We start from the raw sequence: 57,671 nt of genomic DNA, 5'->3' as shown, positions 1-57,671 counted from the left end.
TCACTGCTGATAACGATCCGATATTGCTGACCTGGCCACTTGGATCAATAGTGAGGAAGGGCCGGAAGTTTATTATACCCACCCTTACACTTCATGCGAGCGCGGAACGAACGAGCGCCACAACGGATTGATCAGACGGTTCATTCCCAAAGGGAAACCGATTTCCTCGGTGGCCGGCTCGACCATTCGACGTGTAGAGAACTGGTGTAATCAGCTCCCCCGCAGGATTCTTGGATACAGGACACCGGAGGAATGCTTCCGTGAAGAGCTTTCCCTGTTGGCTTAGCCGGAGGCGGAGCATCACAAATGCAGCAGGTGGAAAAATATCCCTGCTTCTGGCTGGCTTTATCTTCGAAAATGTATTTGGTTTATATATTTCCTCTTTTTAGGGAACAATATTCCGCGAGGCAGTAAATGGGAGGATATCTATATGAAAGGCAAAACCAAAAATACTAATGAAAAATTAACATCGGCCGAGATAGGGAAACTTTGGGCAACGTATACGGGGAATACACTTTTTACGTGTGTTCTGAGTTATTATCTTAAACATGTCGAGGATAAAGATATCAAAAAGGTTGTGGAGAATGCGTTAAAGTTAAGCAGGAAAATTGTGGAGGATATCAAAGCGATATTTATTAAAGAAAATTTTCCCATACCAATCGGTTTTTCAAAGGAAGACGTAAACCTGGGTGCTCCAAGGTTATTTTCCGACGAGTTTTATCTTCACTATTTAAAGTATACGGGTAAAGCCGGAATGAGTATTTACACAATTGCCATACCTTTAGTGGTCAGAAAAGATGTACGGGATTTCTTTATTTTTACTCTGAATTCTGCTGTTAAACTTTTAACAGAGGTTAATGATCTATTAAAAGAAAAAGGTTTTTTAACAAAGCCGCCTTTCATTCCTGTCCCTAAAAAAGCCGACTTTGTAAAAAAGCAAAGTTATTTAAATGGCTTTTTCGGAAACGTTCGATCCCTTCACGCACTTGAGATTACACACCTTTATGATAATATTGAAAACGATGCTACAAGCAAGGCGTTGCTAATTGGCTTTTCTCAAGTATCTAAAAATGAAGAAGTTCGAAAGTTCCTCCTTAGAGGAAAGGAAATGGCTAAAAAACATTTAGAAGCCTGTTCACAGCATCTGCACAATGAAAATTTGCCATCTCCTGCCTTATTGGATGACTTGGTGACCACTTCTACTTTTTCTCCCTTTTCAGATAAATTAATGTTATGGCATAAAATGGATATGTTTTCCATGAAAATCAGGTCCTATGCAAATGGTGCATCACTTAATGGACGGCGTGATATTGGTGCAATGTATGCTAAGTTTCTAATGGATGTTGGATTATATGTTGAGGATGGCGCGAATATTATGATTGACCATGGCTGGATGGAACAACCCCCAAAAGCTGTTGACCGTAAAGATTTAGCAAAGGATTAAAGCGATATAGCGAATGATACTATATGTAGAACAAATCGCGACTAAATTTGGAAGGCAATCAAATGTCCGGGATATGTGGGACACAATATAGATAACTGGGTGGCAGCCAAATCCATTGTTGCCGTCACGGAACGTAACGTTTGGTCCATTGTTAAGTGTTCATCAGAAAAAACAGAAAAAGTTCTTGGAGAGATGAAATGAAAACTTTTGAACTTTCTTTGAAGTTTAACTGATTTTTCTATTAAAACATTAAAAATTCCGGGGATTTCCGACTTTCGCAAAAGTGAATGCTGAAATATTCAAAAAATAAATGGGGATGAAGGGAAATTCTTTCCCGAATAGGAGAAAATCCGTGAAAACGGTCAGGAATCCGTGCGATACCTTCCCGAAGAAGCAATAATCGCGTCAACTCGGTAAGGAATCTTTGGGATTCCCGGGAAGTGGAGATAAAAATTCGGTCAATTTAATGATTTTTTGCCGTAAAAGCGTACCGGACAATAGCAACTCTCCTTCCAGTGTTAAAACTTAATTTGTTTCCCTCTGAATACTTATGACGTTTAACTATCTCAACTTGTACAATCAACAACTAACCTATTCATCTCATGATGAAAAATCACGAGATGAATAGGTTAGTTTAAAAAATGTGGTAATTTAAACAGAAGCGGAAAACGAGCTGTTTTGCTAAAGACCCCAATCAACTATACAATGATCCATTTTACGGTATTTCTCTCGATTCCATTAATCCAATTCCGCCCCAATTCCTGTTCCATTAGAAATGCCCGCCAATTTTTGCAACGGGATTTTTCATCAAATTTACCTTAGTGCATTACTAACTTAAAGAGCGGATATACACTGGTGTTTAACTGTCAGGGTAAGCTTTTTAAATCATAATTACCACCAGCCGCCAAATCCACCAACAAAGGAAGCTCCCACAATAATCAATAGGATGAACAACACAACGATTAACGCGAAGCCACCACCATAACCAACACCAGCAGACATATTTATTTCCCTCCTTTTCACCTTGCCTTAACAATATATGAGAAAATAAAAAAAGCGGATGGGCACTTTGGATAAAAGGGGATCATTTGCAAATTAATTTTGTTCTGAAACCGGATTTAAAGGAAGTATGTGGCTACGGAATACCAAATAAGATGGGCCCGTCCATTCATTTTTTAACGTATTGCACGCGTGATTTTCTTAAAGCTGCCGAACAAAAAACAAGGGGAAAAATTTAATATGCTAATATTTTACAGGATTTTCCGGAAATACACAGAAGTATATTTTTATTAAGTGTGCAGGAGGAGGAACGATGTCTAAAAGTATTGAGAATCACCACAAGGAATTATTAATCTTAAAAACAATTGCCGAAACGTTGAACGAAAGTAATGATCTAAAACAGATGCTTCAAAGTACGCTGGAAAAATTGCTTGAAGTGACTGGAATAAGCACGGGATGGATATTTCTAGCAAAAGAGCCGCCGTTTCACAAGAAGATGGCCGATTACAACTTGCCTCCGGCACTTGCCCGGGAAGATAAGCAACCGATGAGATGCGGTACTTGTGATTGCCTGGAGCTATTTTGGAAAGGTTCATTGAAGAAAGCGGTCAATATTATTAAATGCAAGCGTCTGCATGAGGCAGTCGAACATTCATGGGGGGATACCCGCAACCTCACCCATCATGCGACGGTTCCATTAACAGTCCGCGGAAAAAGATTTGGCATTTTGAATGTCGGTTCACCGGGAAAAAAATACTTCAACGATGAAGAACTTACTCTGCTCGAATCGGTAGCGTATCAAATTGGAACCGCAGTGGACCGGACGTTCTTGTATGAGCGGGAAAAGAAACAATTCGAATATTATGCAAAGATCGATGAACTGACGCGTCACATATGGAATATAAATGATCCGGACATTCTCCTCAGAACCATTATTGGGCAGATAGGAGAGAATTTTGGCTGGTCGGCGGCAGGCATCATCATGAAAAGGCGTGATCGCTTGACCCTGCAAGCGCTTTATAGGGATGGAACACCTAGATTAATGAATGAAACATGGGGTTTCCATGATTCAAAAGATTCTTCGGATATTATCGTTAAAGCATATTTAGAGCAGAAAGTATGTGTAAGCGATCAAAAAGATTTTATTTTTCCTGAACTTAATAATAATGGCGGCCAGTTTTCGATTGCCATACCGTTGAAATTGCATGAAATGCGTTTTAGATATGAACAAAAAGGCGTGCTGTTCATTAGCAGACAGTTCGAACCGTTCGTTGATTATGAGTTTGAGATATTGAAAGTATTGGCGGAACATATTTCGTTAGCGATGGAAGAGGCCCGGCTTTATGCAGAACGGCGGCAACTGCTCCTAACCGAAGAGAGAAACCGGCTAGCCCGCGACTTGCATGACTCTGTCAATCAAAAACTATTTTCTCTCTCTTTGACAGCCCGTGGACTCAGGGAAATGTTAAAACATGAAGATCAGAACGTAATAGAAGGCATTAACAATATCGGTCAGTTGGCTCAAGAAGCTTTGACCGAAATGCGCTCCCTTATTTGGGAGCTTCGTCCGGACAATATCGACAAAGGAATTACATATTTACTGAAAGAATACGCTGATAAAATCGGATTAAATGTCACCATACAAATGAAAGAAGACGGCCAACTCATGCCAGAGGTAGAAGAGGCGTTCATTCGTATCGGCCAAGAGGCGCTGAACAATGTAAGAAAGCATGCCCGTACGAACTGCGCCCAAATTCGAATTGAATGTCACCCAGATGCCGTGCAAATGGTTGTATCCGATGAAGGGCGGGGCTTTTCACTTGAACAAGCATTGAAATACACAAAGTCTCTCGGGATGAAAAGCATGCGGGAACGGGCTGCACAAGTAAACGGAAATTTTGAAATTGAAAGTATCGAGGGAAAGGGAACAACCATTACTGTTCTAGTGCCCACAGCCAAAGGGAAAGGGGGTTAATATGTGAAAATTAAAGTACTGCTCGTCGATGATCATTTGGTTGTATTGAGAGGATTGCGTTTCTTTCTGCAAACTCAATCTGATATAGAAATCATCGGCCAAGCGCAAAATGGGATAGAGGCGATAAAAAAGGTTGAGGAATTAAAACCAGACATTGTGCTTATGGATGTACAAATGCCGAAGATGGACGGGATAGAGGCGACTAAGCAAATTTCGGAAAACTATCCCGATGTAAAGGTAATTATTCTTACAAGTTTCTCCGACCGGGACTCTGTCTTGCCTGCCATTAAAGCAGGAGCCCTCGGCTACCAGTTGAAAGACGTGGAGCCCGATGTTCTGGCGGAGACAATCAAAGCAGCAATGGAAGGCAATCGAACGTTTCACCAGCAAGTAACGAATCAACTGATTTCCCATATGACACAGGAAGCCGAAACCGGGATTCAAATCCTTACTCCGAGGGAAAGAGAAGTACTGTACCATATCACTTTAGGACAGAGCAATAAGGAAATAGCGGCTGAACTTCATGTTACAGAAAAAACAGTAAAAACCCACATCACCTCGATATTGGGAAAAATGCAGTTGCAAGATCGTACACAAGCGGCACTTTTTGCCATAAAAAATAACTGGTTTGATTGATTACTCGGACGAACGTCTTAGACTAAGGTCTTATCTTGATAAGGCCTTTTTTGTATGCAAATTTTAGACACAAGTACGATTTTATCAAGATGATCAATGCTTAAAATAAACATAGGAACCAAATATAGCTGAAGGGAGGCTTACGATGAATCTTTATGAGTATCAATATATGATAAATGAACAAAAACGCCTGCTAAATCAAATCAACCGAGAAGCGTGGAAACACACGTCCGGTTATCTGTATCAAAAGCCTTTCTTAGTCAAGTTCATTACATCTGTATTTAAAGGAAAAGAGCAGTTTTAGCTGAAAAGAGCGCTTGAATAAAGCGCTCCTTGAGGTTAAGATGAGCCGAAAAATGGATTCGGAAATGGTCCGGATGTGCGGAGGCTGTTTAACTTAATATATAGAGGCGCCGATAATAATCAACAGAATGAACAGCACCACGATTAATACAAAGGAACTACGCATGCCGTATCCTCCGCCATATCCATAACCGCCGTATCCGCATCTGCGCCCACAACCATAAAATCCCATGAATATCACCACCTTATAGGATTAATACAAATTATGCAGGTCCATGTAAAACGAGCTAGGGATATGCGGACAAATTTAAAAAATGGGCAAGTTTTAGGACAATATTTTCCTAAGCCACCATTTCAAGAAAATCAAAATATACTTACCAACACCCTCGAATTGTTGTACAATATACGTATTCACTGGAGGTGATATAAGATGGCGAACATATTTCCGCCAGAATTTGCGGCGTCTCATGCAAAGCCTCTTATAAAACAGGCGATACTTTGCATGAGGTAGACGATCTGATCATCGCCTAATTTTTATAAATGGCTTTGTCTCTTACTCTAATTTTTATACTACAATAAGGAGCTAATAATAATGACAAGCCATAACGAAATACAACCTTTTATCAGGTGTGACCAATTTAACTTTATTAAATTTCAAGTGAAGCATTTGGTGCATGCCCATTCTACAGTCAAGGATCCATCCGTTCTGAAAGCAGTCAAATATGGTGCGGTGGACAAAATAATGAATCTGTTTCCTGAGATCGAAGAGCATCAGATTTTTGATGAAATTGCCGAAATTGAAGAAGATATTCAGGCGAAAAATTTTCTGGCCGATCTAAAAACATATGTCATTCCTTTTAAGCCGGTAACGGAAAAAACGGTAGGAAAGCTTTTTCCAAAAGCAGGGAAATTGAAACTGCAGTTTTTAAAGGAAATCGATTTTACTGAAACAACCTATTTGGGCTGGTATGATATCCGTTCCGACAAAAAATTCCTCATTTTCGATTACAAAGAGAAGTTAATGGGGGTTCATGGTACGTTCAGGCATAAAACAAAAGGGATTTGTTCTTTATGCAATCGCCATGGGGAAGTGGGGTTGTTCATGGCAAATGTAAAAAGCGGGAAAGAAACGTTCACCAACCGCGGGAATTATATTTGCGATGACAGCCAAGAGTGCAACCGGAATTTGCAGTCGCTGGATAGGCTTGAACATTTCATAGAAAACTTGAAAAACTGAGGACCCCTTCCTCAGTTTTTTTGTATCAGAAACATTGTGTCCGCCAATATAGGAGCAGATTTGGGAAGATGTATTATTTTTTTGAAAATCCTATTTAATTCGTTTGATTTCCGCTTCTTGATCTATAGAACGCCTGGAGAGCAAGTCCAAAGTCCGTTCATGTCTCTCTTGTGTTTGTTCAATGCGTTTTACAACTTTATTAGTCTCAATGACTGCCTGCTTCACCGAAATATTATCCGTTCCTAATTCCTTCATTTCTTCTTTTAAATCATGCATTTTCAGTTCCATGCTTGACATGCGTGTTTCCAGCGCATCAAATCTGTTATTCATTTGGGACCTAACGCTCTGCACTTCATCTTTAACGCCATGTACGTCACTTTTAACGCTTTGCACTTCATCCTTAACGCCTTGCACATCACTTTTAACGCTCTGCACTTCATCCTTAACGCCTTGCACGTCACTTTTAACGCCCTGTACTTCATCTTTAACGCCTTGCACGTCACTTTTTACCCTCTGTACTTCATCCTTGACGCCTTGCACATCACTTTTAATGCTTTGCACTTCATCCTTAAGACCTTGTACGTCACTTTTTACACTCTGTACCTCATCTTTAACAGACTTTACTTGAACGGTTAAGCCCTGTACACTCGCTAAAATTTGATTCAAAATTCCCTCGTTCAATTTTACACCCCCATACTAAAAGTTTTTATTGAAATTGTGGTTTTGCCCGGTTGTTATATCTTCATTATAGTATCTTTCCGTACCGTTTTGTATAGCTTTTATTCTTTGCTTCATCTGCCTAAAAAAACAGCCCAACCCGGGCTGTTCCTCATCTCTCACATGCATATCCATCTTTATCCCTGTCCATTTTTGGCTGATAGGCCGGATGGCCTTCGGGCACTCCATTCGGATAGACCTTTCTTAGTTCCGTACAGTTCTGAAAAGATTCCGTTCCGCCTGCCGGTTCAAAAGGCCGGCGGTCAGGGGCGGGTTGCTGTGAATCTCCTGACTCTCCGGCAGAAGATTCTTTAAAACCTGATTCTGTCGCATAGTTTTCGATCGACCAAATGCCGATCCCTTTCGCTTTGGCTCGATTTTGTGTTTCTTCGTAAGGGGTTAAATGCCTTGTATTTGGAGGGTAAACATAGGCAACTCGAGCCAAGCCCTCCTCCAATAAAGTTTCTTGCACACTTTTCCCGTCGACATATACATAGGCCAGCAATCGTCCATATTTATCGACACGTTCCCCGATATCGAACTCAAGTGTCAGATCACCACTGTTGACCAGTTGCGCGTTGCGCTCCTTCGCTTCTTCGCCGAAAGGCTGCTTTCCCAAGCGCGGGTGGTTTGTTTCCGGTGTATCAATTAGAAGGTAACGGACGTTTTGTTCTTTACCATTGTATCGGACTTTGATCGTGTCACCGTCTATCGTTTTGACAAGTGTTACAGGGATCTGATCGACTGTGCCGGATGTGTCAGTGGATTTTTCTTTAACTGGCTTCTGCTCGGTTGTTGATGATGGCTCCTGTTCTTTTTCCTGTTGTGTCTCTGTATCAGCTGCTTGAATCTCATCTGTTTTCCTATCCACAGATGTGCTGCCAATGTCAGAGCAGCCGGCCAAAGCCAGCAGGCTGACAGCAGCGACGGAAACAATTATTTTTCGCTTGGATGTCGCTGCTGTAACTGTACCTATTAAAAGTAAGATGAAAATGACTCCAAAGATGCTGTTCATGTTAATTGAACTCCTCCGATGATTATGTAGACTGTTTTACGCCTCTAATAATTAAGGAACATGAAAACAAAGTCTATTTTATCATCAGAGACTGTTTAATCAAGCAGATTTTGGAAAAAGAACGGCAATTGAAAATATACCTGATAATTCTTCCATACTTTTAAACATAGAATGTGTAAAGAGAAGGGGAGTGAGTCCATTGAAAATAGCCGTTTTGGGAGCGGGGCTTATGGGGAAGGAAGCAGTGCGTGATCTTGCAGGGTCGGAAAGTGTGAAAGAGATTGGAATAGCGGATATTTATTTCGATCAGGCGGAGGCTGTATGCCGGACGGTCGGTTCACCAAAGGTCAAAGCGTTTCAACTGGATGCCGGAAACTTTCAGGATCTTGTTCAGTTTCTGCGGGGATATGATGTTGTCATCAATGCCTTGTTTTATTCTTTTAATGAACAGGTGGCTAAGGCCGCTATTTTGGCGGGAACAAATTCCGTTGATTTGGGCGGCCATATCGGACATATGACGGATAAGGTGCTCGCCCTTCATGATAAAGCGAAAACTGCCAATGTCACAATCATCCCGGATCTTGGGGTAGCGCCTGGCATGATCAATATTTTATCCGGTTATGGTGCAGGCAAATTAAGCAATCCGAAATCTATCAGGCTGTATGTTGGGGGAATTCCCTTGCGGCCGGAGCCCCCTCTGGAATATAATCATGTTTTTTCAATGGAAGGTGTGCTCGACCATTATACAGACCCTTCCTTGGTCATACGTGATGGAAAGGTACGGGAAATTCCATCTTTATCGGAGGTGGAAAAAGTATATTTTGAAAAGTTCGCTCCATTGGAGGCCTTCCATACTTCAGGTGGTACATCCACACTTTCAAAGTCCTATCCAGACCTTGAAACTCTGGAATATAAAACAATCCGATATCCCGGCCATTGTGAAAAATTCAAATTGCTTGTAGATCTGAACTTGACGCGCAGTGATTATAGCGTGGAAGTCGGAGGACAGCAGGTCAAGCCGCGTGATGTTTTATTAAAAGTATTGCAGCCTGTCGTTGATTTGAAGGATAAGGATGATGTCGTTTTGCTCAGAGTGATTGTAGCGGGGGAGGCAGGGGGAAAAGACAGAATTTACGAGTATGAAATGGTGACGTATAAAGACCGTTCGCATCAAGTGACTGCGATGGCAAGAGCGACGGCTTATACGATATCAGCCGTAGCACAGATGATAGGGGATGGGAGAATAACCCGGAAGGGTGTATATCCGCCGGAGCAGATTGTTCCAGGGGAGATCTATATAAAAGAAATGGCTAAAAGAGGTGTGCATATTGTTGAAAAGAGGCAATAAGAGGAAGAACACAGAGAGAAAGGTGCCCGTTAATTGAGATTGCTGCGCAAAACGGTCACCAATACGGTAATCAGTGCTCATTATCGCATCAGCGATTTCCGTCAACCCGGCACTATTAAAATGAACCTTTACTTTCCTTTACTAAAAGACTCAACATAAAAAAGCCGCCCAGGAAATCACTTTATCGCAATTTTCTGGACGGCATCTTCTATTTTTCTAATCTTCAAAAGGCCACGGAGGAAGCATTTTGTTCAACTGCTTATCCTCGCGGTAGCCGAGGACATAATCAGCCTGCATAATCGTGTGGATTTCGCGAGTTCCTTCATATATTACAGGAGCTTTGGAATTCCTCAAATACCGCTCTACTGGATATTCGTTTGAATAACCATAAGCTCCGTGAATTTGAACGGCGTCATCTGCTGCTTTATTGGCAAAATCGCACGCTTGCCATTTGGCAAGGGATGTTTCTCTCGTATTCCGCACCCCTTTATTCTTCAATTCCCCTGCGCGGTACACAAGAAGGCGGCTCATTTGCAGCCCAGCTTCCATGTTGGCAATCATCTGTTTGACAAGCTGGTGGTCACCGATTTTCTTGCCGAAGGTTTCCCGCTCATGACAGTATTTGACGCTTGCTTCCAGACAGGCCATGATCTGCCCGCAGGCTCCTGCCGCCACTGTGAAGCGTCCGCTGTCCAAAGCGGACATCGCAATTTTAAAACCTTCCCCTTCTTCTCCCAGAAGGTTTTCTTTGGGGACTTTCATATTTTCAAAGAATATTTCTCCCGTATTGCCGGCGCGAATTCCCAATTTGCCCTTGATCGCCTTGGAGGAAAATCCCTCCATCGTTCTTTCCACGATGAAAGCCGAAATCCCATGATGTTTTTTATTTTTATCAGTATAAGCGAAAACGAGGAAGTGGTCGGCCACATCACAAAGGGAAATCCATGTTTTTTGCCCATTCAGTATATAATGGTCGCCATCCCTGACTGCCGTTGATTGAAGGGCGGCAACATCGGATCCTGCATTCGGCTCAGTCAATCCGAAAGCGCCGATCTTTTCTCCTTTAGCCTGGGGGACCAGATATTTTTGCTTCTGCTCCTCCGTTCCCCACTGAAGCAGCGTCATGCTGTTTAATCCGGTATGTACAGACACGGCTGTACGAAAAGCCGTATCGCCTCTTTCCAGCTCTTCGCAAACAATCGCAAGTGAATTATAGTCCATTCCGCTCCCGCCGTATTTTTCCGGGATGCAGACTCCCATCAAGCCGAGTTTCGCCAAATCGGTAATGATCTCGGAGTGAAATTCTCCTTTTTCATCCCATTCAGCTATATGGGGCATGATTTCCTTGTCTACAAAGTTCCGTACCGTTTTTCTTAACATGATTTGTTCATCGCTAAAGTCGAAATTCAATTACAGCACCCCTCGTCAAATGATTTTGTTTTTCCTTAAAAACCCGATCAAATCTTCATCATATCCAAGTTCCATCAGTATTTCGTTTGTGTGTTCCCCGGCATCAGGCGGATAATAGCGTACTTTGGCAGGGGTTCGCGAAAGCTTTAACGGGCTTCCGATCAATCTGATTCTGCCTGCTGTAGGATGTTCAATGGATTGGATGATGTCCCTCGCCTGAAGCTGAGGGTCATTCTCCAAATGATTGACGGTTTGGATCGGACCGCATGGAATATTGTTTTCACGGAAAGAACGGATCCATTCATCGGAACCTGCTTCCATCAGCCGCTTTTGTAAAATCGGTATCAGTACTTCCCGATTTTCCACTCGCTTCGGATTCGTTAAAAATCTTGGATCCTCCGCCAATTCCTCAAACCCCATCAGCCGGCATAAAACCGCAAATTGCCGGTCGTTGCCGACAGCAACCACAATATCGCTGTCTTTGGTTTGAAAAGTTTGATACGGAACAATATTCGGATGGCTGTTACCCAAGGCTTGCGGGGTTTGTCCCGACATTAAAAAATTGCTGGCGACATTAATCAGGGCGCTGACCGCGCTGTCATATAATGCGATGTCGATTTTCTGGCCAATGCCTGACCGTTCCCGTTCCAGCAATGCCGCTTGAATTCCGATACAAGAATATAAGCCTGTCAATACGTCTGTGATAGCGATTCCAACTTTTTGCGGTCCGGAATCTTCATCCCCTGTTATGCTCATGAAACCGCTCATTGCCTGAATGATAAAATCATAGCCGGGCAGGTTTTTATAAGGTCCGGTTTCACCAAACCCTGTGATGGAACAATAAATGATGCCAGGGTTAATGTTTTTAAGGGTGTCGTAACAGAGTCCGAGCCGTTCCATCGTCCCGGTCTTAAAATTGTGGATAATGACGTCACTTTCTTTGACAAGCTTTTTGATGATGTCTTTTCCTTCCGACGATTTCAAATTCACTGTCATGCTTTTCTTGTTTCGGTTAGCACATAGGTAATAGGCGCTGACCCCCTTTTGAAAAGGCGGCCCCCATTTTCTTGTGTCATCCCCTCCGTCAGGGGTCTCCACTTTTACCACTTCTGCTCCCAGGTCACCTAAAATCATTGAACAATAAGGGCCTGCAAGTACTCTTGACAGATCCAACACCTTGACACCCTTCAGTGCATGCGCCAGTTAGTACCACTCCTTTCCCGAGCTTATTACATGGCTGCTTTTACGGATGATTAAGCACTGGACAAATGGGTATAAGTAAGAGAACGAAAAAATTGTGTTATTTTGTCCTATGCATATATTTACATATATTCTATAAAAATTTGAAATATTCCTTCCTGTCGATAGAGGTTTTTGCCAGAAGTTTGTTTTTCAAACAACCACATGCTAAACTATCTTACATTAAAAGGGTGAGCTCGTTCTGCTATTGGGAAGGGTTATATATGGAAAAAGACAACATTATTTTATTTCCGGGGTTAAAAAAGCGGCTCTTTCAATTTGGAATGGAAAGTTTGAAAGACCGGCAATTTGAGGAAGCGGCACATTTTTTTGAACAGGCAAGGGAACTCGACCATGACGATGATGAAATCGATATGGCTCTCGCGGTGGCTTATTACGAAAGCGGCGATTATCAAAAGGCGAAGGAAAAAACAGAGGACATGCTTCATAAAGGGATCGGTGACTATTATGAAATCATTGATCTCTACTTGATGATATTGATGCAGTTAAACATGCATGAGCAGGTTGTTCATACACTGGAAACCCTTTTTGAGGAGCAGCATGTTCCGCCGGAAAAGCGGGAGCATTATCAAACGTTATTAAAGTTCAGTAAAAGGACATTGGACAATAAGGAGCATAACGGCGGCCCCTCCCAAAAGTCCGCGGAATCCGGCTTTGGCAAAGGCGGCTTTAGGGAGCAATTGATTTTTATTAGCGGCTTGGCGAATAAAAATATTCAGCCTTACAAAGCTTCTTTACTGAATCTCTTGAAGGACAGCCAGGCGCATCCATTTTTACAGACAGCCGCTTTGAATGTGCTAAGGGAACATCAGGTACAAACGCCGGTACAAGTGAAGAAGTTTGATTATGACAGCGCAGTGATTCCCTCTGAACTTCCCGACTTGATGGAGATGCCCCTTTACCAGGCTGTAATAGCCAAATTGAATGAGGAGTTGGAAAATGAGAATCCTGTATTGCTTGAGCAATTGGAGGAAATGATCCTCCGCCATCAATTTCTTTTGTTTCCCTTTGAGTTCACTCCGAGCAATCCTGCACTTTGGGCAGCGGCATACAGGGGTTTCGGCCATGAAATGTACGGAGAGAATTGGAGCAATGAAAAAACGGCCAAAAAGTTCCAGGTAGACCCGGCTGAATTGGATCAGGCCATTTCATTTGTTTTTGATCTTGAACAGCATTCACCTTCAACTGTTTAATTTTTCTTCCCTTTAAATAGTTGAAAAGCTATGTTATAATATAATGGTTATGCCATCTATTGTAAGATCAAAAAATAAGATTTACATAAGAGATTTATCGAAAGATATGTAGTTGGAGGTAATGAATATGTCAGCAAAATGGGAAAAGTTAGAGGGTAATCAAGGAGTCCTTACAGTTGAGGTTGATCAGGAAACTTTTGATAAAGGCCTTGATACAGCGTTTAAAAAAGTTGTAAAACAAGTACACATTCCGGGTTTCCGCAAGGGAAGAATTCCCCGTTCACTTTTTGAAAAGCGTTTTGGCGTAGAATCCCTTTACCAGGATGCGTTGGATGCCATTCTTCCTGAGGCTTATACTTCTGCTGTGGAAGAAACAGGCATTGAACCGGTTGATCAGCCTGAAATTGATATCGAGCAAATGGAAAAAGGGAAAGAGTTGATCTTCAAAGCTACAGTAATCGTGAAACCGGAGGTAAAACTCGGTGATTATAAAGGCCTTGAAGGGGAAGAAATCGATACGGAAGTCACAGATGAAGATGTTGAAAATGAATTAAAAAATCTTCAAGAGCGCCAAGCTGAGCTTGTCGTCAAGGAAGAAGGTACAGCAGAGGAAGGCGACACAGTCACAATCGACTTCGAAGGATTTGTCGATGATAAGCCGTTCGAAGGCGGCAAAGCTGAGAACTATTCGCTGGAACTTGGTTCCGGAAGTTTCATTCCCGGATTTGAAGAACAGCTTGTAGGCGTTGAAGCCGGAGCGGAAAAAGACGTATCTGTCACTTTTCCTGAAGAATACCATGCGGAAGAATTGGCTGGAAAGCCTGCTGTGTTCAAAGTGAAAGTTCACGAAATCAAAACAAAAGAACTTCCTGAGCTTGACGATGAGTTCGCAAAAGACGTAGATGAAGAAGCTGAAACACTCGATGAACTGAAAGCTTCCATCAAGGAACGCCTGACAAAGAATAAAGAGCATGAGGCAGACCATAAGCTCCGCGACTCTCTGGTTGAAAAGGCAACTGAAAATGCAGAGATCGACCTGCCGGAAGTGATGGTTGAAAATGAGCTGAAAAACATGATGAATGAGTTCGAGCAACGTCTTCAAACGCAGGGCATGAACCTGGATCTTTACTACCAATTTTCCGGGCAGGACGAAGAAGCCCTAAAAAGCCAAATGAAAGAAGATGCTGAAAAACGTGTCCGCATGAATTTGACGCTTGAGGCGATTGCAAAAGCAGAAAATCTTGAGCCAAGCGAAGAAGATGTGGATAAAGAGCTTCAAAAAATGGCTGATATGTACAGCATGCCAGTTGAAAGCATTAAAGAAGCGTTTGGTGGCAATACTGATCAAATCAAGGCAGACCTTAAGATTCAAAAAGCAGTCGACTTCCTTGTTGATAACAGGGCCGGCGCATAGCATTTACAAACATAACGTTGAAAAACTCAACATATGATAGAACAAAGGCGCAAGCGCCTGTTTATCGACGTACAGACTGGAGTACCTTTGACGAGATAAAGGAAACACGGCGACGAAGGAGCCGATGTTGACTTATCGTAGGAGGAGGTGCGAAGTCTGCTAGTCGATAGGCGCTGGCCGCCTTAAAGCGCCACGTCCTGTGGCGCCGGCGACACTAGGACCTCCTGTCCGTCGGAGCCGGACGCAGCATTAAGTGACAAATAAGTTACTCACAACCTGAGCATTTTATAATTTCCTTAACAAAAAACAAGGCGCGGGTACTCGTGCCTTGTTTTACAATAAATAAAAGTACAGGCCCATACATAATAATCTCTACTGAGCGAAAAAGTGTATATTTGTTCATAAAATATGCTACAATGCAATACATAACTATTTAACATCTGCAACAACTTTGCAATGAAGCTAAGGTATAGTTATTAAAAGGGGTGAGAGTTCATTGTTTAAATTTAATGAAGAAAAAGGACAGTTGAAATGTTCTTTTTGCGGCAAAACTCAGGAGCAGGTCCGTAAACTGGTCGCTGGGCCAGGTGTATATATATGTGATGAATGTATTGAACTCTGTACGGAAATTGTTGAAGAAGAGCTTGGTACAGAAGAAGAGTTTGAATTCAAAGACATTCCGAAGCCCCGTGAAATCCGTGAAATTCTGAAGGATTACGTCATTGGGCAGGAGCAGGCAAAGAAAGCGCTTGCTGTTGCTGTATATAACCACTATAAGCGGATCAATTCCAACAGCAAGATTGATGATGTTGAATTGTCCAAAAGTAATATTTGTTTGATTGGGCCGACAGGGAGCGGTAAGACCCTTCTTGCGCAAACGCTTGCCCGTATTTTGAACGTTCCGTTCGCCATTGCCGACGCCACTTCATTGACTGAAGCTGGCTACGTGGGCGAAGACGTGGAAAACATCCTTTTAAAATTGATCCAGGCCGCAGACTATGATGTGGAGAAAGCGGAAAAAGGCATCATTTATATTGATGAAATCGATAAAGTGGCGCGGAAATCCGAAAACCCTTCAATCACCCGCGATGTTTCGGGTGAAGGTGTCCAGCAGGCGTTATTGAAAATCCTTGAAGGGACAACTGCCAGTGTTCCGCCCCAAGGCGGACGCAAGCACCCTCATCAGGAATTCATCCAGGTGGACACAACGAACATCCTCTTCATTTGCGGCGGAGCTTTCGACGGCATTGAGCAAATCATCAAGCGCCGCTTGGGACAGAAGGTGATTGGCTTTGGATCTGATAATAAGCAGGATGATATTGAAGCAAAAGGCCTTTTATCAAAAGTCCTTCCTGAAGATCTTTTGCAGTTCGGCCTGATTCCTGAATTTATCGGCCGCCTGCCTGTCATTGCAAGTCTGGAACAGCTTGATGAAGAAGCGCTTGTTCAAATATTGACACAACCGAAGAATGCGCTCGTCAAACAGTATCAGAAAATGCTGGAGCTTGATCATGTCGAGCTTGAGTTTGAAGAAGACGCTCTTCGCGAGATCGCCAAAAAAGCGATCGAGCGCAAGACAGGTGCACGCGGGCTCCGTTCCATTATTGAAAGCATCATGCTTGATATTATGTATGATCTTCCTTCACGTGAAGATATTAAGAAATGTATCATCACGAAAGGTTCGGTACTTGACGAGAAGCCGCCAAAGCTTGTTCTTGAAGATGGAACTGTGTTGAAGGGAACTGCATAAACTTATCTAAAAATCCGGGAGACAGACAGCTTCCCGGGTTTTTTGTTGCTATTATTGAATGGCGCTCACATGAAATATTCCGTTTATTCCTGATCTTGTACGGAGATACTACCCATATGCGAAAAAGAGTGGTCAGGAGGGAATATGATGAATTGGACTGCCGTCATCTTATTCATTCAGTTGTTTTTTGGAACAGTCATCGGGCTGTATTTTTTTAACCTGTTAAAAAATCAAAGGACGCAGAAGGTAACCATTGACAAGGAATCCCGAAAAGAGATGGAACAATTGAGAAGGATGCGCGCAATCAAGCTTACTGAGCCTTTGTCCGAGCGGGTACGGCCATCGAGTTTTGGCGATATTGTCGGGCAGGAAGACGGGATCAAGGCATTAAAGGCTGCGTTATGCGGTCCGAACCCGCAACATGTCATTATTTACGGGCCTCCCGGAGTTGGAAAAACTGCCGCCGCCCGGCTGGTACTGGAGGAAGCCAAGAAGTACGGGAGCTCTCCTTTTCGCCGATCAGCCGCCTTTGTAGAGTTGGACGCTACTACTGCCCGCTTTGATGAGCGGGGGATTGCGGATCCTTTGATCGGATCGGTCCATGATCCCATTTATCAAGGGGCAGGCGCCATGGGACAGGCGGGCATCCCGCAGCCGAAGCCAGGAGCCGTTTCCAATGCCCATGGGGGGGTATTGTTCATAGACGAAATTGGCGAACTTCACCCTATCCAAATGAATAAACTGCTAAAGGTTTTGGAAGACCGGAAAGTTTTTCTGGAAAGTGCCTATTACAGTGAAGAGAATAATCAAATTCCAACGCATATCCACGATATTTTTCAAAAAGGCCTTCCTGCTGACTTCAGGCTTGTCGGTGCCACAACCAGAACACCGAGCGAAATTCCGCCGGCCATCAGATCCCGCTGTATGGAAGTTTTCTTTCGTGAGTTGGAGCGCGATGAAATTAAGAGTGTTGCAAAAAAAGCTGCTGATAAAGTGGAGCTTTCAATCAGTGATTCCGGCTTATCCACACTCGCTTCCTATGCGTCAAGCGGAAGAGAAGCGGTCAATATGATCCAAATCGCTGCAGGTTTGGCGATTACAGAACAAAGAAAACATATACTTGACGCTGATGTTGAATGGATCATCGAAGCAAGCCAACTGGTTCCCAAATATGAGAAAAAAGTTTCCCCAAACCCTGCCATCGGAATCGTCAATGGTTTGGCAGTGACAGGGCCAAACGGCGGGGCTCTTCTGGAAATAGAAATGACGGTTATCCCGGCTCAAGAGAAAGGGAGCATCAATATTACAGGAATCGTTGAGGAAGAGAGCATCAATGGACAAGGGAAATCGATCAGAAGAAAAAGCCTTGCAAAAGGATCATTGGAAAATGTCCTAACTGTGCTCAGGTCCATGGGGGTACCCGCACACCAATATGATATCCATGTCAATTTTCCTGGAGGCATTCCGATTGACGGTCCTTCAGCGGGGATTGCCATGGCAGTGGGAATTTATTCGGCCATTTATAAAGTCCCGGTCGATAATACAGTCGCCATGACGGGGGAGATTGGTATTCAAGGAGATATCAGGCCGGTTGGAGGAGTTTTGGCTAAGGTGAAGGCTGCAAAACTCTCAGGAGCCCGGACAGTTTTCATTCCTGAGGATAACATGAGTTCAATTTTGGGAAGCATCGAAGGAATTGAAGTCATACCGGTGAAAAGGATCGAAGAAGTGCTGAAAGGAGCATTGATCAGCAGTAATGGCCACGATTTCGTTTTTACGGACATGCTTCAGGGAAAGGGGAAAAAGAGTGTTTAGCATAAGAGGCAAAAGTCATCGACGCCTGTTCCTCGACATGAACCGTCTATATAAGCTAAAATTGTGGTAATGTTCAAGTCCTTCTTTTTAATGGAAGGAAAATTACTGGGAGGTGTACGAATGTGACCAAACAAAAAGAGGCGTTCGTTCCCCTGCTGCCATTGCGTGGAATGCTTGTTTTTCCGACGATGGTCCTACATCTGGATGTCGGAAGGGAGAAATCCGTTCAGGCATTGGAGCAGGCGATGCTCACCGACCATCTTATTTTTTTGACGACTCAAAAAGATACTTCAATTGATGAGCCTGGTGAGGACGACATATACAGAGTTGGTACATTGACGAAAGTAAAGCAAATGCTCAAGCTCCCCAACGGTACGATACGGGTTCTTGTAGAAGGGCTTTCGCGGGCTAAAATGAAGGATTATATTGTAAAAGATGATTTCGCTGCCGCCACCCTTGAGCTTTTTGAAGATGAAACGGAAAAAGATGTGGAAATTCAGGCTTTAATGAGAACAATGCTTGAATACTTTGAGCAATATATAAAGCTGTCCAAGAAGATCTCGGCCGAAACGTTTGCAACAGTCGCCGATATGGAGGAGCCTGGGCGGATGGCGGACATCGTTGCATCTCATTTGCCGTTAAAATTGCAGGACAAGCAGGACATCCTGGAAACATTCGATGTAAAAGACAGGCTCAGCAATGTTATTGAAATCATCCATAATGAAAAAGAAGTCCTCAATCTGGAGAAAAAAATCGGCCAAAGGGTCAAGCAATCAATGGAGAGGACCCAAAAAGAATATTATTTGCGTGAGCAGATGAAAGCCATTCAAAAGGAGCTCGGCGAGAAAGAAGGAAAAGTCGGTGAAGTGGCCGAGCTGACCGAAAAAATAGAAAATGCCGGGATGACGGAACATGCCAAGATGACTGCGTTCAGGGAACTGGACAGGTATGAGAAAGTTCCCGCAACATCGGCAGAAAGTGCTGTGATTCGGAATTACCTCGATTGGCTTGTATCACTTCCATGGACGAATGCGACGAAAGATGACCTGAACATCCGCAAAGCGGAAAAGATTCTTGAACGGGACCATTACGGACTTAAACATGTGAAAGAGCGTGTACTTGAATTTTTGGCAGTCAAACAGCTGACCAAATCTTTAAGAAGCCCGATCCTTTGCCTGGCAGGCCCGCCTGGCGTGGGAAAGACCAGCCTTGCACGTTCTATTGCCGAATCCATGGGGAGGAATTTTGTCCGTATTTCTCTTGGAGGAGTCAGAGATGAGTCCGAGATCAGGGGACATAGACGCACCTATGTCGGGGCAATGCCCGGACGGATCATTCAGGGGATGAGAAAAGCGGGTACAGTGAATCCGGTGTTTTTGCTGGATGAGATTGATAAAATGTCCAATGACTTCCGCGGTGATCCGTCATCTGCGATGCTGGAAGTGTTGGACCCTGAACAGAACAAGACGTTCAGCGACCATTATATTGAAGAAACGTATGATCTTTCAAAGGTCATGTTCGTTGCTACGGCCAATGACTTGGGAACCATCCCCGGCCCGCTCAGGGACAGAATGGAAATCATCACAATAGCCGGTTATACAGAATTGGAAAAAATCCATATAGCCAAGGATCATCTGCTGCCGAAGCAGATGGAGGAACACGGGCTAACGAAAAGCCAGCTCCAGATCAAAGACGATGCCATCAAGGCGATTGTCCGGTATTATACAAGGGAAGCGGGCGTACGTGAACTGGAACGCCAGCTTGCATCCATTTGCAGAAAAGCGGCTAAAATCATCGTAGCCGGGGAACGGAAAAGAGTCATTGTTACAGAGAAAAATTTCGAGGATCTTCTTGGCAAGAAAAAATACCGCTATGGCCAGGCTGAGCTTGAAGACCAGGTGGGCGTAGCCACAGGACTTGCCTATACAACAGTTGGGGGCGATACGCTTCAAATCGAAGTATCCTTGACTCCGGGTAAAGGAAAGCTGATTTTGACCGGAAAATTGGGCGATGTCATGAAAGAGTCTGCCCAAGCCGCTTTCAGCTATGTCCGTTCAAAAGCGGAAGACTTGAAGCTTTCGGATGATTTTCATGAAAAGTGCGATGTCCATATTCACGTTCCTGAAGGTGCAGTTCCAAAGGACGGGCCATCTGCAGGGATTACGATTGCGACAGCACTTGTTTCCGCTTTGACAGGCCGACCTATCAGAAAAGAAATCGGCATGACCGGGGAAATCACCCTTCGGGGAAGGGTACTGCCTATCGGCGGAGTGAAAGAAAAGTCGATGAGTGCACACAGAGCCGGATTGACGACCATTATTTTACCGAAGGATAATGAAAAAGATATTGATGAGATTCCTGACAGCGTAAAGAAAGATCTTACCTTCATCCCAGTGACGCATATGGATGAAGTATTGGAGAAAGCTTTGATGGGAGAGGCAAAATGAAAGTAAACAATGTGGAAATGGTGATCAGCGCCGTTAAGCCTGACCAATATCCCGATGACGGACTGCCGGAATTTGCACTAGCCGGCAGATCCAACGTTGGAAAATCTTCTTTTATCAATAAAATGATCAACCGCAAAAGCTTGGCCAGAACATCTTCCAAACCGGGCAAAACGCAAACGTTGAATTTTTACAGGATAGAGGAGACGCTCTACTTCGTGGACGTTCCGGGATATGGATTTGCAAAAGTATCCAAAAGGGAACGGGAAGCCTGGGGGCAAATGATCGAAACGTACCTGACAACAAGGAAAGAGCTAAGGGCTGTCATGTTGATCGTTGATCTGCGCCATCCTCCGACAGAAGATGATGTATTGATGTATGATTTTCTGAAACACTATGAAATTCCATGCGTTGTCATCGCAACAAAAGCGGATAAAATCCCAAGGGGAAAATGGTCAAAGCATTCGAAAATAACAAAGGAAAAACTGAATATGATACCGGAAGACGAACTTATTATATTTTCTTCGGAAACAGGAGAAGGCAAGGAAACCGCATGGAAAGTATTGACCAAAAGGTTTCGGTAGAAATAGGAGGGTGCTGATTGTAAGTGGCACCTTCCTTTTTTGCATGTCCGAAACGTATTGCCGAAAGAGTGGCTGCGGTTATCCGGATTCCTTACCGAGCGTTTGGAATTTCACCGCTTCTTCGGTAGTCATACAGCTGTATAAGTTCACTGTCCGTTATTTCTTTCTTTGGGCAAATATAAAATATGCCCCGGCTGCAATGAAGAATAACGGCCAGAAATTGCTGATCAATGATACATCATGCCCATGCTCAACAGCCCAGTTTTCGAGCCGGTCGAAAAATAGCAGCAAGGAAGCTGCCGCCAAAAATAGAATTCCCGCCATAAGTCCGACGCCCGTTTTTACATAAGTAAGTAAAACGCCGACAGCGATCAGCAATAAAAATACCCCCGCATGCTCCTGCCACATATCAAGTTTATTGACAACGTGAAAGTGAATCCCCATTCCTGTTATGACAGCACCCGGCAATATCGCCTCATGGTCTTTGCCTAAGTAGCCCTGTGCAAGGAAGCCGCATCCAATAATAATGACAAGGGTAGGCCAAGTATATAATCCTTGCAGAATTTGTATGTTAAATTGCTGTAAAAGAAAGTAAAGGCCAAACCCTAAAAAGATGACTCCTGAAAACATTCCCTTTTTTGCCAAAAAAATCACACCCAACCGTTTGCTTGTATTTCATCTTTTTATTTGCTATGGTACTAAAGGATTGAAAATGGTTTTAAGATAGGAAGCTAAGGCTAAATGACAGTAAGGATAAAAAAATTGCGGGAAAAACAGTCGCCTCGCCCATAACTGATATCCGGCTGCGGCTCCTAGCCCCTCGAGGTCACAAGTCACCTTGCTGTGGCGGCTGAAGACCTGCCTCCTCGCAAGTAGCCTTGTGCTTTTCGGGGCTAAGCAGTCGCCTCGCACTTAAATATACCATAGGTTTCGCTTTCTGTTCACATCTTTTTAGAATTCTTCTAATGTGTAGTGATATACTAAAGGTAGTGAGCTATCATTTGGAGGTGCCTATTTTAATATGCACATCATCGTTGTCGGTTTGAATTATCAAACAGCGCCGGTTGAGGTCCGGGAACGCCTGGCCTTTGCTGAAGGCGATCTTGCTTCCGCTATGACGGCACTGAAAAATAAAAAGAGCATTTTGGAAAATGTCATTGTTTCCACTTGCAATCGGACGGAAGTATATGCGGTTGTGGACCAGCTTCATACCGGCCGTTATTATATTAAAGAGTTTTTATCGGAATGGTTCCAGATTGATCAAAAAGATTTTACCGATCATTTATTCATTCATGAACATGACCGTGCGGTTGAACATTTATTTAAAGTTACTTGCGGATTAGACTCCATGATCCTTGGGGAGACCCAGATCCTTGGCCAAATCAGGGACAGCTTCCTGCTTGCCCAGGAAAACGGTACAACAGGAACTATATTTAATTATTTAATGAAGCAGGCTGTAACATTGGCCAAGCGTGCCCACTCCGAAACCGAAATCGGGGCAAATGCTGTTTCTGTCAGTTATGCGGCAGTTGAGCTTGCCAAAAAAGTTTTCGGCCGATTGAAGGACAAGCACGTGCTTATTATCGGAGCGGGTAAGATGAGCGAGCTGGCCATCAAAAACCTATATTCAAACGGAGCTTCAAAAGTCACAGTCGTCAACCGTACGCTGGAAAGAGCAAGGAATTTAGCGAATCAATTTGATGGACAGGCCAAGCCGCTGGGCGAGCTTCAATGTGCGGTCATGGAAGCCGATATCGTCATCAGTTCCACAGGTTCGCCGGAATACGTTCTGACGAAAGACATGATGGCACAGGTTGATAAAATGAGGAGAGGACGGTCACTTTTCCTTGTTGATATTGCTGTTCCAAGGGACTTGGATCCCGCCATTTCAGAAATTGACAGCTTCTTCCTCTATGATATTGATGATCTGCAAGGAATTGTACAGGCGAATTTAGCTGAGCGAAAATTGGCAGCCGAAAAAATCATGGATATGATTGAAAAAGAAATCACGGATTTCAAGGAATGGCTGAATATGCTCGGCGTCGTCCCTGTCATTACGGCTTTGCGTGAAAAAGCCTTGTCCATTCAGGCGCAAACGATGCAAAGCATTGAGCGGAAGCTTCCGGACCTCACGGAACGCGAAAGAAAAGTATTGAGCAAGCATACTAAAAGTATCATTAACCAATTGCTGAAAGACCCGATTCTACAGGTGAAGGAATTTTCCGGTGAGCCGGATGCTTCGGAAAAAATTGCACTCTTTAAGCAAATTTTTGATTTGGAAATTCCGGCAGAGCAAGAGCAGGAAGAGCCGAAACATGCGAAAGATCCCGGAAAAAAGAAAATAAAACTTGCGGCACCGCTGCATACATTCCAATCATAGAGGAATGAGTCTATGTTCGATCTTGTATTGGCAAGACTTCCAGAATTGGTAATCGTCATATACGCCTTATCCATTCTGCTTTATTTTATCGATTTCGTTGATCACAATCGGAAGGCAAATATTTTTGCTTTCCGGTTGCTTTTGATTGTTTGGGCACTTCAAACAATCTTTTTGTTTATGTACATGCTGAATACTGGTAGATTTCCAGTATTGACGCTTTTTGAAGGACTATATTTTTATACATGGGTCCTCATCACTATTTCATTGGTCCTTCATCATATTTTCAAAGTAGATTTCACAGTGTTTTTTACAAATCTGATAGGGTTCAGCTTTATGGCCATCCATGCTTTTGCGCCCATACAGCGATCATCTGTAACAGCTGAACAGCTGATGTCGGAATTATTGTTGATCCATATAACCATAGCGATTCTTTCGTATGGAGCATTTTCGGTTTCATTTGTGTTCTCGTCCCTTTATTTGCTTCAGTTTAAACTGCTGAAAGAGAAAAGGTGGAAGAAGAAGTTATGGCGTTTGGCCGATTTGGCGAAACTGGAAAAAGCATCTTTTATTTTCAACACGCTCGGATTTCCCATGCTTCTGTTAAGTCTCATCCTGGGACTCAGATGGGCATTGATTAAGCTTCCGGTTTTCCATTGGTATGATCCCAAGATTATCGGATCCTTTTTTTTGTTGGTGATCTATGGGTTTTTATTATATGCTTTTGTTAAACGGGTCATGTTCGGACGCAAACTTGCATTATGGAATACAGCAGCTTTTTTATTCGTATTGATCAACTTTTTCTTGATCAGCAGATTATCCAAGTTTCACTTTTGGTTTTCATAAAGGCGGACCAACTGGACATAGGAGGCATTATATATGAGAAAAATTGTAATCGGCTCGAGGAGAAGCAATCTGGCAATCACACAGACAAACTGGGTACGGGAACAGTTGGAAAAGCTTGGTGCTCCCTTTGAGTTTGAAGTGAAAGAGATTGTGACAAAGGGAGACCGTATTTTGGATGTCACATTATCCAAAATCGGCGGAAAAGGGCTGTTCATCAAGGAAATAGAGCAGGCGATGTTTGACGGAGAGATTGATATGGCCGTCCACAGCATGAAAGATATGCCTGCAGAGCTTCCTGAAGGCCTGGTGATCGGATGTGTGCCGCCGCGCGAAGATCATCGTGATGCTTTCATTTCCAAAAGCGGTCTTAAGCTCAAAGAGCTGCCTGCAGGGTCTATCGTTGGAACGAGCAGTTTGCGAAGAGGAGCCCAGATCTTGGCCCAAAGACCGGATTTGGAAATAAAATGGATACGGGGAAATATTGATACGAGGCTTTCAAAGCTTGAAAATGAAGATTATGATGCCATCATTCTGGCAGCAGCCGGGCTGATCCGCATGGGGTGGAACGAAGATACTGTTACGGAGTACTTGGATCCGGACTTCTGTTTGCCAGCCATCGGCCAAGGTGCGCTCGCTATCGAATGCCGGGCGGACGATAAAGAACTGCTGGATGAACTGGCAAAGCTGACATGTGAAAAAACAGCAGGGGCTGTTGAAGCTGAACGTGTATTCCTTCATAAAATGGATGGCAGCTGCCAAGTCCCGATCGCGGGATACGCTGAGATTTTACCTGACAATGAAATTCAGCTCACGGCTCTTGTTGCTTCTCCTGACGGCAAAACCGTTTATTCGGATATGATCAAAGGTACAGATCCAAAGGAAATTGGTGAAAAAGCGGCAGCAAGCCTGATTGAACAGGGCGCGAAAACGTTAATAGAGAACGTGAAAGAGGAGCTGGACCAATGACAAGTGACCGGCTTCCTTTACGAGGCAGGCATGTGTTGATTACCAGGGGCGGAGAACAGGGTGAAAAGTTTTGTAATGACGTCGCTTCCGCCGGCGGGATCCCGTATATGGTCCCGCTCATCGATTTCCGTTCTCACGAAGACTTGAACGCTGCCCATTTTTTACAATCACTCAGTAAATATGATTGGATCATTTTTACAAGCAAAAATGGCGTCAAGTATTTTTTTCGGCAAATTGATTCCCACCGGGAACAATTTGAGATGTTTAAAGATAATATTCAGTTTGCGGCTGTAGGCGAGAAAACAAGGGCGGAATTATGCCGATATCAGATTGAGTCGCATTTTATGCCCAACATTTATACAGCAGAAGATTTCTCAAGGGAATTTTTTGAAAAAGGATTTACAGCCAAGCGGGCTTTGATCCCAAAAGGGAATCTGGCGGGCACCACGATTGCCGATAGCTTTCGAAGCCATCGTATTGTTGCTGATGAATGGATTGTCTACGAAACTTTTTATCCGACAAAGGACATTGGCAGGCTGGTCAACATTATAAAGGAAGACAGGCTTGATGCTGCTTGTTTTACAAGTCCTTCCACTTTCCATCATTTTAATAAAGTGATAAAGCAATACCATTTGCAAGAACATGTTCATTCAATTTCATTTGCAAGCATCGGTAAAGTAACAAAAAGTGCAATAGAAAATGAGGGGTACCCGGTTAAAGTGTGCCCCGAAAAGTACACGATAGACTCTATGTTCCATGAACTGTGCCAGTACTTTGGCCGGGAAAGAAAGGAAGAATAGCATTGGACCAAATTCATTTCAAACGCCATCGCAGACTTCGAAAATCAGCAAGCTTACGGGCAATGGTAAGGGAAACACACTTACATGCGGAAGATCTTATCTATCCCCTTTTTATTGTGGAAGGCGAAAACAAGCGCAATGAAATTTCATCCATGCCTGGTGCTTTTCAAATTTCATTGGATCTTCTAAAGGATGAAATTGAAGAAATTACAGAGCTTGGCATCAAAGCGGTCATTCTTTTCGGGGTGCCGGATGAAAAAGACAAATGCGGAACAGGCGCCTACATAGATGACGGAATCGTGCAGAAAGCCACACGCATTGTAAAGGAACTTGCTCCGGAGATGCTGGTCATTGCTGACACATGCCTTTGTGAATACACCGATCATGGGCATTGCGGCGTGGTCGAAGACGGATACGTCCAAAATGATCGGAGCTTGGAACTTCTTGTGAAAACGGCTGTCAGCCAGGCGAAAGCCGGTGCTGATATCATCGCGCCATCCAATATGATGGACGGGTTTGTTGCCGCGATCAGAAAAGGATTGGATGAAGCGGGGTTCGAGGAAATCCCGATTATGTCTTATGCAGTAAAATATTCTTCCGCTTTTTACGGGCCTTTCCGTGAAGCGGCGAACAGTGCTCCGCAATTTGGGGACCGCAAAACATATCAAATGGATCCGGCCAATAGAATGGAAGCCCTTCGTGAAGCACAGTCCGATATGGAAGAAGGAGCGGATATGCTCATTGTCAAACCGGCTCTTTCCTACTTGGATATCATTCGCGATGTAAGGAACGAATTCAATGCTCCGCTTGTTGCTTACAATGTGAGCGGAGAGTATTCCCTCATTAAGGCGGCAGCATTGAACGGCTGGGTGGATGAAAAAGCGATAGTCATGGAAATGCTGACAAGCATCAAACGTGCAGGAGCCGACATGATGATCACTTATTTTGCCAAAGATGCAGCAAGGTGGCTGAAATAAGGAAAAGCGAAAGCGCTCGTTAAGCGACGTACAGACTGGACGAATCCTGACGAGATAAAGGAAACACGGCGAAGCCAAAGGCGAGCCGATGTTGACTTATCGTAGGAAGGATAAGGAAGTCTGCTAGTCGCTGAGCGCTGAAGCTGGACAATAAGGAAAAGCGAAAGCGTTCATTAAGCGATGTACAGACTGGACAATAGAGAAAAGCGGAGGTTATATTCATGCGATCTTTTAAAAAATCGAAAGAAGCATTTCAAGAAGCGGTTAAGCTTATGCCGGGCGGAGTAAACAGCCCTGTCCGCGCATTCAAGTCTGTTGACATGGACCCGATTTTCATGGAAAGAGGGAAAGGTTCACGCATCTTTGATATTGACGGGAACGAATATATTGATTATGTCCTATCATGGGGTCCGCTCATTTTGGGCCACACAAATGACCGTGTTGTCGAAGCAATCAAGAAGGTTGCGGAAAGCGGTACGAGCTTCGGCGCATCGACCCTTATTGAAAACGAATTGGCGAAGCTAGTGATTGAGCGTGTGCCTTCAATTGAAATCGTACGGATGGTTTCTTCAGGTACGGAAGCAACGATGAGTGCCCTCCGTTTGGCAAGAGGCTATACGGGCCGCAATAAAATCATGAAATTTGAAGGCTGCTATCATGGCCACGGGGATTCCCTTCTTATCAAAGCGGGTTCCGGTGTGGCAACCCTTGGTCTGCCGGACAGTCCGGGTGTGCCTGAAAGTGTGGCGGAAAATACGATTACTGTTCCATATAACAACTTGGAGAGTGCACGTTTCGCTTTCGAACAGTTTGGAGATGATATTGCAGGCGTCATCGTTGAGCCGGTTGCCGGAAATATGGGTGTCGTGCCTCCAAAGCCTGGATTTCTTGAAGGCCTTCGTGAATTGACTGAGGAATATGGCGCTTTGCTCATTTTTGATGAAGTCATGACCGGTTTCCGTGTGGGCTACCATTGTGCGCAGGGCCATTTTGGCATTACCCCTGACATTACATGCCTTGGCAAAGTGATTGGGGGCGGTCTTCCTGTGGGTGCTTACGGAGGAAAAGCCGAAATCATGGAACAGATTGCTCCGAGCGGTCCGATTTATCAAGCTGGCACACTTTCAGGAAACCCGCTTGCCATGGCGGCAGGGTATGAAACATTGATCCAGTTGACGCCGGAATCTTACGATGAGTTCAATCGTAAAGCTGAAAAATTGGAGCAGGGATTGAAGTCGGCGGCGGCAAAATATGATATTCCACACACGGTCAATCGTGCCGGATCCATGGTTGGTTTCTTTTTCACAAATGAAGACGTCCATAATTATGATCAGGCGAAAACAAGTGATCTGTCTATGTTTGCTGCATATTACAAAGAAATGGCAAACAACGGCATCTTTTTACCGCCTTCCCAATTTGAAGGATTGTTCCTATCAACCGAGCATTCCGATGAAGATATCGAAGCAACAATCGAAGCCGCTGAAAAAGCCTTCGCTGTTATAGCAAATAAATAATTATCAGGGAACCGTTTCATGACGGCTCCCTTTTTTATTTCATAAATAATTCATTACAGTCATAGGATGTAATTGACCCATATATTTTGTACGGAGTGAAAGGAGGAGCTGGCTTGTCTGAGAACGGACATTCATCTATCAAGTTTTCTTTGGAAGAATCCGTTTTGTTTAAAAGCGGACAGGAAGTCGATGAGCTGATTTCAATATCATTAGATCCGAATATATCGATTGTTGAAGAAGAAGGATTTGTCATGCTGAGAGGGAGCCTGAACCTGACAGGGGAATATAAACGCATAGATTCAGCAGATTCACAAGAGGAAGTGGAAGAAGAAGCTTCTTTAAAAGGAAAGTATGTGCAGGTGGTCGAAGACAGGGATGATGGTTACTGTGAATTTTTTCACCAGTTTCCCGTAGATATCACCATTCCTGAAGATAGAGTCCATCAATCGAATGAAGTTTTTGTTGAGGTGGAATCGTTCGACTACGTCATGCCGGAAAATTCCCGCCTAAATATCGAAGCGGAAGTGCAAGTGTATGGTTTGCAAGGGGATCAGCAGGAAAGCCAAAGTGAGCACCTTGAAAATAAAGACCCGGCGCCAACATATGAAGTGGATGAACGCGATGAAGATATGGCAGATGAAGAAAGTACGGTAGAAGTAGAATTGGAGGAATATACGGAGGAAGAAGAATCGGAAATAATCGAGAGTGAGGAATACGAAGAAGACGAGGAAGAAGAAGGCCTTTATGCCCCTTTCGCAGCTGAAGCCCGGTCGTCAGGGAATTCCCAGCAAAAGCCTCCTCAACATGATCACCATAATCCGTTTCCGTTCCCTTTTCCGATGCTGCCGGAAATGGACATGGATGAAGTGGCTCACAGGCTGAAAGGTTTTTTTCAAAAGCACGGCGCGGAGTCTCCTTCCACCTCAGAAGTTGAACTTGCTCCGTCTTCAAGCGTCGCGGAGGAAGTGCAGGAACAGGAGTCCAGCACCCACGAGAGTGTTGAAATGGAAGAGAGCCCAAATGAAAAACCCAAGAAAAAGAAGGATAAGTATCATTCCATGTCCTTTGCCGATTTTTTTGCCAGAAAGGATGAAGAAGAACCGGCAAAGCTGAAAGTCCGCCTTGTTCAGCACGGTGACTCATTGGAAAGGCTGGCGGATACGTATGGTGTCACCGTCCAGCAAATATTAAGGGCGAATCAAATGGACCCGAGTCAGGAAGTTCATGAAGGGCAGGTCCTCTATATACCCGGCAAGACGGCCTATAGAAAATAAATTGCCAATAGGATCTGTTTTAACGGGAGGATGGATTGGCCGCAATCCTCCTCTTCTTCATTCATAGTGTAAAACTGGATGAAAGCCATATTCAGATCGCAAGGATATGTTCTTATTAAGTTCTAAGCGGGTGATTAAATGACCGATTATCGTGAAACGGATATCCATTCCATTGTTGAACTATATGGCTTGCATTTAAAATTTGCAGAAAGATATGGGCGTGTCCATAAGCTTTACACTGACAAGGGAACGTTTGCTTTAAAAAGGATCAATGCAAACCATGGGGTCGATTTTTTACAGTATATCCAGCTGCTTTATCAGCGGGGGTACCACCGGATAGTGCCGATCTACCCGACGTTGGATGGACGGTATGGAGTATTGGTGAAAAACAGGCTGTATTATTTAATGCCCTGGCTCGATAACAGAGAAAGAGAAGGGCATATGAAAAAAAGCCGTGAGCTTTTTCGTGAGCTTGCCCGCCTTCATACGATATCTGCCAGGGAGGTAGAGGTGGCTGAAGACGACCGGAAAGAACATTACGATCTGACGCTGGCACGCTGGGAAAAGGAAAAGGAAGCTCTGGAGCAGTATGTCGAACGTGCTGAGCAAGATTGGTATATGTCGCCTTTTCAACTGCTTTTCTGCACATTTTATCATGAAATCACATTGGCCCAGAACTATTCAATTGGCAAGTTTAATGAGTGGTATGATGTTTCAAAAGAACAGACAAAAGCCAGAAGCGTAATTGTTCATGGGAAAATTTCGCCTGAACACTTTTTATATAATGAAAATGGGGCTGGTTATTTTGCAAACTTTGAAATGGCAAGGACAGCATCACCCATCCATGACCTTCTGCCGTTTTTTTCCAGATCCTTAAAAACATATCCAAACCGTTTCGACGACGGGCTTGAATGGCTATCCATATATTTTAGGTATTTTCCGTTCAGAAAAGAGGAGATGCTTCTTTTTCTGAGTTACCTGGCGCATCCGGAGAGGATTTTCCAAGTGGCCGAAAATTATTTTTCGGCAGGGAGAGACAAAAACGAGTATAAGTTTGTCCGTCAATTGCAGAAGCAGTATTGGTATATGAAGAACACGGAATATATTGTGATGAAATTAGAGGATATGGAAAAGCGGAAAAATGAAGCAAGCGATCCCCCTCCCAGTTAATAATGGCAGGGGTATTTATATTAAATCATAATGGTATGAAAGGGCTATTATGATAAAAACAGTCAAAAGCAATACATCGAATGTGGAAGGAAACAGGATGGTGCGAATAGCCTGAAAAATGGTGAACGGAATAATCAGCTGTTTACATGCATCTTTGAATGTCCTCATCCAAGACCGTAATGTATACTGGTTCAGTTTTCTTTTCACTCTCCGTACCTCCCCCAAAATTCTTCTTTAATAAAATATGTGTCAATGTCCGATTTCGTGTCTGCAGTGAAGAGTATTTTTGAAAAGCCGAGAGTAAATCCGAAAGCGAAGGGTCATCAATTTTTTTATAGTTAAAGCGTATAAGATGTTTTAGCTTTAAAATTTTGAACAAAGCCTTTTATTGTCTAGCTCCAGCGCCTATCGACTAGCAGACTTCGCGCCTAATGTGCTCCTGCGGCGTAGCTTATTCGAGGATGTTTGGCCCACCTCGTCGCAAAGCTGCACGAAGCTTACTCAAAGATGCTTCTCACGAGGTAATCCGAGTAAGCTGCTTTCCTACGATAAGTCAACATCGGCTCGTTCCTCGCCGTGTTGTCCGGCTGCGAGTGCCATCGGCTCGAGGTCATAAGCCAATCGCTGCTGAAGGCAAACTACGCCTTCTTCAGCGCTCGTCTTATGCTTGTCGCCGATAAGCAGGCACTCTCGCACTTCCTTATCCTTTATCTCGTCGGAGGCACTCCAGTCTGTACGTCGATGGGCAAGGCGCTTGCGCTTTTCTTATCATCATATTTGACTTCACACGAATCTTTTCATACTATATTAAATATATGAATGAGGAATACATGCGTTGAAAGGGAAAAGTACGTTGCCATCCGCTTTCAGAGAGGGAAATCATTGCTGTGAGATTTCCTAAGCGTAAGCACCGGAAAGGTCACCCTTGAGCAGCATTCGTGAACAACCCAGTAACGAATGCCGGAGAAAATCCGTTAGATTTATGAGTGCCGGGCTTATGTTTCATTAAAGCCTGTGAAAAAAGGTGGTACCGCGAATATGCTCCCTTCGTCCTTTTAACGAAGGGGGCTTTTTATTTTGAATTTAAAAGGCGAATACCTAAGGAGGATTAACCATGGAAAACAATCATATTGATATGCCAACGAAATATGATCCGTTGAACATTGAAAAAAACAGATATGAATGGTGGCTTGAAGGGAAATTCTTCGAGGCCGAAAACAATCCGGAAAAAGACCCGTACACCATTGTCATCCCGCCTCCCAATGTTACGGGACGGCTGCATTTGGGCCATGCATGGGATACAACGCTGCAGGACATTTTAACGCGCATGAAAAGAATGCAGGGCTATGATGTATTATGGCTGCCCGGCATGGACCATGCGGGGATAGCTACGCAGGCGAAGGTCGAAGAGCAGCTTCGGAAGGAAGGAAAAAGCCGCTATGACTTAGGCCGGGAAAAGTTTCTGGAAGAGACATGGAGCTGGAAGGAAGAATATGCGGATTTTATCCGGCAGCAGTGGGCGAAGCTCGGCTTGGGCCTGGATTATAGCCGCGAACGCTTTACGCTGGATGAGGGGCTGTCAAAAGCCGTCCGTGAAGTATTTGTCCGTTTATACAACGAGGGTCTCATTTACCGCGGGGAATATATCATCAACTGGGATCCGGCGACGAAAACGGCCCTTTCCGATATAGAGGTCATCTACAAGGATGTACAGGGTGCCTTCTATCATATGCGCTACCCATTGGCGGACGGAAGCGGGTCGATTGAAATTGCCACAACGCGTCCTGAGACCATGCTGGGAGATACCGCTGTTGCCGTACATCCCGAAGATGAGCGATATAAGCATTTAATTGGAAAAACGGTCATTTTGCCGATTGTGGGCAGAGAAATCCCGATAGTGGCGGATGATTATGTGGACATGGAGTTTGGTTCAGGTGCAGTAAAAATTACGCCTGCCCATGACCCGAACGACTTTGAAATTGGAAACAGGCATAATCTTGAGCGCGTCCTCGTGATGAATGAAGATGGCACGATGAACGAAAAGGCGGGCAAATATAATGGAATGGACCGTTTCGACTGCAGAAAGCAAATCGTAAAAGATTTGCAGGAAGAAGGCATCCTGTTCAAGATTGAAGAGCATATGCACTCAGTCGGACATTCCGAGCGGAGCGGTGCAGTTGTCGAACCGTATTTATCCACACAATGGTTTGTAAAAATGCAGCCTCTGGCTGATGAAGCGATCAAGCTCCAGCAATCAGACGATAAAGTTCAATTTGTTCCCGACCGTTTTGAAAAGACATACTTGCACTGGATGGAAAATATCCGCGACTGGTGCATTTCAAGGCAGCTTTGGTGGGGGCACCGGATTCCGGCCTGGTATCATAAAGAAACCGGCGAATTATATGTCGGGCAGGAAGCGCCTGAAGATGAAGAAAACTGGGAACAGGATCCGGACGTCCTTGACACTTGGTTCAGCTCGGCACTCTGGCCTTTTTCCACAATGGGCTGGCCTGATGCCGAAGCTGAAGATTTTAAACGCTATTACCCGACAGATTGCCTTGTGACGGGGTACGACATCATATTCTTTTGGGTATCCAGAATGATTTTCCAAGGCCTGAAATTCACAGGAAAACGCCCGTTTGATGATGTGTTGATCCACGGCCTTGTCCGGGATGCAGAAGGCCGCAAAATGAGTAAATCCCTTGGCAACGGTGTCGATCCGATGGATGTCATCGACAAATATGGGGCTGACTCCCTAAGATATTTCCTTGCTACGGGAAGTTCACCTGGGCATGATCTCAGATTCAGCATGGAAAAAGTCGAATCTGTTTGGAATTTCGCCAATAAAATTTGGAATGCATCCCGTTTTGCATTAATGAACATGGATGGCTTTACATTTGATGAGATTGACTTATCCGCTGAAAAATCAGTTGCGGACAAATGGATTCTGACAAGACTAAACGATACGATTGAAACCGTGACGAAGCTTTCCGATAAGTACGAGTTCGGAGAAGTGGGAAGGGTGCTCTATCACTTTATTTGGGACGATCTTTGCGACTGGTATATTGAGATGGCGAAGCTCCCGCTATACGGAGAGGACGAAGCTGCGAAGAAAATGACCCGTTCTGTTTTGGCCCATGTCCTTGACCAGACAATGAGGCTCCTGCATCCGTTCATGCCGTTTATCACAGAAGAAATTTGGCAGAACCTTCCTCATGAAGGAGAATCCATTACAATAGCTTCCTGGCCAAAGGCCAAAGAAGAGCTGACTGACCGGGATGCGGCAAATGAAATGAAAATATTGATGGACATCATCCGTTCTGTCCGCAACATCCGGGCTGAAGTAAACACGCCGATGAGCAAAAAAATCACGCTTATGCTCAAAGCCCAGGATGAAAAAGTCCTTGATATTTTACAAAAAAACAAGAACTACCTCGAAAGATTCTGCAATCCTGAAGAGCTTGTCATGGAAGTCGGTTTGAAAGCACCGGAAAAAGCAATGACTGCAGTCGTTACAGGAGTTGAGCTGTTCCTTCCGTTAGCCGGTCTCTTGAATATTGAGGAAGAGATCGCGAGACTGGAAAAAGAATGGGCGAAGTGGAACAGTGAAGTGGAAAGGGTTCAGAAGAAGTTAAGCAATGAAAGATTTGTCAATAAAGCACCGCAGGCGGTAGTTGATGAAGAGCGCGCGAAAGAAAAAGATTATCTAGCCAAACGCGCAACAGTAGAAGAGCGCATCAAAGAACTGAAGTCTTCCAACTGAAAAGCTGGACGAAGTAAAATACCGGAATTTAAAAGGGGGAAGTGAGTCCGAGACGGATTTGCTTCCCTTATTTAACGAAGTGGAGGGATACATTGTGAATACATATTCTGAGGCTATTTCCTGGATTCACTCGCGGTTAAAACACGGGATCAACCTGGGATTGGCAAGGATGGAATGGCTTCTAAAGGAGATGGGGAGCCCGGAAAAGAAGTTAAAGGCCATCCATGTGGCAGGAACAAACGGAAAGGGTTCGACCGTCACTTTTCTCCGCTCCATTTTGAATGAAGCGGGTTATGATGTGGGCACATTTACATCCCCATACATAGAGTCGTTTAATGAACGGATCAGCATCAACGGCAGCCCAATTTCAGATGATGATTTGATTGAATTGGTCCGCATTGTCAAACCTTTGGCGGAAGATCTGGAAAAAGGGGAACTGGGTCCGCCGACAGAATTTGAAATCATTACAGCCATGGCGATGTATTATTTTGCAAACATCCGTACTGTTGACTTCACTATTTTGGAAGTGGGGCTTGGGGGACGCTTTGATTCAACGAATACAATCCAGCCGCTCATGACAATCATCACGAATATAGGAATGGATCATATCAACATCCTAGGTGACACCATTGGAAAAATCGCATACGAAAAAGCAGGAATTATCAAGGAAGGAATTCCGTTGTTTACAGGAGCGAAGCAGGAAGAAGCAGTTTCTGTCATCCGGACGGAAGCAGAAAAGAAGCAGGCGGAAATTTTTCAACTGGGAATTGACTTTTCTATTGAAAACTATCAATCAATCCAGAGCGGTGAAATGTTTACCTTCCTGATGAAGGAAACGCGGTATGAAAATCTGAAGGTTTCGCTTTTGGGGCGCCACCAGACGGAAAATGCTGCCCTGGCAGCTGCGAGTCTTCTGCATATGAAAGAAAAAGGGCTTCTGCATTTAGAAGAGAATGAAATCAGACAGGGGTTGGAGAAAGCGTATTGGCCGGGAAGGATGGAGGTTTTACGAGAAAATCCGACGGTGATTTTAGACGGAGCCCATAATACGGAGGGGCTGGAAGCATTCCTTTCCACGATGAAAGACAGGTATGGGGAAAAAAAGGCCAGGATCATCTTTGCGGCGCTTGAAGACAAAGATCTGTCTGTAATGCTGCAGCTGTTTAAAAACATCAATGCGGAGGTATATTTGACTGAGTTTGACTTTCCAAGAGCGGCTGCCGCCTCAAAATTGAAGGAAATCGGAAAAATGGACGATGCTTCAACTGAACGTGATTGGCGTTCGCTCATAAGAAGAGTGATCAGTGAACTGGGCCCTGAAGACGTTCTGGCTGTAACAGGCTCTCTCTATTTTATATCCGAGGCTAAGCCATTCATTATGAATATATTGACGGGTTAGATACAATTTGAATTTTCTCATAATGGGTGACAAAAACTTGATCATTTGTTATCATGACTATAAGAATGAGTCTATTTAACTATTTTTACGGAGGGGAAAGCTATGAACCGGCCGAAAAAGATATTTTTGTGGGTCTTTTGGCTTATTTTGGTACCGGCGGGCCACTGGTTTGCTTTCAAACTTTCTCCTCCGCAGGCATTGGGGATATGGGACGTTGCAGCTTATACAGCGATTATTATGATTGTTGCCTCGCTTCCTTTGACAGTAAACGGAACTGCTATGTTTTTGACGCAATGGATTACGATAGCGGCATTTCTGTCCCACGGCCTATTTTTTGAGATGCTTTTATTACAGGTGGCAACCGTTACGGCCGCATTGGCTGCAAATCTGAAATACCAGCAGCCGTATCGATTTTTACTCTTTTCCTCCATGTTCTCTCTCATATCTCTTATATCGGGTTTGGGGTTTTTTGCTTTCGGGGGAAAAATCGGACAAACCACGGTGGAAAGCATCGTTTTTCCTGGCACCATATTTATCTTGCTAAATTTTATAACAGCGATGATCCTGCAGCCGGCAGCCGCTATTTTTCTGGGGAACCGAAAGAAGTTCTCCGGCAGGGGATTTGCTTGGAATGCAGGGATACGGATAGTTATTTACCCATTAGGAATCGCCTTGTTCCATTTAAAGGGATTATTGGGCCCTATTGCCTTTCTGCTAATTGGAATACCTTTTATCGGTTTGCTGATCATATTGAAAATGAACCGTTATTCCCAGAATATCAATAGACATCTGCAAAAAGCCGTGGCAATCGGCCATCAGCTGACAGAGCGGCTGGATGAAGAAAATATACTTCATTTGTTCATAAACAAAATAACCAAAACTTTGCCTGCTGATTGGGTTTACATATTCAGGTTGGAAGGTGATGAGCTCGTTGTCATAAGGCATTTAGAGCAGGAGGAGAAAGCGCCCCTTGAGCCGGACTATACAATGAACAAAGAAAAGGGAATCAGCGGATATGTCTTAAAAAACAAAAAAGGCGTCATATTTAACGAAAAATCGGAATGGAAAAAATTTTCGTACGGATATTCGCCCGAAAACGCGGAAAGCATCATGTGTGTACCGATTATGCGGGGAAAACATGTAGAAGGTGTACTTTTTCTCGCTTCTGCAAATGAAAAGGTATACAAAAAATATCAGTTGATGATTGTCGATATTTTATGTTCCTATCTGGCTGTTGCGCTGAGTAACGCCCGGCATTATGAAGAGACGAAGCGGAAGAGTGAAATTTGCACAATGACGAATATACCGAATTACAGGTTCTTTGACCAGCATTTGAATGAACGAATGGCGGATCTTGAGACGGGAAAACTGGAAAAGCTGTCTCTGATTATGATTGATATCGATCACTTTAAAAATATAAACGATACATACGGGCATCAATCGGGAGACCTGGCACTATGCCAGTTGGCATCTTTGCTGAACTCGACAGTTGCAGAGAAGGGACTGGTCGCAAGATACGGCGGGGAGGAGTTTGTCGTTCTGCTCCCCGATACAGATCAAGCATCTGCCCGCCAATTGGCTGAAACTCTCCGGAAAAAGATTGAGGATCATACCTTTTTTGTGCAGGATGTTTTAGGAGATTTGGAAGCACCTAAAGAGATCCGCTTGACTACAAGCATCGGAGTGGCAACAGCCCCTGACCAAGCCCGAGATGCGGTATCCTTGATCAAGTATGCCGACCGTGCGCTTTATATCGGAGCGAAGCGGGCAGGCAGAAACAAAGTCGCCGAGTATATACATACTATGTGATTTTTGCTGTTAAAATATAAGACTTGGACAATAACACTTTCACGACAACTCCAATTTTTCTATTCATATACTTATCTTGAATAGGATGTTATATAGTAGTTATTGAAGCTTATTTGAAAGGGTTCAATAAACTATGGCATTCATCATTTTTATTTATAAGGATGTTCAATGAAAAAGCAGATTTTCACTAGCCAGCATGCAAAGGCTGTAAGAATATAAAAGTTTTACAAGAAATTGCAGGACGCCATTTCGCGATAGTCTTTCAATGTAAAATCACACATTGTGGTGAAATTCTAAATATATTTTCATATTACGAATAACCAAAGGAGAAATTGGCGAAATCCTTTAAGGGCGAGACGACAAAAGTCTTGTCCTTTTTTTATTTTGGCGTGCTAGCATTATGAACAAATCTGAAAGAGCGGGAGGATTAATGATATGGCACGTAAAAAAAGGCAGGCCAAAAAAGATATGAAAATTAAAATCAATGGCAAAGAGCAGCCATTAAACGAGGAAGTCGTCATCAAGGACTGGAGCAAAGCCAAAAAGGAAACTGCAGCCGCCGAAGAGAGGCTTGAAAATGATGAATTTGAGTGGGTTTTACCGGAAAAAAACATTCCGGAAGTTCCGGAGTTCCAGCCCGTACAAAGTATCCCAGAACCCAAAGACCAGGAGAGTAGTCCGAAAATCAACATACCGAAGTATTTTAAAAAAAAGTTTTCGCCTAACAAAACCGGATTTTTAATATCGAGTATATTGGCAGTGGCGATTGGCCTGGGATTCGGCTTGTTTGTATTGAAGCTTACGGTAAATCCGGAAAACGGCACTACATTGACGGATGCGGCGCCGGCTGTCGCACCTAACAGCGGCAAAGAACAGGGAGCGGCTTTGATGGCAACTATGCCGGGATTATCTGCAGCCGTCATCCAGGGTGGTGTTTTTTCTACTGAAGAGGCTGCGGAAAACTTCTCCGGGCAATTCACAAGCAAGGGTTTGCCGACTATTTCACTGAATGTAGACGAACAACAGTTTTTATTCATCGGAATTTCAGAAGATCTGGCATCGGCAAAAACTTTGGCGGATGATTATAAAGCCCAGGGAATAGATGTGTATGCAAAGGAATTTATTATTCCCGAAAATCAGATAAAAGTTGAAACAAAAACAGAGGCTGAATGGATGAAGGAAGCACCGAAACTTTTCGCAGTCCTTGCTAAAGAGACGGCCGATGCCCGCTTCAGCGGCCAAATAAATGAACAGGCATTGCAGGATACAGAAAAAACAATCAAAAATTATGAAGAGAAAAATATCCAACAAAAAGTTGCGGTTGACTTAAGAAACCAATTGGAAGATACCATCAAGCAGCTCGGTGCTTATTCCGCCTCCCAAAACCGGGAAAGCCTGGCAAAAGCGCAGCAGTCCCTGTTGACGTTTTTAAAAGTATATTATGATGCATCCAAGGGGTCCTCTGTTTAAAGCTAACGGGTCTCTTTTGAAGTGCAACAATCAAAAAAGCATAGTAATTCACACAAGAAAAAGCAGGGCAACCCATATAGGGATTTGCCCTGCTCTTTATCTGGGCAGTTGTTTATTTGCGGCTGATTTGATACGATGGAGTTGTATCTCCCATTTGATCAGAAAGGCAGGATTTGTTACATGCCCAACCTCGTTTTGGCTTCTTCATCACCCCGTCGGAAAGAGCTTCTGGAAAAGTTATCCATCCCTTTTACCATCTATTCACCAAATGCAGATGAATCAGTCGACAAGAATCTAACACCAAGTGAAATTGTTTCCATATTGGCCCAAAGAAAAGCCAAGAAAGCTGCAGATCAATATCCGGATTCGTATGTCATCGGATCTGACACTGTTGTGGCCCACAAAGAGAAAGTGCTTGGGAAGCCGGCTGACAGGGAATCTGCCAGGAAAATGCTTTTGGGTTTGTCAGGCTGTACCCATTCCGTCTATACAGGGGTTTCCGTCGTTTATGGAGAGTCTGTCAGAACCTTTTATGAAAAGACCGATGTGACGTTTTGGGAATTATCCAACGAAGAAATTGAATGGTATCTGGATAGCGGAGAACCTTTTGATAAAGCAGGAGGATACGGCATCCAGGGACAGGGCGGCCTGCTGGTAAAATCTATACACGGTGATTATTATTCGGTTGTCGGGCTTCCGATCGGCCGTCTCTGCCGGGTCTTGAAACACATGGGCTTTCCGCAATTATATTGAAAAGGGAGGAAGCAATGAGTAAATCAGATACATTGATGATAAGGGACTTTCCGGCTGAGGAAAGGCCAAGGGAAAGGCTTGTCAACCATGGGGCAGTCAGTCTTTCCAACCATGAGCTCCTTGCCATATTGCTCAGGACAGGAACGAGATCCGAATCCGCACTACAATTGGCAAACAGGCTGCTGACACAATTTGGCGGCTTGTTATGGCTGAAGGAAGCGGCTTTGGAAGAGGTCATGAGTTTAAAAGGCATCGGAAAGGCCAAAGCCGTTCAAATAGCCGCTGCCGTTGAGCTTGGCAGGCGGATCAGCAATCTATCATATGATGACCGCTATATTATCCGAAGTCCCGAAGACGGGGCCAATTATGTCATGAACGATATGAGATTTTTAACACAGGAGCACTTCGTATGCCTCTACCTGAGTACAAAGAATCAGGTCCTCCACAGGCAAACCATTTTTATCGGGAGCTTGAACGCTTCCATAGTCCATCCACGTGAAGTTTTCAAGGAAGCCTTTCGCAGGTCTGCTGCATCCATCATTTGCTTACACAATCATCCATCCGGAGATCCATCACCATCCAGGGAAGATATTGAAGTGACAAAAAGACTTGTCGAATGCGGAAAAATCATGGGAATCGAAATCCTCGACCATTTGATCATCGGCGATAATAAATATGTCAGCATGAAAGAAAAAGGATTGATGTGACACTATGATTTTTAGGGGCGATAAGATATAATAAGTCTTGTGATTTTTGTCGAGTAAACACGGATATTACCAATATTTCCAGGCTTATTTCTTTTTAAAGCGTTAAAAATAGAAATGCAATGGGGTTAGAAAGGGAGATACATATCATGTTTGGATTCGGTACAAAAGATTTAGGAATTGACCTGGGTACAGCCAATACCCTTGTATTTGTAAAAGGAAAAGGGATCGTTTTACGTGAACCATCTGTAGTGGCCATCAACACGGATACAAAGAAAATCGTTGCGGTCGGCAATGATGCCAAAAATATGATCGGGCGTACACCCGGTAATATTGTTGCCATGCGCCCAATGAGGGACGGAGTCATCGCGGATTACGAAACAACCGCTACCATGATGAAGTATTTCATTAAACAAGCCGTCAAAGCGAAAGGCTCATTCAGCGGAAAGCCTTACGTGATGGTCTGTGTGCCTTCCGGAATCACTGCCGTTGAGCAAAGGGCGGTCCTGGATGCTACAAGGGAAGCGGGAGCGCGCGATGCTTATCCTATTGAAGAGCCGTTTGCCGCGGCCATCGGGGCGAACCTTCCAGTTTGGGAACCAACAGGCAGCATGGTTGTGGATATCGGAGGCGGAACAACAGAAGTGGCTGTCATTTCCCTTGGAGGCATTGTCGCAAGCAACTCCATCCGTATTGCCGGGGACAACTTTGACGAATCTATCGTCAACTACATCCGCAAAACCTACAATCTGCTGATCGGGGAAAGAACGGCAGAAACGATCAAGGTGGAGATCGGCTCTGCCGGTGAAACCGATGGAATCGAAAATATGGAAATACGGGGACGCGACTTGTTAACAGGGCTTCCAAAAACGATTGAAATCACCGCTGAAGAAATTTCTGCTGCATTGCATGACACCGTCTATTCCATTATTGACGCTGTGAAAAATACACTTGAAAACACTCCTCCTGAACTGGCAGCTGACATTATGGACAGAGGGATCGTGTTGGCAGGCGGTGGTGCATTGCTCCGAAACCTGGATAATGTAATCAGTGATGAGACCAAAATGCCTGTACTTATTGCTGAAGAACCGCTTGATTGTGTTGCAATCGGTACAGGAAAAGCGCTTGACCACATCGATATGTTCAAAGACCGGGCTTAGTAATCGGATTGTAAAAAGCAAGAGGCCGCTTGCCAAGCGGTGCTCTGCTTTTCCATGTTGCCGGAAGCCGGCAGGCAATTAGAAGTTAGAGGTGGATATGATGCCGAATTTCTTTCTTAACAAGCGTCTCATCATCTTGCTGATCGGAATCATTATTCTCGTTTCACTAATTGGTTTTTCCTTAAGGGAGAGAGAAAATATTTCCCGTCCTGAACAGTTTGTGAAGGATATTGTAGGTTTTGGCCAATCACTTGCAGCGAAGCCAGCCCATAAATTTGCTGCGTTCTTCGAGAATATTGATGATTTGCAAAATACATATACAGAGAATAAAAAATTAAAGGCCCGCTTAGAGGGACTTGCAAAGCTTGAAAAAGAAATAGCGGATTTGAAAAAAGATAATAATGAGCTTAGGGAAACTTTAGAAAAAAAAGAAGATTTAAGACAATTCACTCCTATTCAGGGAACAGTCATCGGAAGGGCGCCTGACCGCTGGTACGAGCAGATCATTATCGACAAAGGGAAAAAGAGCGGAATTAAGCCTGATATGGCTGTGATCACAGCAAAAGGTTTAATAGGGAAAGTAGTCAGTACGTCAGAAATGACATCAACCATTGAATTGCTAAGTTCCGATAATGCGAGATATCGTGTGGCAGCTGAAATTCAAATTAAAGGGAAAAAATCCGTTTACGGATTGATTGACGGCTATGATAAAGAGAAGAAAATGCTCCTTATGAAGGATTTGCCCATTGATGAGGCGAAATTGAAACCCGGCCAAAGTGTAGTTACATCCGGTTTGGGAGGGATTTTTCCCAAAGGGCTTGATATAGGTAAGGTCGAAGAGCTTACCCTTGATCAGTTTGGCCTAACCCAGACAGCCTATGTGAAGCCGTCGGCCGATTTCTATGATTTCGAGCATGTGATGGTGGCAGCCCGTTCAATGCCGAGTGCGGAAGATAAGGGTGAGGAATGATGAAACGGTTTATTCTTCCTCTTATCACTGTCTTTTGTTTTTACGGAGAAAGCCTATTCGTTGAATTTCTTCCGTCATTTTCATTCTTGGATAACCGGATCATGGTTCCCCGCTTTCTTTTAGTCGTTCTGGTAATGATGGGAATCTACTATTTCCGGAATGTGACCTTGATTTATGCTGCAATCTTCGGCTTGTTATTCGATATATATTATACGGGCGTAATCGGGGTTTATTTGTTTCTTTTTCCCATCGCTGTTTATGCGGCTTCCAAAATGATGAAAGTGTTGCAAATCAATGTACTGGCATTAGGGTTGGCCGTCCTGGTCATCGTCGCTTTGACAGAGGCCCTTGTATACGGCCTGAATATACTTTTATTCGATGTCAAAATGACAGCGGGTCAATTTTTATATAACCGCCTGATACCGACTTTGATTTTGAACCTTATTTTCTATTTAATCATTTTCTTTCCTCTTTCCAGATGGCTGCAAAACAGAAAGAAAGAACTGCTTTCAGAATAGTACAGCAGGCATGTAAAAAATTTTCCAAAAGAGGAAAATTGATGCCGTTTGTCGAAAATAGAGAAAATGAAGCTTTCTTTTTGCACTGTTAAAGTGATGTTTGTCTTTGAAAGGAGAAATAGGGCATTCCTCTGCGATCTGTATGGTGCCCGCTTGACATGAAAACACAAAACGTGATGATAAAAGGCACGAAAAGCGGCCTTTCGCTCCAATTGAATGATCGATGCTCATATGATGAGATTTTATCAGAGCTGGAGGAAAAACTCTCTGAATTGCAAGGTTCAGAGGAAAGTCAGCTTATTTCGGTCCGGGTCCTGACAGGTTACCGCTATTTGACGGCCGGGCAGGAGGAAGAGTTGAAAGAGCTGATCCGCCAAAAGAAAAATCTGATCGTCGAAGAAATAGAAAGTGATGTCATCACAAAAGAAGATGCCCGGAAGATGGCAGAAAGCCAAGAGGTGACGTCTGTTGCCGCGATTATAAGATCCGGCCAGGTTTTGGAGGTTGCGGGCGACTTGCTGCTTGTGGGGGATGTTAATCCCGGCGGAACTGTAAGAGCCGGGGGAAATATTTTTATCATGGGGGCGTTAAAGGGAATTGCACACGCCGGTTATTTTGGGCGAAATGAGGCCGTCATCGTCGCTTCCTTCATGACCCCTTCACAGCTACGGATCTCTGATTGCATCAGCCGTGCCCCTGATCATTATGACCAGGAGGAGCACCATCAAATGGAATGTGCCTATATTGATAACAACGATCAGATAATCATTGACAGGCTTCAAGTGCTAAAAACTCTAAGGCCGAATATTACTAGATTCAAAGGGGGACATTATTATGGGTGAGGCGATCGTCATAACTTCCGGCAAGGGAGGGGTCGGAAAAACTACCACCTCCGCAAATCTCGGTACAGCGCTTGCCTTGCAGGGCAAAAAAGTCTGTTTGATAGATACGGATATCGGACTCCGCAATTTGGATGTAGTACTGGGCCTGGAAAATCGGATCATTTACGATCTCGTCGATGTAGTGGAAGAAAGATGCAAGCCTCATCAAGCGATCGTCAAGGATAAAAGATTTGAAGATAAACTTTTTCTCCTCCCGGCGGCTCAGACTAGCGATAAAACAGCTGTAAGCCCGGAGCAGATGAAAAATCTTGTTTCCGATCTGAAACAAGATTACGATTATGTATTAATTGATTGCCCAGCAGGTATTGAGCAGGGATTTAAAAATGCGGTGGCGGGCGCCGATAAAGCAATAGTCGTGACAACACCGGAAATATCCGCTGTAAGGGATGCCGACAGAATTATCGGCCTTCTTGAAAAAGAAGAACACATCGAGCCGCCTAAATTGATCATCAACAGAATCAGGAGCAGGATGATGAAAGAAGGGGAAGTGCTGGACGTAGATGAAATTACCCAGCATTTGTCCATCGATTTATTGGGGATTGTCCAGGATGATGAAGAAGTCATAAAATCTTCCAACCAAGGCGAGCCGATCGCCCTTAATCCGAACAGCAAAGCATCCATAGCCTATCGGAACATAGGCAGAAGAATACTGGGTGAATCCGTACCGCTTCAATCATTGGATGAGGAAAAAACGGGAATGTTTGCACGGATCAAACAGTTTTTCGGTGTGCGGTCGTAACGCGTCGGAGTTCTTCAAAAAACATTCACGGAACCTTAACGCAGCAGGCATGCGAAGCTTGCTCTTGCGGGCGTTGAAGCAGTGATTATTCTGATACATTTACATAGATTTTTTTGAAAAGGAAGTTTTTGACGGGATACTGCAAAAACTTCCTTTTATATTTTTGCTTGCTGCGTGCCTTGAAACAAATCCGGCTCAGCACCATCCGCTTTCTACGTCATATTCATCACGGACAAGTCATACGTTAGTAGAAACTTAGTCAAGGGAGCTGGTGGATAATGAGCCATCGGGCCAACAAAATAAGAAAGCGGATTGCCAAAAGAAGGCGGGCAAGCGGCAGGATAATGGAAAAGCCCAATGAATACATGTATGATGTTCCTGATTATTTTTCGGATGATGACCGGAATATTTATGAACCGAAAACAACCCTGCACCCTTTATGGCGTAAAGAAATATTTATGTTAAAGCTGCTCTCGTCCATTGCACTCATTTTGATTGTTGGCATACTTTTTCAATCATCTTCTCCCGCATTTGACGATGCACGTTCCATCGTCAAGAAAGCGATGGGAAAGGAGTTTCAATTCGCTGCAGTTGCAAATTGGTATGAAAATCAATTCGGCAAACCGCTCGTCCTTTTTCCAAATGAAAGAAAGGACGAGGGCATCCAGCTTGGTCAAGAAGGTGATTACGCTTTGCCTGTAGGAGCGAAGATATCGGAAGGCTTCTCACATGATGGAAGAGGGGTCATGTTTCAGACTGAAAGTGCAGCCGAAGTGAAAGCGGCTGCGGACGGCGTGGTCATTTTTTCAGGTAAAAAAGAGGATATCGGCCAAACGGTCATCATCCAGCATAGCGATCATACCGAGTCCTGGTATGGAAAGATGGGCCAAGCTGAGGTAAAGCCGCATGAGCATGTCAAGGGAGGGCAAGTGATTGGAACAGTATCCCCTAATGAAGATGAAAATTATGGTGAATACTATTTTGCGATTAAAAAAGAGGATGAATTTGTCGATCCGATTCAGGTGATGAATCTTGATTAAATATGGGCGGCTTCTGGGTAAAGTCAGGATCCATCCTCTTTTTTGGGTTGTAGCAGGCATTGCGATTTTGACAGGTTATTTTTGGGAGCTCTCCATATTATTTTTGATTGTTTTTATACATGAGCTTGGACATGCAGCGGCGGCACGGTTTTTCTCCTGGAAAATCAAGTGGATTTTGATACTTCCCTTCGGAGGTACATGTGAGGTCGATGAACACGGCAACCGTCCGATTATTGAAGAGCTGATCATCGTGGCAGCAGGGCCGCTTCAGCATATTTGGCTCGCGGCCGGCGCTTTCCTATTGGAAACGGCCGGATTGATTACAATGGAGTCTGCGCTCCTGTTCCATAAATTCAATTTGATGATTTTTTTATTTAATCTGCTGCCGGTTTGGCCGCTGGATGGCGGCAAATTCCTTTATCTACTTTTATCGGCAAGGACCCCTTTTTTGCATGCAATGAAAAAGACACTGATCAGCTCGGTGATTATGTTAACTGCCATTCACCTTATTATGATCATAATCGCGCCGTTCAATCTGCATTTATGGATTATTGTGCTTTTTTTATACTTGAGTCTCTGGCTGGAATGGAAGCAGGTCAGGTATGCATTCATGAGGTTTTTGCTTGAAAGGTATTACGGCAAGCAATCGGGCATTAAGAGGCTTGAAGTCATTGAAGCGAGAGGGACTGATTTCATCTATCAGGCGATGGAAAAATTCCAGCGCGACTGCAAGCATTTGATCCATGTGGACAGCATCCGCTCAATGGACGAAAATGAAATGCTGCACGTTTACTTTGCAAAAAAACAGGTGAACGCCCGCTTGAAAGAAATTGTTTCAAATGATTGAAAGGGGCCTGCCCCCCGGCACGCTAAAGTGCTTAAGGGGCATTTAAAAGCAGTCGTTGACTTGCAGAAGCGTCTGTGATAGAATTGCAATGTTAGTTTGTAGCACCTGTGCTACAACCGCACGGATCGGGTTCAAGTTCTGTCTTTCGGATAGACACCTGTTTTCGGCGAGTCTTAGTCAATAAGGAGGTGCGGCATATGTACGCAATCATTGAAACTGGCGGAAAGCAAGTCAAAGTTGAAGAAGGCCAAGCTATCTATGTGGAAAAGGTAGATGCGGCTGAAGGTGATACATTCACATTTGATAAAGTTCTTTTCGTTGGCGGCGACAACGTTAAAGTGGGAAGCCCATTCGTTGAAGGAGCTACCGTAACAGCCAAGGTTGAAGAACAAGGACGTCAAAAGAAACTTGTTGTTTTCAAATACAAGGCTAAAAAGAACTATCGCAGAAAGCAAGGGCATCGTCAGCCTTTCACAAAGCTTGTTATTGAAAAAATTAACGCTTAATGGGTTGAGAGCATGATTTTTGTTGAGATTTGCCAAGACGACAAGGGGAAGATCACTTCTTTTACGATGAGCGGTCACGCAGAATTCGCGGAAAAAGGCCAGGACATTGTTTGTGCCGGGGCCTCGGCCGTAGCTTTCGGATCGATCAATGCAGTCATCAGCCTGACAGGAATTACACCAGACATTGAACAGACAGAAAGCGGTTTTCTTTCCTGTACGATTCCGGGGGATTTGCCGGTGGATACATCTGAACGGGTTCAGCTCCTCCTTGAAGCCATGGCCATATCTTTGCAAACGATAGAACGTGATTACAAAGAATACATCAACATTACTTTTAAAAACAGGGGGTGAATCAACATGTTAAGATTGGATCTTCAATTTTTCGCATCCAAAAAAGGAGCAGGTTCCACTAAAAACGGCAGGGATTCTGAAGCGAAGCGTCTAGGTGCGAAACGTGCGGACGGCCAATTTGTATCCGGCGGTTCCATCCTTTACCGCCAACGCGGAACAAAGGTTCATCCTGGTGAGAACGTGGGCATCGGTAAAGACGATACGCTATTTGCAAAAGTTGACGGCGTTGTCCGTTTCGAACGGTTCGGCCGCAGCAAGAAAAAAGTGAGTGTCTACCCAGAAGCTCAAGAAGCATAATAAACATAAAGCTCTAACCGAAATTCCGGTTGGAGCTTTTTTGTTCAGAATACATAAAAGCAGCATCCTGCTCCATACAGTAGTGGTAATTTTGTTATAATATATAGTTAATAAGTCTAACTGAGGAGAAAAGGGATGAGTAAAAACTGGACGATTCTTGAAACGTTAAAATATACTCGCCATGACTGGTTAAACAGACTGCAGCTCATAAAAGGAAATATTTCATTGGGGAAAACGGAGCAAGCGGAACGGATCATGGATGAAATTGTAATGGAAATGCAGCAGGAGGCGATGCTCTCCAATATCGAACTCCCCCGGTTCGCCGAAAAATTATTAACACATAATTGGAATGAATATCATTTCAAGGTTGAGTATGAACTTGTCACATTGCCCAAAAAAATACGCCTGAATGATGACCTGCTTACAGAATGGACCGGCAGCTTTTTTGAACAGCTGAATAAGGCTGTTTTGCCCTTCTATGAAAATTGCTTATTTATAAAAATTGAACCAACAGACGAAATGGTACGGTTTCTTTTTGAGTTCAACGGTATAATAGAAAATGAAACGGAACTGAAAAGTTGGCTGCAGAGCCATGATCAATATCCTGATCAGGTCACTTTTGACCAAGTAGGGGAAAACGATTGGCTGATCCAGGCGTTATTTTTCAAGTGAACGGTTAGTTGGCAGATTGGAGTGTCAGAAATGTTTGTTGATCGAGTAAAAGTTTATGTCAAAGGCGGCGATGGCGGAAACGGCATGGTAGCGTTCAGGCGTGAAAAATATGAGCCAATGGGCGGTCCGGCGGGTGGAGACGGCGGAAAAGGCGCCAGCGTCATTTTCATGGTGGATGAAGGCCTGCGAACGTTGATGGATTTCCGCTACCAGCGTCATTTCAAGGCGCAGCGCGGTGAAAACGGCATGTCCAAGGGCCAGCATGGAAAAGGTGCTGATGACCTGATCATCAAGGTGCCGCCGGGAACGGTCGTAACAGATGAACAGACCGGTGAAGTCATCGCCGATTTGGTTCAAAATGGACAGAAAGCTGTCATTGCGAAAGGCGGACGGGGCGGCAGGGGGAATATCCGCTTTGCCACACCTGCAAATCCGGCACCGGAATTAGCCGAAAATGGCGAGCCAGGCCAAGAGAGGAATATTGTCCTTGAGTTGAAGCTCCTGGCGGATGTAGGGCTTGTAGGATTTCCAAACGTCGGAAAATCAACCCTTCTTTCTGTCGTCTCTGCGGCGAAGCCGAAAATTGCGGACTATCATTTTACAACAATCAAGCCTAACCTTGGCGTTGTCCAGACGGACGATGACAGAAGTTTTGTTATCGCGGATTTGCCGGGATTGATTGAAGGTGCGCATGAAGGTGTTGGCCTGGGACATCAATTCCTCCGGCATGTGGAAAGGACAAGGGTCATTGTTCATGTCATCGACATGTCAGCGGCTGAAGGCCGCGACCCGTATGAAGATTTTATGACAATTAATGAAGAGCTGAAAGAATACAATCTTCGCCTGATGGAGAGGCCTCAAATCATTGTGGCCAATAAAATGGATATGCCGGAAGCAGAAGGCAATCTCGAGAAATTCAAGGCGAAACTTCAGCAGGATTATCCCATTTATCCCATCTCGGCATTGACAAGACAGGGATTGAGGGAATTGTTGTTTGCCATAGCAGATAAGCTGGAAGAGACACCGGAATTCCCGCTTTATGAAGAGAGTGATATAGAAAAAGCAGTGAACCGTGTGGTTTACAAGCACGAAGAGGCGGAAGTTCCATTTACCATCACACGTGATCCGGATGGAAGCTTCGTAGTCGGCGGGGCGAAGGTGGAACGCTTGTTTAAAATGACAGACTTTTCGCGGGAAGAGTCCGTACGCCGATTTGCACGCCAGCTCAGATCACTTGGAGTAGACGACGCCCTTAGGGAAAGAGGGGCAAAAGACGGTGACACAGTACGATTGCTAGATTTTGAATTTGAGTTTGTCGATTAGGTCTTCTTTGCTTGGAGGGGAGTGCCTTGGGGAAAAGAGAATTTGACCATAAGTTTTTTTTGGTGAGAGAAGATGTGCTGCCGGAAGCAATGAAAAAAACTTTGGAGGCAAAGGCATTGCTTGAAAAAGGTTCGGCGGAATCCATTTGGGATGCGGTACAGCAAGTCGACTTGAGCCGAAGCGCATTTTATAAATATAAAGATACGGTTTTTCCATTCCATACGGTTGTAAAGGAAAAAATCATTTCGCTGTTTTTCTTCCTTGAAGACAAGCCGGGAGCGCTCTCCAAGCTTCTTGGAATCGTAGCGTCCTCCAAATGCAACGTGCTGACCATCCACCAGACAATCCCATTGCAAGGCAGGGCCAATGTCACCTTGTCATTGGATATTACTGAAATGAATGTGGATATGGATGAACTGCTTGCGAAATTCCGCAGACTGGAATTTGTTGCTAAAGTGGAAGTCCTTAGTTCTGGAGGGTAAATAGAAAAGCGTAAGCGCCTGCCCATCGACGTACAGACTGGAGCGGCTCCGACGAGATAAAGGAAACACAACGACGAAGGCAGGCTCAAGCAGCGACGTCCTGTCGCTTCGCCTGTACTAGCACATCCTGTACGTCGCTGGACAATGAGAAAAGCGAAGGCCGCCTGTTCATCGGCGACAAGCGCTGGCCGCCTCCAAGCGCCACATCCTGTGGCGTCGGTGGCACTAGGACTTCCTGTCCGTCGGAGGTCCAGGCAGTGAAGTCGTTTTTCAGACTTCATTGGCTGGACTGAAGCGACCTTGAGCTGATGGCGGCCGGAGCTGGACAGTAGAAAAGCGAAAAACCAATAAAAAGCGGGACACCTCTTCAGGAGGCGATCCCGCTTTTTAATTTTCCTCTGCCAAAATGCCGGCTTCATGAAGGGCTTTTTCCGCATTCAATATCATTTGTTCATCGGGTGCAGTTAAAGTATGCAAATGCAAACCTGAAGTCAATTCCAACAGAAGGGAAGCATTCGTTTTACGGATACTTTTCAAAAAAGCTTGGACATCCTTTCTGTTCGAAACCATGATAGAAGCGGTCAAATCCCCGTACACGGGATGCTCCACAGTAACATCCTTAACCGTCACCCCATGGTCAACGATGATATTCAGCTCTTGTTCCGCCTGGCTCCGGTCATGCCGGCAGGCAATGATTCTTTCTGCGAGCCCTTGGTTTCCGATCCGCATATATAAATACCCCTGGCTTGTGGCAATAATCGGCTCGTTCCGTGCTTTCAATAAAGTGATGTCTCCCACAATCACCTGGCGGCTCACATTGGACTTCTCAGCCAAGGCTGTGCCAGTGACAGGACCGGAGCTGTTTTTTAAGTAGTTCAGGATCCATTCCCTTCTGTCTTCTCCCAGCAGCTTCTTTTCTTTTTCTTTATTCATGCGCCTGTGTCCTCCGTTCAAATTCTTTATTAAATAGTAGCATATTTGTTCTCCTGCATAAATAAACTTCCACTTTCATATGTATTTTTGAGAAGATGAATAACAATTTGCCCAATAAATCATACACTATATGGACTCATGCCTGAGGAGGGGAAACAAGTGAAAATCCACATCGTGCAGAAGGGGGATACTCTGTGGAAAATCGCCAAAAAGTATGGCGTTGATTTCGAAGAGCTAAAAAAGATGAACGCGCAATTGTCAAACCCGGATATGATCATGCCCGGTATGAAAATAAAAGTTCCGGCCAGTGGGACACATGTAAAAAAACAAAAGCCCCATGTGCCGCACGGAGGTCATAAAGAAATGCCAAAAGAGCACCATCATCATCCCCCAAAAGTTCACAAGGAAGTGAAAAAAGAAGTCATAAAAAAAGAAGTGCCGCAAAAAATCTACCAGCCGGTCATGCCGCAGCCGCTCCCTGAAATTGATATAAGCAACTACTATATGATGAATATGAATCAAATGCAAGCACAGGTGCAGCAGCAAAAAGAAGTGGAAGTAAAAGAGGAAGTCCCTGAAATGGAAGTAATGCCCATGCCCATGCCCATGCCTATACAAGGAGGTTGTCCGCCGATGTATCCACAATATTGCTGTCCGCCGCCGGTGATGCCAGTTTGCGATCCATGCTATCCTTATCCCATGATGCCCCAGGTGCAGGGGATGATGGGATATCCGCAGATGCCAATGGGCGGGTATATGCCCCAAATGCCGATGTATAGCCAAATGCCAGCAGTCATGCCGGCTGCAGAATATGGGGTAATGCCACAGCACTGGGGAGATGAATCGTCCAGTTCATCATCAATGGAGTACCACCACCATCACCATGGGCACCATCATCATGGACACCACCACCATGGACACCATCATCCCCATATGGCAGAGGAAATAGATGATCCGCCGCCATATACCGGGATGCCTATGCAGGGGTGGTCCCAGCCTTATGGAGGATACCCGATGGCGCCGGCTTATCCGCAAGGGCAGCAAATGGGAATGCCATACGGAACCTATGGCCAGCAGCCTCTTTACGAACAGCCTATGGGAGAAGGTGCCCCTTACCCTATGATGCCAAGGGCTGACGAAGAAGAAGAAGATGACTAAAATATTTAATCAAAGGAGAGACGGACTCAATTCCCGTCTCCTTCTTTATGTCAAAAGAAGAACTGGAATTAATTTCGAAAAAATTTCCATGATCAAAAAAGGGGTTTGGATTGCATCATCCGCAAAAGAAAGCTGGATCATCAAAGAATTCCCTAACCCCGGCAAATTGAATCAACAAATTTTATTGATAAAGACATTATGGGAGCACGGATTCAACAATACCTATAAATTTCACCGCATTCATGAGGAGGGGCCATGTTATTTTGAAGGCAGGTGTCTCGGGATTTTACAGTATATTGAACCTTTCAACGATCAGCCGTTTTATTATGACAGCGCCGGTAACCGCAAAGACGCCCTGGCACTTTTATGCCGATATCATTCCATTTCCTCAAAATGTGTACCCAGGCTGAAAGATAAATTGATTACATTCAATTTATTGGATAAATGGGAGAAAAGACTTGAAAGATTTAAAAGAAACTCTGATTTTTTCAAAGAATTGTCCGTATATCCCTATTTGGAAAAATATACTTTGTTAGGTGAGGGTGCCCTTCAGATTATGCAGGCCCATAAAGACTATTTCTCCATGGAACCGCACTGTATATTGCATGGGGACCTGGCCCATCATAATTTTATTCGGAAAGCCGACGGCAGCCTTTGTATGATTGATTTTGATCTTGCGAGCATCGGCCCCAAACAGATTGACATCCTCCAATATTGCAACCGTATATTGCCTGAAATCAGCTGGTCGCCGCCTCGGCTGTTTTCCGAAGGGGATGCCATCAGCCAATATAAAAAAGACATTCCTTTCCTGGCTGCACTTTTATATCCGGCTGATATTTTTAGAGAGTGGAATTATTTCATCAGTTATGATAAAAAGAGGCAGAAAAAACAATGGAAGCACCTGAAGGATATAACATTCCGGCAATTCGAAAAAAGAATGGGATTCTCTAAATGGATCGTTGATCAAATTGAAGGCGGTCCGCCTTAAACACTTGGAATTTTTCTCATTTGCTAACCCGCTCCTTTTCAATATATGATATGATAGAAGCGCTTGTAAGAGGGAGGATTTCAAATGGCTGGACATTCCAAGTGGAAAAACATTCAAAACAGGAAAAATGCCCAAGATGCAAAGCGGGGTAAAGTATTCCAAAAACTTGCCAAAGAAATTTATGTAGCTGCAAAAAGCGGCGGAGGAGATCCGGACACGAACCCTGGGCTTCGTCTTGTAATTGAAAAAGCAAAGTCGGCAAACATGCCTAACGATAACATTAAAAGGGCTATTGATAAAGCAGCCGGCAATCAGGACGCGGAACATTATGAAGAAATTATATATGAAGGGTACGGCCCCGGCGGTGCAGCCGTCATGGTATCGTGCCTGACCGATAATAAAAACCGGACTGCTTCCAACGTCCGCCATGCTTTTACGAAAAATGGGGGAAACCTTGGTGAATCCGGCTGCGTTTCCTATCTGTTCGACCGGAAAGGCTATCTCGCGATCGAAAGAAGCGGCTTTGATGCCGATGAAGATGAATTGCTGCTTCAGGCCATTGAAGCCGGTGCAGAAGATATGGAAACAAGTGAGGAAGTTTTTGAAATTTATACGGAGCCGGAAAATTTCATGGCTGTAAAAGAAAGCCTCGAAAATGAGGGATTTGAATTTGCGACAGCGGAAGTTACAATGGTGCCGCAAACAGACGCTGAGTTAGACGAAGAACAACAGGAGAAGTTGGAAAAACTCATCGATATGCTCGAAGACGACGATGACGTCCAGGACGTCTACCATAACTAAAAAAGCTTTTCCAAAAGATGTGAAATCTTTTGGAAAAGCTTTTTTTAATGGATATTCATGTAAAAGAAAGGCCACACTAAAACCATGTTTAGAATCTATAGGCTGTAGAGGTGATCTCAGATGAGAGCCGCATTAGTGTTCATTCTTTTACTCGGCTTACTTGTCGGCAAGGCTGTTCAAGAACACGATCAAGTACAGGCAATGCAATTATCGAATGAGGCCCCTGCTGTTGCTGAACAGCCCCTGGAACTGACTGTCCATTTGAAAAGGGTTTACTTGGATGGCGAGGAAAGTGAAGAGGTTGTAAAAGAATTGGTATTTGCATTGGAAGACTTTTGGGCGAAGTATGAGTCGTGGCAGCTGGTCGACATGGATGAAGACCGCCTTATTTTTAAAAAGAAGGTCGATGATATTTCACCTTTATTAAAAATGAATGGTTATTTCGGTATTACGAATGACGGGACATTGTCCATTTTTAACGGAAAGCCCGAAGAATCGGATGTCATCCAGTCATTTTTTCAAATTGATGTAAAGAAGCTTGAGAGCAGCCAGCATATGAGGTTAATGCAGGGGATTCCGGTCAAATCAAAAGAGGAATACGCCAAGGTTGTCGAGAGCATGAAAAAATATTCCATCAAAAAAGCGAAATAATATAAAAGGCCGGGAACCTGTCGGAATCCCGGCCTTCCCTGATTCACGCGCTTGTTTGCCGGTAAAAAGAATGGCACAATAGGGGATAGAATAATAGACAAAGGGAGAAAGTCACCGGATGAAAATTGTATCATGGAACGTGAATGGCCTTAGGGCATGCGTACGCAAGGGGTTCCTGGATTACTTCAACCAAGTGAATGCAGATATTTTTTGCATACAGGAAACGAAGCTCCAAGAAGGCCAAATAGATTTGGAGCTGGAAGGATACCACCAATATTGGAATTATGCGGTCAAGAAAGGCTACTCCGGAACGGCAGTTTTTACAAAATATGAACCGCTGTCCGTCATGTATGGCGTTGGGGATTCTGATTGTGAAGAAGAAGGCCGGATTATTACGCTGGAATTTGACCAGTTTTATTTGGTGAATGTATATACGCCAAATGCCCAAAGGGATCTGGCGCGTTTAGGCTATCGTCTGGAATGGGAAGACCGCATGCTTTCATATTTGAAAGAATTGGACCGGAAAAAGCCTATTATTTTATGCGGGGACCTGAATGTGGCCCATCAAGATATCGATTTGAAAAATTACAAGTCAAACAGGGGCAATTCGGGGTTTACGGACGAGGAGCGGGGAAAGTTTTCCGCGCTGCTGGAAAATGGTTTTGTTGATGCTTACCGCCATTTTTACCCGGACAGGGAAGGGGCCTACACTTGGTGGTCCTACATGAACAAAGTGAGGGAAAGGAATATCGGCTGGCGGATCGATTATTTTATAGTATCTGAAAGGTTCAAGGGCGGGCTGAAAGATGCACATATTCATTGTGATGTAATGGGAAGCGACCATTGTCCGGTTGCTTTGGAGATCGATCTATAGGGGGCAGGCCCTCTTTATTGTATTAAAGAGGGCCTGGCCCCATGTGTTTTTTGATGTATCTCTTTTTGCCGATAAAATTGACTATAAACACGCTGGAGATGGCAATTGCGCCGCCGATCAGCGACAGTGAGCTCGGCCATTCGCTTAGCCAGAACCAGGCAATCATAATGGCGAGGACCGGCTCAAGGTACAGCATGCTTGAAAGCGTCGTTGTATTGCCGGCTGAAAGTGCAATGGCCCATGTGGCGTAAGCGATGGCAGCCGGGAAAATTCCGACGTATAGAGCGGAAATATGGGCAACGGTAGACGCTCCCTGGATGTTTTCCCATAATCCCGGTAAGAAAATAAGCAACGGCAGGGTCCCTGCCCAAGTAAAATAGGCCGTCAAATCAATCGGATTATATCGTTCCAATAAAGGTTTTTGAAAGACAAAAAAGATGGAAGTGCCAATAGTGGCGATTAAAATGTAAATGGTTCCTTTTGAAATGGTAAATGATGCACCCGATGATCCGATGGTGATTAACACGATTCCAATAAAGCCAATGCCCATACCAATCCAGCCCAGCAGGTCCATCCTCTCTTTGAGGACAATCATAGCTATAATGGAAGTGAATACGGGAGCAGAGCCGACAATCATGCTGGCCGTTCCGGCGGAAACTGTCTGTACCCCGAACGTAAGCCCAATTTGGTAAACACTGATTCCCATCAATCCGAGAAATATGATCCTGGCAATGTCTTTTTTTCGAGGAATACGCATATGTACCCCGGGCCATAAGGCATATAAGAGAAAAACTCCGGAGGCAATTAAAAACCTGAGAAGAACAAGGTGAGCAGCGGTGTAACCTCCAAGCAGGCTGGCCCGAACCCCTGCAAACCCCGATGACCATATGATGATGGTGATGACAGCCATCCAAAATGCTTTTTTATTCATACATATTCCCCCAATGGCAAAATCCAGTATAAAAGCATAATTATAACTTGAACGATCATATTGATTTTACCATTGACCGAAAAAAAAGGAATATAGTTTATAAAAGCATAATTATAACTTGAACGATCATATTGATTTTACCATTGACCGAAAAAAAAGGAA

General features: G+C 44.2%; 55 protein-coding genes, 2 pseudogenes and 2 other annotated features (1 of these 59 running past the window's edge). Of the genes and pseudogenes, 45 read left to right on the top strand and 12 right to left on the bottom strand.

What is annotated here, in order from left to right; translation table 11 throughout:
• Both FS666_RS20625 and FS666_RS05925 read left to right on the top strand, forming a co-directional pair.
• Positions 1–286: pseudogene (locus FS666_RS20625) on the top strand (IS30 family transposase); it begins 451 nt to the left of the window's first position.
• A 144-nt stretch (positions 287–430) separates the two neighbouring features.
• Complete coding sequence (locus FS666_RS05925) at positions 431–1,444, top strand: DUF3231 family protein (protein WP_144462791.1); 1,014 nt, start codon at positions 431–433, stop codon at positions 1,442–1,444.
• 891 nt (positions 1,445–2,335) lie between these two features.
• Here the strand turns inward: FS666_RS05925 and FS666_RS05920 are convergent.
• Positions 2,336–2,446, bottom strand: coding sequence for a YjcZ family sporulation protein (locus FS666_RS05920; protein ID WP_144462789.1), 111 nt, complete (start codon positions 2,444–2,446; stop codon positions 2,336–2,338).
• A 310-nt stretch (positions 2,447–2,756) separates the two neighbouring features.
• Between FS666_RS05920 and FS666_RS05915 the strand changes: the two genes are divergently transcribed.
• The 3 genes from FS666_RS05915 (at position 2,757) to FS666_RS19705 (ending at position 5,358) form a co-directional block, all read left to right on the top strand.
• Entirely contained in the window at positions 2,757–4,418 is a 1,662-nt protein-coding gene (locus tag FS666_RS05915) for a sensor histidine kinase (protein ID WP_144462787.1), read from the top strand.
• A gap of 3 nt (positions 4,419–4,421) precedes the next feature.
• On the top strand, positions 4,422–5,054 hold the full coding sequence (locus FS666_RS05910; RefSeq protein ID WP_144462785.1) for a response regulator: 633 nt from the start codon (positions 4,422–4,424) through the stop codon (positions 5,052–5,054).
• Positions 5,055–5,199: 145 nt separating this feature from the next.
• Positions 5,200–5,358, top strand: coding sequence for a hypothetical protein (locus FS666_RS19705; protein ID WP_186306566.1), 159 nt, complete (start codon positions 5,200–5,202; stop codon positions 5,356–5,358).
• A gap of 93 nt (positions 5,359–5,451) precedes the next feature.
• Here the strand turns inward: FS666_RS19705 and FS666_RS05905 are convergent, their stop codons facing one another.
• Complete coding sequence (locus FS666_RS05905; RefSeq protein ID WP_144462783.1) at positions 5,452–5,589, bottom strand: YjcZ family sporulation protein; 138 nt, start codon at positions 5,587–5,589, stop codon at positions 5,452–5,454.
• A 360-nt stretch (positions 5,590–5,949) separates the two neighbouring features.
• Here FS666_RS05905 and FS666_RS05900 point away from each other — a divergent pair, with 360 nt between their 5' ends.
• Positions 5,950–6,594, top strand: a complete 645-nt coding sequence (locus tag FS666_RS05900) for a FusB/FusC family EF-G-binding protein (protein WP_144462781.1) — start codon at positions 5,950–5,952, stop codon at positions 6,592–6,594.
• Positions 6,595–6,684: 90 nt separating this feature from the next.
• On the opposite strand, the gene FS666_RS05895 is transcribed toward FS666_RS05900, so the two are convergent.
• Together FS666_RS05895 and FS666_RS05890 are read right to left on the bottom strand one after the other, a co-directional pair.
• On the bottom strand, positions 6,685–7,275 hold the full coding sequence (locus tag FS666_RS05895) for a coiled-coil domain-containing protein (RefSeq protein ID WP_144462780.1): 591 nt from the start codon (positions 7,273–7,275) through the stop codon (positions 6,685–6,687).
• Between the two features lie 148 nt (positions 7,276–7,423).
• The gene (locus FS666_RS05890; protein WP_144462778.1) at positions 7,424–8,326 is read right to left on the bottom strand and encodes a thermonuclease family protein; all 903 of its coding nucleotides are present in this window, start codon (positions 8,324–8,326) and stop codon (positions 7,424–7,426) included.
• 199 nt (positions 8,327–8,525) lie between these two features.
• Between FS666_RS05890 and FS666_RS05885 the strand changes: the two genes are divergently transcribed.
• Positions 8,526–9,674, top strand: coding sequence for a saccharopine dehydrogenase family protein (locus FS666_RS05885; protein WP_144462776.1), 1,149 nt, complete (start codon positions 8,526–8,528; stop codon positions 9,672–9,674).
• 216 nt (positions 9,675–9,890) lie between these two features.
• On the opposite strand, the gene FS666_RS05880 is transcribed toward FS666_RS05885, so the two are convergent.
• Both FS666_RS05880 and FS666_RS05875 read right to left on the bottom strand, forming a co-directional pair.
• Positions 9,891–11,084, bottom strand: a complete 1,194-nt coding sequence (locus FS666_RS05880; RefSeq protein WP_120072666.1) for an acyl-CoA dehydrogenase family protein — start codon at positions 11,082–11,084, stop codon at positions 9,891–9,893.
• A 15-nt stretch (positions 11,085–11,099) separates the two neighbouring features.
• Positions 11,100–12,287 carry a CaiB/BaiF CoA transferase family protein gene (locus tag FS666_RS05875; RefSeq protein WP_120072668.1) on the bottom strand — a complete coding sequence of 396 codons (1,188 nt, stop codon included), beginning with the start codon at positions 12,285–12,287 and terminating at the stop codon, positions 11,100–11,102.
• A 260-nt stretch (positions 12,288–12,547) separates the two neighbouring features.
• Between FS666_RS05875 and FS666_RS05870 the strand changes: the two genes are divergently transcribed.
• From FS666_RS05870 to yihA, 6 genes are all read left to right on the top strand, one after another.
• Complete coding sequence (locus FS666_RS05870; protein ID WP_164876330.1) at positions 12,548–13,537, top strand: tetratricopeptide repeat protein; 990 nt, start codon at positions 12,548–12,550, stop codon at positions 13,535–13,537.
• 127 nt (positions 13,538–13,664) lie between these two features.
• Positions 13,665–14,951 carry a trigger factor gene (gene tig, locus FS666_RS05865; protein WP_120072672.1) on the top strand — a complete coding sequence of 429 codons (1,287 nt, stop codon included), beginning with the start codon at positions 13,665–13,667 and terminating at the stop codon, positions 14,949–14,951.
• A gap of 496 nt (positions 14,952–15,447) precedes the next feature.
• A complete protein-coding gene (clpX, locus tag FS666_RS05860) occupies positions 15,448–16,701 on the top strand; it encodes an ATP-dependent protease ATP-binding subunit ClpX (RefSeq protein WP_120072675.1) in 1,254 nt (417 codons plus the stop codon).
• A gap of 147 nt (positions 16,702–16,848) precedes the next feature.
• Positions 16,849–18,516: an ATP-dependent protease LonB gene (gene lonB, locus FS666_RS05855; protein ID WP_120072677.1), complete on the top strand. Its 1,668-nt coding sequence runs from the start codon at positions 16,849–16,851 to the stop codon at positions 18,514–18,516.
• 122 nt (positions 18,517–18,638) lie between these two features.
• The gene (lon, locus tag FS666_RS05850) at positions 18,639–20,963 is read left to right on the top strand and encodes an endopeptidase La (protein WP_144461359.1); all 2,325 of its coding nucleotides are present in this window, start codon (positions 18,639–18,641) and stop codon (positions 20,961–20,963) included.
• Positions 20,960–21,544: a ribosome biogenesis GTP-binding protein YihA/YsxC gene (gene yihA / locus FS666_RS05845; RefSeq protein ID WP_120072681.1), complete on the top strand. Its 585-nt coding sequence runs from the start codon at positions 20,960–20,962 to the stop codon at positions 21,542–21,544. The genes lon and yihA overlap by 4 nt, the downstream gene beginning before the upstream one ends.
• A gap of 156 nt (positions 21,545–21,700) precedes the next feature.
• Here yihA and FS666_RS05840 read toward each other — a convergent pair whose 3' ends face one another.
• A complete protein-coding gene (locus tag FS666_RS05840; RefSeq protein WP_244943855.1) occupies positions 21,701–22,198 on the bottom strand; it encodes a LiaI-LiaF-like domain-containing protein in 498 nt (165 codons plus the stop codon).
• Positions 22,199–22,565: 367 nt separating this feature from the next.
• Here FS666_RS05840 and hemA point away from each other — a divergent pair, with 367 nt between their 5' ends.
• The 8 genes from hemA to ysxE all read left to right on the top strand — a co-directional run bounded on the left by hemA (position 22,566) and on the right by ysxE (position 31,468).
• Complete coding sequence (gene hemA, locus FS666_RS05835; RefSeq protein WP_120072685.1) at positions 22,566–23,924, top strand: glutamyl-tRNA reductase; 1,359 nt, start codon at positions 22,566–22,568, stop codon at positions 23,922–23,924.
• A gap of 12 nt (positions 23,925–23,936) precedes the next feature.
• A complete protein-coding gene (ccsA, locus tag FS666_RS05830) occupies positions 23,937–24,767 on the top strand; it encodes a cytochrome c biogenesis protein CcsA (RefSeq protein WP_120072687.1) in 831 nt (276 codons plus the stop codon).
• A gap of 33 nt (positions 24,768–24,800) precedes the next feature.
• Positions 24,801–25,733, top strand: a complete 933-nt coding sequence (hemC, locus tag FS666_RS05825) for a hydroxymethylbilane synthase (protein ID WP_144461360.1) — start codon at positions 24,801–24,803, stop codon at positions 25,731–25,733.
• Positions 25,730–26,533 (top strand): uroporphyrinogen-III synthase, encoded by an 804-nt coding sequence (locus tag FS666_RS05820; protein ID WP_120072691.1) that lies wholly within the window; start codon positions 25,730–25,732, stop codon positions 26,531–26,533. Before hemC ends, FS666_RS05820 begins: the two co-directional genes overlap by 4 nt.
• 2 nt (positions 26,534–26,535) lie before the next feature.
• Positions 26,536–27,510, top strand: a complete 975-nt coding sequence (gene hemB / locus FS666_RS05815; RefSeq protein WP_120072694.1) for a porphobilinogen synthase — start codon at positions 26,536–26,538, stop codon at positions 27,508–27,510.
• A gap of 221 nt (positions 27,511–27,731) precedes the next feature.
• Positions 27,732–29,024, top strand: coding sequence for a glutamate-1-semialdehyde 2,1-aminomutase (hemL, locus tag FS666_RS05810; RefSeq protein WP_144461361.1), 1,293 nt, complete (start codon positions 27,732–27,734; stop codon positions 29,022–29,024).
• 113 nt (positions 29,025–29,137) lie between these two features.
• Positions 29,138–30,298, top strand: a complete 1,161-nt coding sequence (spoVID, locus tag FS666_RS05805; RefSeq protein WP_186306504.1) for a stage VI sporulation protein D — start codon at positions 29,138–29,140, stop codon at positions 30,296–30,298.
• Positions 30,299–30,436: 138 nt separating this feature from the next.
• On the top strand, positions 30,437–31,468 hold the full coding sequence (gene ysxE / locus FS666_RS05800; protein ID WP_144461363.1) for a spore coat protein YsxE: 1,032 nt from the start codon (positions 30,437–30,439) through the stop codon (positions 31,466–31,468).
• Positions 31,469–31,483: 15 nt separating this feature from the next.
• Here ysxE and FS666_RS05795 read toward each other — a convergent pair whose 3' ends face one another.
• Together FS666_RS05795 and FS666_RS19700 are read right to left on the bottom strand one after the other, a co-directional pair.
• A complete protein-coding gene (locus FS666_RS05795; protein ID WP_144461364.1) occupies positions 31,484–31,675 on the bottom strand; it encodes a YszA family small membrane protein in 192 nt (63 codons plus the stop codon).
• 336 nt (positions 31,676–32,011) lie between these two features.
• Positions 32,012–32,164 carry a hypothetical protein gene (locus FS666_RS19700; RefSeq protein ID WP_164876254.1) on the bottom strand — a complete coding sequence of 51 codons (153 nt, stop codon included), beginning with the start codon at positions 32,162–32,164 and terminating at the stop codon, positions 32,012–32,014.
• Positions 32,165–32,294: 130 nt separating this feature from the next.
• Positions 32,295–32,526 (top strand) — a binding site (T-box leader).
• 56 nt (positions 32,527–32,582) lie between these two features.
• Here FS666_RS19700 and FS666_RS05790 point away from each other — a divergent pair.
• The 19 genes from FS666_RS05790 (at position 32,583) to FS666_RS05700 (ending at position 51,173) form a co-directional block, all read left to right on the top strand.
• Positions 32,583–35,231, top strand: a complete 2,649-nt coding sequence (locus FS666_RS05790) for a valine--tRNA ligase (RefSeq protein WP_144461365.1) — start codon at positions 32,583–32,585, stop codon at positions 35,229–35,231.
• A gap of 94 nt (positions 35,232–35,325) precedes the next feature.
• Complete coding sequence (locus FS666_RS05785; RefSeq protein ID WP_144461366.1) at positions 35,326–36,630, top strand: bifunctional folylpolyglutamate synthase/dihydrofolate synthase; 1,305 nt, start codon at positions 35,326–35,328, stop codon at positions 36,628–36,630.
• Between the two features lie 102 nt (positions 36,631–36,732).
• Positions 36,733–38,439 carry a sensor domain-containing diguanylate cyclase gene (locus tag FS666_RS05780; RefSeq protein ID WP_144461367.1) on the top strand — a complete coding sequence of 569 codons (1,707 nt, stop codon included), beginning with the start codon at positions 36,733–36,735 and terminating at the stop codon, positions 38,437–38,439.
• Between the two features lie 435 nt (positions 38,440–38,874).
• Positions 38,875–39,909 carry a hypothetical protein gene (locus tag FS666_RS05775; protein ID WP_144461368.1) on the top strand — a complete coding sequence of 345 codons (1,035 nt, stop codon included), beginning with the start codon at positions 38,875–38,877 and terminating at the stop codon, positions 39,907–39,909.
• 180 nt (positions 39,910–40,089) lie between these two features.
• Positions 40,090–40,662 carry a Maf family protein gene (locus FS666_RS05770; RefSeq protein WP_144461369.1) on the top strand — a complete coding sequence of 191 codons (573 nt, stop codon included), beginning with the start codon at positions 40,090–40,092 and terminating at the stop codon, positions 40,660–40,662.
• A gap of 14 nt (positions 40,663–40,676) precedes the next feature.
• Positions 40,677–41,369, top strand: a complete 693-nt coding sequence (gene radC / locus FS666_RS05765) for a RadC family protein (RefSeq protein ID WP_120072714.1) — start codon at positions 40,677–40,679, stop codon at positions 41,367–41,369.
• Positions 41,370–41,515: 146 nt separating this feature from the next.
• Complete coding sequence (locus FS666_RS05760) at positions 41,516–42,526, top strand: rod shape-determining protein (protein WP_144461370.1); 1,011 nt, start codon at positions 41,516–41,518, stop codon at positions 42,524–42,526.
• A 100-nt stretch (positions 42,527–42,626) separates the two neighbouring features.
• Positions 42,627–43,496 carry a rod shape-determining protein MreC gene (gene mreC / locus FS666_RS05755; RefSeq protein ID WP_120072718.1) on the top strand — a complete coding sequence of 290 codons (870 nt, stop codon included), beginning with the start codon at positions 42,627–42,629 and terminating at the stop codon, positions 43,494–43,496.
• Complete coding sequence (mreD, locus tag FS666_RS05750; protein ID WP_144461386.1) at positions 43,496–44,014, top strand: rod shape-determining protein MreD; 519 nt, start codon at positions 43,496–43,498, stop codon at positions 44,012–44,014. Before mreC ends, mreD begins: the two co-directional genes overlap by 1 nt.
• A gap of 158 nt (positions 44,015–44,172) precedes the next feature.
• A complete protein-coding gene (minC, locus tag FS666_RS05745; protein ID WP_120072722.1) occupies positions 44,173–44,856 on the top strand; it encodes a septum site-determining protein MinC in 684 nt (227 codons plus the stop codon).
• Complete coding sequence (gene minD, locus FS666_RS05740) at positions 44,849–45,655, top strand: septum site-determining protein MinD (protein ID WP_144461371.1); 807 nt, start codon at positions 44,849–44,851, stop codon at positions 45,653–45,655. The genes minC and minD overlap by 8 nt, the downstream gene beginning before the upstream one ends.
• A gap of 278 nt (positions 45,656–45,933) precedes the next feature.
• A complete protein-coding gene (locus FS666_RS05735; RefSeq protein WP_244943854.1) occupies positions 45,934–46,695 on the top strand; it encodes a M23 family metallopeptidase in 762 nt (253 codons plus the stop codon).
• On the top strand, positions 46,688–47,542 hold the full coding sequence (locus tag FS666_RS05730) for a M50 family metallopeptidase (RefSeq protein WP_144461373.1): 855 nt from the start codon (positions 46,688–46,690) through the stop codon (positions 47,540–47,542). Before FS666_RS05735 ends, FS666_RS05730 begins: the two co-directional genes overlap by 8 nt.
• Positions 47,543–47,646: 104 nt before the next feature.
• Positions 47,647–47,726 (top strand) — a sequence feature (ribosomal protein L21 leader region).
• Positions 47,727–47,739: 13 nt separating this feature from the next.
• A complete protein-coding gene (rplU, locus tag FS666_RS05725) occupies positions 47,740–48,048 on the top strand; it encodes a 50S ribosomal protein L21 (protein ID WP_120072730.1) in 309 nt (102 codons plus the stop codon).
• A gap of 12 nt (positions 48,049–48,060) precedes the next feature.
• The gene (locus FS666_RS05720; protein WP_144461374.1) at positions 48,061–48,399 is read left to right on the top strand and encodes a ribosomal-processing cysteine protease Prp; all 339 of its coding nucleotides are present in this window, start codon (positions 48,061–48,063) and stop codon (positions 48,397–48,399) included.
• A 6-nt stretch (positions 48,400–48,405) separates the two neighbouring features.
• Entirely contained in the window at positions 48,406–48,696 is a 291-nt protein-coding gene (gene rpmA, locus FS666_RS05715; protein WP_018708263.1) for a 50S ribosomal protein L27, read from the top strand.
• Between the two features lie 135 nt (positions 48,697–48,831).
• Complete coding sequence (locus FS666_RS05710) at positions 48,832–49,368, top strand: Spo0B C-terminal domain-containing protein (RefSeq protein WP_144461375.1); 537 nt, start codon at positions 48,832–48,834, stop codon at positions 49,366–49,368.
• Between the two features lie 30 nt (positions 49,369–49,398).
• A complete protein-coding gene (gene obgE / locus FS666_RS05705) occupies positions 49,399–50,691 on the top strand; it encodes a GTPase ObgE (RefSeq protein WP_144461376.1) in 1,293 nt (430 codons plus the stop codon).
• A 26-nt stretch (positions 50,692–50,717) separates the two neighbouring features.
• Positions 50,718–51,173, top strand: a complete 456-nt coding sequence (locus FS666_RS05700) for a transcriptional regulator ThrR (RefSeq protein ID WP_120072738.1) — start codon at positions 50,718–50,720, stop codon at positions 51,171–51,173.
• Between the two features lie 85 nt (positions 51,174–51,258).
• On the opposite strand, the gene FS666_RS19695 is transcribed toward FS666_RS05700, so the two are convergent.
• On the bottom strand, positions 51,259–51,399 hold the full coding sequence (locus tag FS666_RS19695; protein WP_164876334.1) for a hypothetical protein: 141 nt from the start codon (positions 51,397–51,399) through the stop codon (positions 51,259–51,261).
• Between the two features lie 161 nt (positions 51,400–51,560).
• Positions 51,561–52,106, bottom strand: a complete 546-nt coding sequence (locus FS666_RS05695) for a transcription repressor NadR (protein WP_120072740.1) — start codon at positions 52,104–52,106, stop codon at positions 51,561–51,563.
• Between the two features lie 159 nt (positions 52,107–52,265).
• On the opposite strand from FS666_RS05695, the pseudogene safA reads away from it, so the two are divergent.
• The 5 genes and pseudogenes from safA to FS666_RS05670 all read left to right on the top strand — a co-directional run.
• A pseudogene (safA, locus tag FS666_RS20715) lies at positions 52,266–52,419 on the top strand (SafA/ExsA family spore coat assembly protein); the annotation flags it as partial.
• Positions 52,420–53,256: 837 nt separating this feature from the next.
• Positions 53,257–54,252, top strand: a complete 996-nt coding sequence (locus FS666_RS05685; RefSeq protein WP_120072754.1) for a phosphotransferase — start codon at positions 53,257–53,259, stop codon at positions 54,250–54,252.
• Between the two features lie 84 nt (positions 54,253–54,336).
• A complete protein-coding gene (locus FS666_RS05680; protein WP_144461378.1) occupies positions 54,337–55,053 on the top strand; it encodes a YebC/PmpR family DNA-binding transcriptional regulator in 717 nt (238 codons plus the stop codon).
• A gap of 120 nt (positions 55,054–55,173) precedes the next feature.
• Positions 55,174–55,704 (top strand): BofC C-terminal domain-containing protein, encoded by a 531-nt coding sequence (locus FS666_RS05675; protein WP_144461379.1) that lies wholly within the window; start codon positions 55,174–55,176, stop codon positions 55,702–55,704.
• A 118-nt stretch (positions 55,705–55,822) separates the two neighbouring features.
• Positions 55,823–56,578 carry an exodeoxyribonuclease III gene (locus FS666_RS05670; RefSeq protein ID WP_144461380.1) on the top strand — a complete coding sequence of 252 codons (756 nt, stop codon included), beginning with the start codon at positions 55,823–55,825 and terminating at the stop codon, positions 56,576–56,578.
• 22 nt (positions 56,579–56,600) lie between these two features.
• Here the strand turns inward: FS666_RS05670 and FS666_RS05665 are convergent, their stop codons facing one another.
• Positions 56,601–57,509 carry a DMT family transporter gene (locus FS666_RS05665; protein ID WP_144461381.1) on the bottom strand — a complete coding sequence of 303 codons (909 nt, stop codon included), beginning with the start codon at positions 57,507–57,509 and terminating at the stop codon, positions 56,601–56,603.
• Positions 57,510–57,671 lie beyond the last annotated feature (162 nt).

Source organism: Siminovitchia fortis (genome assembly GCF_007681465.1).
Taxonomy (GTDB): domain Bacteria; phylum Bacillota; class Bacilli; order Bacillales; family Bacillaceae_C; genus Siminovitchia; species Siminovitchia fortis.
This window is presented reverse-complemented; position numbering and strand designations above follow the sequence as displayed.

Excerpts from the sequence above, each read along its gene's own strand:
- FS666_RS05925 (WP_144462791.1), top strand. The coding sequence starts at position 431 with ATGAAAGGCAAAACCAAAAATACTAATGAAAAATTAACATCGGCCGAG.
- FS666_RS05920 (WP_144462789.1), bottom strand. The coding sequence starts at position 2,446 with ATGTCTGCTGGTGTTGGTTATGGTGGTGGCTTCGCGTTAATCGTTGTG.
- FS666_RS05915 (WP_144462787.1), top strand. The coding sequence starts at position 2,757 with ATGTCTAAAAGTATTGAGAATCACCACAAGGAATTATTAATCTTAAAA.
- FS666_RS19705 (WP_186306566.1), top strand. The coding sequence starts at position 5,200 with ATGAATCTTTATGAGTATCAATATATGATAAATGAACAAAAACGCCTG.
- FS666_RS05905 (WP_144462783.1), bottom strand. The coding sequence starts at position 5,589 with ATGGGATTTTATGGTTGTGGGCGCAGATGCGGATACGGCGGTTATGGA.
- FS666_RS05900 (WP_144462781.1), top strand. The coding sequence starts at position 5,950 with ATGACAAGCCATAACGAAATACAACCTTTTATCAGGTGTGACCAATTT.
- FS666_RS05890 (WP_144462778.1), bottom strand. The coding sequence starts at position 8,326 with ATGAACAGCATCTTTGGAGTCATTTTCATCTTACTTTTAATAGGTACA.
- FS666_RS05870 (WP_164876330.1), top strand. The coding sequence starts at position 12,548 with ATGGAAAAAGACAACATTATTTTATTTCCGGGGTTAAAAAAGCGGCTC.
- tig (WP_120072672.1), top strand. The coding sequence starts at position 13,665 with ATGTCAGCAAAATGGGAAAAGTTAGAGGGTAATCAAGGAGTCCTTACA.
- lonB (WP_120072677.1), top strand. The coding sequence starts at position 16,849 with ATGAATTGGACTGCCGTCATCTTATTCATTCAGTTGTTTTTTGGAACA.
- yihA (WP_120072681.1), top strand. The coding sequence starts at position 20,960 with ATGAAAGTAAACAATGTGGAAATGGTGATCAGCGCCGTTAAGCCTGAC.
- hemA (WP_120072685.1), top strand. The coding sequence starts at position 22,566 with ATGCACATCATCGTTGTCGGTTTGAATTATCAAACAGCGCCGGTTGAG.
- ccsA (WP_120072687.1), top strand. The coding sequence starts at position 23,937 with ATGTTCGATCTTGTATTGGCAAGACTTCCAGAATTGGTAATCGTCATA.
- hemC (WP_144461360.1), top strand. The coding sequence starts at position 24,801 with ATGAGAAAAATTGTAATCGGCTCGAGGAGAAGCAATCTGGCAATCACA.
- FS666_RS05820 (WP_120072691.1), top strand. The coding sequence starts at position 25,730 with ATGACAAGTGACCGGCTTCCTTTACGAGGCAGGCATGTGTTGATTACC.
- hemL (WP_144461361.1), top strand. The coding sequence starts at position 27,732 with ATGCGATCTTTTAAAAAATCGAAAGAAGCATTTCAAGAAGCGGTTAAG.
- ysxE (WP_144461363.1), top strand. The coding sequence starts at position 30,437 with ATGACCGATTATCGTGAAACGGATATCCATTCCATTGTTGAACTATAT.
- FS666_RS05790 (WP_144461365.1), top strand. The coding sequence starts at position 32,583 with ATGGAAAACAATCATATTGATATGCCAACGAAATATGATCCGTTGAAC.
- FS666_RS05780 (WP_144461367.1), top strand. The coding sequence starts at position 36,733 with ATGAACCGGCCGAAAAAGATATTTTTGTGGGTCTTTTGGCTTATTTTG.
- FS666_RS05775 (WP_144461368.1), top strand. The coding sequence starts at position 38,875 with ATGGCACGTAAAAAAAGGCAGGCCAAAAAAGATATGAAAATTAAAATC.
- FS666_RS05770 (WP_144461369.1), top strand. The coding sequence starts at position 40,090 with ATGCCCAACCTCGTTTTGGCTTCTTCATCACCCCGTCGGAAAGAGCTT.
- radC (WP_120072714.1), top strand. The coding sequence starts at position 40,677 with ATGAGTAAATCAGATACATTGATGATAAGGGACTTTCCGGCTGAGGAA.
- FS666_RS05760 (WP_144461370.1), top strand. The coding sequence starts at position 41,516 with ATGTTTGGATTCGGTACAAAAGATTTAGGAATTGACCTGGGTACAGCC.
- mreC (WP_120072718.1), top strand. The coding sequence starts at position 42,627 with ATGCCGAATTTCTTTCTTAACAAGCGTCTCATCATCTTGCTGATCGGA.
- mreD (WP_144461386.1), top strand. The coding sequence starts at position 43,496 with ATGAAACGGTTTATTCTTCCTCTTATCACTGTCTTTTGTTTTTACGGA.
- minC (WP_120072722.1), top strand. The coding sequence starts at position 44,173 with ATGAAAACACAAAACGTGATGATAAAAGGCACGAAAAGCGGCCTTTCG.
- minD (WP_144461371.1), top strand. The coding sequence starts at position 44,849 with ATGGGTGAGGCGATCGTCATAACTTCCGGCAAGGGAGGGGTCGGAAAA.
- FS666_RS05735 (WP_244943854.1), top strand. The coding sequence starts at position 45,934 with ATGAGCCATCGGGCCAACAAAATAAGAAAGCGGATTGCCAAAAGAAGG.
- rplU (WP_120072730.1), top strand. The coding sequence starts at position 47,740 with ATGTACGCAATCATTGAAACTGGCGGAAAGCAAGTCAAAGTTGAAGAA.
- FS666_RS05720 (WP_144461374.1), top strand. The coding sequence starts at position 48,061 with ATGATTTTTGTTGAGATTTGCCAAGACGACAAGGGGAAGATCACTTCT.
- rpmA (WP_018708263.1), top strand. The coding sequence starts at position 48,406 with ATGTTAAGATTGGATCTTCAATTTTTCGCATCCAAAAAAGGAGCAGGT.
- FS666_RS05710 (WP_144461375.1), top strand. The coding sequence starts at position 48,832 with ATGAGTAAAAACTGGACGATTCTTGAAACGTTAAAATATACTCGCCAT.
- obgE (WP_144461376.1), top strand. The coding sequence starts at position 49,399 with ATGTTTGTTGATCGAGTAAAAGTTTATGTCAAAGGCGGCGATGGCGGA.
- FS666_RS05695 (WP_120072740.1), bottom strand. The coding sequence starts at position 52,106 with ATGAATAAAGAAAAAGAAAAGAAGCTGCTGGGAGAAGACAGAAGGGAA.
- FS666_RS05685 (WP_120072754.1), top strand. The coding sequence starts at position 53,257 with ATGACTAAAATATTTAATCAAAGGAGAGACGGACTCAATTCCCGTCTC.
- FS666_RS05680 (WP_144461378.1), top strand. The coding sequence starts at position 54,337 with ATGGCTGGACATTCCAAGTGGAAAAACATTCAAAACAGGAAAAATGCC.
- FS666_RS05675 (WP_144461379.1), top strand. The coding sequence starts at position 55,174 with ATGAGAGCCGCATTAGTGTTCATTCTTTTACTCGGCTTACTTGTCGGC.
- FS666_RS05670 (WP_144461380.1), top strand. The coding sequence starts at position 55,823 with ATGAAAATTGTATCATGGAACGTGAATGGCCTTAGGGCATGCGTACGC.
- FS666_RS05665 (WP_144461381.1), bottom strand. The coding sequence starts at position 57,509 with ATGAATAAAAAAGCATTTTGGATGGCTGTCATCACCATCATCATATGG.